We start from the raw sequence: 57,671 nt of genomic DNA, 5'->3' as shown, positions 1-57,671 counted from the left end.
TTCGACACGCTGTTCACCCGGGACCGGCCGGTCATCTTCGCCTTCCACGGCTATCCGTGGCTGGTGCACCGGCTGACCTATCGGCGCACCAATCACGGCGAACTGCATGTCCGTGGTTACAAGGAGCGGGGCACGACGACCACGCCATTCGACATGGTGATGCTCAACGATCTGGACCGATACCACCTCGTCATGGACGTGATCGATCGGGTGCCCAGCCTGGGTGAGCGCGCCGCCGGGCTGCGGCAGGAGATGGTCGACGCGCGCTGGACGGCTCGCGCGTGGACCAGGGAACACGGTGCGGACATCCCCGAGGTAGCCGACTGGAGCTGGCCCTACGGGAGCGGCCGCGAGTAAGTACGATCGACCGTATGGAAAGTGGCCCGCACGCCGCCGAGATCACCGACAAGCGACTGCTGCGCGGTGCGCGAACTCGCGCCACGGTGCTGCGGCAGGCGGTGGACATCGCCTCGCTGGATGGATTGGACGGCCTCAGCTTCGGCAGGCTGGCCGCCGACACCGGACTGAGCAAGGCGGGCATCCAGACCCTGTTCCGCACCAAGGAAGCACTGCAACTGGCCGCCGTCGACCACGCGCGCGACCGGTTCGTGGAAGCGGTCGTCGAACCGGCCCGTTCCGCGCCGCACGGCGTCGCCCGGCTGCGAGCCTTGCTCGACCACTGGATGGTCTACGCCGAGACGCCGCTGTTCCCGGGCGGCTGCTTCCGCGTCGCGACCATGGCCGAGTGCGACAGCAAGCCGGGCCCGGTGCGCGATGCCCTGTTCCGCGATCAGCGAGCGTGGGTAGGGCTGCTGGCACGGGAGCTGCGCTCGGCGGCGTCCGCCGGTGAGATCGCCGAACTGGACGCGGATCTGGTCGCGTTCCAGATCGATGCGGTACTGTGCGCCACCAATACCGCGCTGCGACTCGGCGATCCGGAGGCCGCCGCCCGCGCCCATCGCATCGTCGAAGGCTTTCTGCGACCGCTCTGAGCAAGCGCCATACGTTTCGGGTATGACACGACCCAATGGGTCCCTACTCCAGCGCATTCGGAAATCTCGGACAGATGTCGTCGGCACCTTGTATCTTGCGGACAACGCGTTCCACGCGTTTCCGTAGCAGTCCCCCATCCGTCGCCGTTGCCGGAGGGCGCGCAGAAGGGCGGTTCTCATGAACCACACAGCCGAAGCGACCGGGTTGGAAATCCTAGGTGCGATCTTGATGGTGGCCTGGATGGTCGTCATGTGGGCGGCCGTCGGCGTACTCGCCGTCGCGGTGCGTAAACCTCTGCGACCATGGATGTTCCGTACCGCACTCGGTGTCATCGCACTGGGCGTGGTAGCCCAGATAGGACACTTCCAGGAGCACGTGGCACAGGTCGGGTACTGGATCCAGCACCCGAACTCACCGGCGTGGATGACCCCGTGGGGCACCGGCCTGGCCAACGGATTCGGTCGGGTCGACCACATGAAGCCGGCGCTCGGCATGGAACTTCTGCACTTGGTGGGCAATTTCCATTTCCTCGCCGGACTGGTCGGCATCGCCCTGGTCACCCACCACGCCCTGGAGAGCAAGGCACGCAAGTGGGGTCGCATGGGCGTGCTGATGCAAGGCATCCACGGACTCGAGCATCTCGCGCTCACCCTGACGGTCGCCTTCGGCACCAAGGCGATCGGGCTGTCGACCATCTTCGGCCTGCTCGACCCCGGCCCCGGCGCGGCGACGTACCGCATCTGGTGGCACTTCCTGGCCAACGTGATCGGCACGACCATCTTCGCCGTCGCGCTGTATCACCTGTGGCGCGAACGCGCGGTGATCGAAGCACCGTTCCGCACCCCCGCCGCCGCGAAGCCGAAGCGCGCGCCGGCCGCGGCCGAGGGTTCGGGTGCCCCGGCATTCGCGGCGGTGACCGAAGCCTGATCGATAGCAGAGCCGTAGACGGTTCTGCACCGATATCGCCGCCACGGATCCGCGCAGGACCGTGACAGCCCGAGAAAAACGAGGGCGTCCGCCATCCCGGCGGACGCCCTTCTTCGCGCGTAGACCCGCCCCTGCCGAACACACCGCCGATCGACGGCACAATGCTCGAAGGCCGACCTCGCGGTTTGCCACCACCGCAACCGCCCGCGACCGCTCGTATTCGACCCACCAACGCGACGTGGGGTCGCCCCGCGCAGAGCTGCTGCTCGCCGCGGTTGATTCACCCGCCCACAAGCGGCAAACCGGTGGACGGGAGCGCCGCCCCCTTTGCTCAGCCCTCCGATCCCGCACACGGCTGAACCCACATCTTCGTGACCCGCGAGTTGGTCTCGGCGAAGGCCCGGCCGGTAACGCATCACATTCGATGTGCCCGCGGTTCACCGCACGCTCGGCGCCGAGATGCTGGGCATCAGCTTCCCCGCTGGTTAGGACGCCGCCTCCGAGAGGAATCCGCCGAGCATTCCCACGCATGAGAAACCTCTCGACAAATGATCGACCCGTCGATTAATGTGACGTTATCCAACGGCACGATAGATGGGACCCACGGATCGGACCACACCGGACCGATCCCCGATCCCGAGGTGGCGAGATGAACGGACGCGAACGATGACCGGCATCACGCCGCACCAGCGACGGACACAGACCTGGCTCGTCCGCCCGCTGATCGTGAGCGCGATAGCGGCCACGCCGGAAACCCCGGCGTCGACCGAAGCGCTGGCCGGGCCCGACACGACCGTCGCCCCGCGCCCCGCAGCAGACCCGGGCCGCCACGGATACGACAGGCCGGGCTCTCCCCATTCCGACGACCGGGACCGAGCCGATCGGCACCGCCCCGCGGACGACATGTCCGCGACGGATGCCACCCCGATCCCCTCCCCGCCCCCACCTCGCGCGGCAACCCCGACCACCGACGTTCGCCGCACCGCCGCAGCTCGCGCCGTACCGCCGTGCACAGCGCGAAATCCGAACGGAGACTTACGATGACCGCCAACACCACTCATCTCGCCGCCAGACTGCTCGCTTGTGCCGCGATCGTCGGCACGCTCACCGCGGGCGCCGCGGGTATCGCGGGAGCGGAGTCGCATTCGGGTCCGTCCGACCCGCGCAACGGCACGGGCGACACCACCGGCTGGCGTCACGTCGACCCCATGGGCTACCACCACCGCAACAACGACCGGCTGGACGCCGATGAGGCCGACCAGGCCGTCCGCGACTACCGCCAGCGGCAGAGCCAGGCGGCACCGGCCGACGTCCCCACCGGCGACGAGTCCGACGGTTCGAGCTGGTCGCGGGTGGCCCGCCCGGACGGCACCGGCTACACCGTCTGCCGGGCGCAGGCCACCTGGTGCCGGTGACCGCAGGGCCGGCGCACGCTCTCGCACTCGAAACCTTCCGTGACGTCCCCCTGGACTGATCGTCCCGCTACTTAGCGGCACATTACTTGAAGTATCACCATTCCCGGGAATCTACTCCGACCGGGATATCGCACGAAAGAGAAACACTCATGATCAAGATTAGCGGGCTTCGCCGGCCGACCGCGTGTGACGACAAGCGCGGCGGCACGGTACGGACGCTCACCCTGCTGGCGGCGGCAGCGGTGGCGGCGGGCGGCCTGAGCCTCGGCGCGGGCACCGCCGAGGCTCAGGGCGCTGCCTGCCTCTGGGCGGGGGGCGCCTACGGCCAGGGCACCACGGTCGTGGCAGGGGGCTGGACCTTCGCCTGCGGAACCGACGGACTGGGCGCGCCGTACTGGCATCGGGGAGCTCCCGCGCGTCAGGCCAGCACCGTGCCGAACCCGGGCGCCTACGCCCACCCCGCAGGCCTGTTCAGCCCCGGCGCCCGGCAGTACGGCACGGACTACAACGACTACTGCGTCGGCAGCCAGCTCATCGAGGGTTCCGAGGACGTCTACCAGGTGGTCTCGGACGGACGCGGAGCGCTGTGGTGGAAGGCCGCCGGCTCGATCGACCAGTGGGCCTTCGATCCCGGTAGCGGCCCGCAGCGGTCCTGGCGGTCGTCGAGTCTGTGCTACGACGGCTCGCTGACCTGACCTGCCCGATCCCGGCTACCGCGCGCCCGTGACCGTCACGATGGTCACGGGCGCGCTCGCGTTCGCGCGGGCCGTCGCTCGGATTCCAGCCGGATCCGCTCGGCGAGGTGATCCGGCACGTGCCAGCTGATGTCGGCCCTGGTGGCCGCCATCAGCTTCCTGCGCACGGACGCCACCTGGGCATCGACCGTCCGGATCGAACTGCCCCGGCGCGCGGCGATGGCACTGTTGGCCCAGCCCGCCGCGGCCAGCACCGCCACCTCGCGTTCCGCCGGCGTCAACTCCTCCCAGCGCGAGGCGGTGGACCTGGCCTGCGGACGCGGGTTCGGCAGCTTGTCGACCGGCAATCTGCCGAGCAGCAGCAATTGCAGCTCGTCGCGTTCGGGACGCAACCGGGCGCCGCGCTGGACCGCCGCCGCGTGGGCCTCGGCGCCGATGACCGCGGTGACCGCCGCGACAGCTCGAGCGGTGCCGCGAGCCACCAGCGTCACCCGGTCGGCGACGATGCCCATCGAGCGGTGCAGGGTGGCGATTCCGCCTTGTAGATGGGCGATCTCGGTGGCGGCGGCGATCGCTTCGGCGCTGCCGGTGTCGCCCGCCTCGATCCGGGCGGACAGCAGATAGGTCAGCGCCATCATGCTGAAGTGCGCGACCCAGCCCGCCGTCCAGGTGTCCCCGGTGATCAGCAGGCGCTCCAGGGTGGACTGCCCGATTTTCACCGCCTCGCGCGGATCGCCGTGCCGGGATACCGCGATCATCCAGGCCAGCTCCGCCCAGGAGGTCGCCCAGCCGGCGTCGGAAGCCACGGCCCGGTCCAGATGCCTGCGCGCGGCCCCGAGCGCGACGTCCGCGTCGCCCAGGTTCGCGTAGGTGAGGGCCTCGAACAGTTCGCTGCGCTGCTCCCCCGCCCGGTCGCCCAGGACGGCGAACTTCCGGCGCGCCCTGGCCAAGACGTCCACCGCTCGCAGGTCGAGGTGGATCAGCAGGAGTTCGAGGCCCCAGGTGAATTCCACCGCGGCGGGCAGGCCGAGGTCGGTCGCCGTCGTCGCACGCCAGCCCGCCCGCAGTTCCGATGGCAGGCACTCCGCGGCGCATTCGTCCAGCAATTGCGCGGTGTAGGCGTGCCTGCCCTGCCAGATGGCGATCCAGCCCACCAGCGCGGTCGCGTTGATGCGCAGCCGGGTCGGCGGCGGCTCGACCTGCGCGGTGACCTCCAGGGCCTGCTCGGTCAGACTGGTGATGGCCCGGTTCGAGCCGGTGATGAACGGCACGCGCAGCGCCATCAGCGTCGCGGCGGTCTCCAGTCCGACCACCGCCTCCTCCGGATCGGTGAGGCTGGTCTCGACGGCGATGAGAATGTTGTCCCACGCCGCTCGCGCCCACGCGATCCACTCCTGCTCTCGCGGGCCGTACCAGGTGGCGGGCCCCGCGGCGACACGGTCGCGGTAGTGCCGTCGATGCCGGGCGAGCAGTCGCGCTTCGTCCAGGTGGTCGCCGCGGGTGGACAGCCGGTCGCGCACGAAGACCCGGACGCTCTCCAGCAGGTAGTAGCGCACCGTCGCCGCGGTGATGTGGGCCGACAGCAGCGAGCGTTCGACCAGGCGCTCGAGCAGCCCCTCGATCCGCTCGGGGGGTAGCGCCGGGTCCGCGCACACCGCCACGATCGCGTCCACTTCGGCCCCGCCGGACTGCGTCTCGTCGTTCTCGGCGTCGCAACCGGTGGCGAAAACCGACAAGCGCTCCAACAGCAACTGTTCGGGCGCGGTGCACAGACCGTAGGACCAGGCGATCACGTCGCGCACGCTGCGGTGCCGTTCGCCGACACCGCCCCTGGCGCCGTGCGTCCACTGCAGGCGGCGATCGTCGGTGTCGCCGGACAACTCGCGCAACACGATCGCGGGTGGCCGGTGCAGCAGCCGCGCGGCGGCCAAGCGGATGAACAGCGGGTTGTTGTCGACATGCCCGCAGATCCGGGTGGCGATGGCCAGTTGTCCGGGGTCCTCGGGAATCGGCCGTCCGGTGCGCTCGGCTCGCCGCCGGAACAGTTCCAGGGCGTGCACGCTGGACAGCGGCGGCACGGTCACCAGTTGCTCGTCGATCCAGCCGACCGGCTCCCGGCTGGTCGCGACGATGGTCAAGCCGGGGATTTCCTGCAGCAGGCCCACGACGAGCGGACCGACGCCGCCCAGCACGTGTTCGCAGTTGTCCAGCACCAGGATGGTCCGGTGCGTCTCGTCCTCGGCGCCGGCATCGGTGAGGGTCTCCAGCAAGCCGTCCCATGCGGAGCGGCCCACTATGCCGTTCTTCGCGACGGACAAGAGCACTTCCTCGGCGACCGCTCCCGTCTCCGCGCCGGGCGCGAGACGGGCCAGGCGCGTCCAGTACACCGTGTGCCGTGCCCCGCCGCGGTATCTGCGAACGGCCTCCACCGCCAGCGTCGTCTTGCCGATGCCACCGGGCCCGACCAGGGTGATCAGCCGGGCGCTCGACGAGTTCAGCAAGGCGTCTATCCGCCGCAGTTCGGCGTGCCTGCCCACGAACTCCGCGGGCGCGACGGGGCCGTTGCCGCCGCCGCTGCTCACCTCCGACATGCCGACGCACCTACCGATCCGGAAAACCACTGCTCGAGCAGCCTAATGGGCGCGTCCCGTCCTGCCTTTGCGGCTACGGCTGGGCCGCCGCTCGGATTCGTACCGGACCCGGTCGGCGAGCTCGTCGGGGATGTGGGCCGCGATGTCGGCGCGGGAGGCGATCATCAGCTTCTGCCGGATGGCGGCCACCTGCGCGTCGACCGTCCGGATGGAGCTGCGCCTGCGGCCCGCGATGGCGCTGTTGGGCCAGCCCGCCGCCGCGAAGACGGCGACGTCGCGTTCGGCCTCCGAGAGGTCGCTCCAGCGCGTGGCGGGCCGCCGCGACACCGGCCGGGAAGCGGCCTGCCGGTCCGGCCGCCGGGCGGGCGGCGCCGGATCCGGGGCTGGAGACCACAGCGCGTCGAGTTCGGGACGCAGCCGCGTCCTGCGTTCGGCGGAGGCGTAGGCGCGGTCGCCGAGCACCGCGCGGGAGACCTCCGCGGCGCGGCGCATCTCGGCGGCGATCAGCGGGACCCGGTCGACGGATATGCCCATCGATCGCTGGCGCGTCTTGAATCCGCCTACCAGGTAGGCGATTTCCCGCGCGGTGTCGGCGGCCGCGGCGGGATCACCGCCCTCGGCCCGCTGTGCGACGAGGACCTGGGCCAGCGCCACGATGTGCGCGCCCACCGCCCAGCTCGCCGTCCAGGTGTCCGGTTCGCCGCGGTAGCGGGTGAGCACCCCGTGGGTCAGCGTCAGCGCCTCGGTGGCGGACCCGTGTTTGGCCAGCGCCACCGCGCGCGCGATCTCGGCCCAGGCGCGCGACAAGGTCGAGCCGGACGACACCGATCGATCCAGGAATCGCGCTGTGTTCTCCAGCGCCTGCCGCCGGTCGCCGACGAGCGCGGAACAGAACGCCGCGAACACATCGCTGCGTTCGGCGCCGATGCGATCGCCCTGTTCGGCGAATTTGCGGCGGGCCCGAGCAAGGACGGTGACGGCGCGCGGGTCACCGCGTACGAGCATCAGCTCGAGCCCCCACAGCCACTCGACCGGGGCGGGCAGCCCGAAATCGATGTCGGTGTAGCGCGGCCCGGCTCCCGGGGGGAGGGTGGCGCAGTCCGCGAGCAGTTGCGGGATGTGATCGGTCCGCCCTTGCCACAGCGAGATCCAGCCGAGCAGCGCGGTAGCCAGGTCGGCCAGCCCGGAAGGGCCCAGCCCGGTGGCCCGGGTGGCCTCCAGCGCGCGTTCGGTCAACCGGGTCAGCGCGCCCGCACCGGACTTGACGTACGGCACCTTCATCGAGAGCAGGACGGTGGCGATCTCCAGGGCGACCACGGCCTCCGCCGGGTCGGCCAGACCGGATTCGATGCCGAGCACGATGTCGTTCCACGCCGAGCGCGCCCACGCCAGCCAGGCCTGATCCTGCGGTCCGAGCCAGATGGCCTGCCCGGCGACCACCTTGTCCCGGAAATACCGGCGGTGGCGCGCGGCGAGCCGGTCGAACTCCGCGCGGTCCCGGCGGCGCAGCCGCTCCCGGGCGAACACGCGGACGCTTTCCACCAGATACCAGCTGACCGTGGTCGCGGTGAGATGCGCCGACAGCAGCGACTGTTCGGTGAGTCGCTCCAGCAGGTGTTCGATCGCACTCGCGGGCAGGGCGTCGTCGGCGCACACCGCGATCGCGGCGTCGAGCTCGATGCCCCCGCGCAGCGACTCGTCGTCGGTCTCGTACCCGGCGGCGAAGACCGACAGCCGCTCGAGCAGCAACTGCTCGGAGGCGCCGCAGAGCGCGAACGACCAGGCGATCACGTCGTAGACACCGCGGTGGCGCTGCTCGGCGCCCGCCCGTGCGCCGTGGGTCCAGTGCAGGCGTTTGTCGTCTGCGTCGCCGGTGAGTTCGCGCAGCACCATGACCGGCGGCTGGTGCCGCAGACGCGCCGCGGCCAGGCGGATGAACAGCGGGTTGTGGTCCACCCGGCGGCAGATCCGGGCGGCGACGGCCACCGCCTCGCGGTCGTCCGGGATCGCCCGCCCGATGAGTTCGGCGCGCTGCCGGAACAATTCGAGCGACTGCCGCGGCGACAGCGGCGGCACGGGCAGGATGTACTCGTCGGCCCAGCCGATCGGTTCGCGGCTGGTGGCCAGGACGGTCAGGCCCGGCGCGGATTCCAGCAACTCGGCGATCATCGCCGCGACCACGCCGAGCAGGTGTTCGCAGTTGTCCAGGACGAGGACAGCGCGCTCGGTGGAACGGTCTCCGCTGGTGAACGTGCGTACCAGCGCGTCACGGGTCGGTGGCGAACTGAGGTCGGTGCGCACGGCCGACTGCATCACGTCCTGCGCGGTGGCGGTGCTGTCGGCCTCCAGCCCGGCCAGCCGCGCCCAGTACACCGGCCTGCGCCGGGCGTGCGCGCCGCGGCACAACGCTTCCGCGGCCAACCGCGTCTTGCCGATCCCGCCCGGGCCGACCAGGGTGATCAGGCGGGCGCCGCTGTCCAGCAGCGCGCCCAGCCGGTCCAATTCCGTTTCCCGGCCGCAGAATTCACTGGTGGATGCAGGCAGCACGTCGCCACGTGCCTGAACCAGGGACATAAAACGAAAGTTAGCCGACGACGCGGCGACGCGCTCGACAATCAGAGGTTACGCAAAGGTCAAGCCCCTGTTTACCAGGGCAGCGGACCCCGTTTCCGCGCCGATTGCTACCTCGCGGAGGCCATCTGCTGGTAGTGCATCTGGACCACCGCGCTGTCGAAGGTCATCACGTCGACGAGTTGCAACCCCGATACCACGGCGGGCGTCGGGAACAGCGGAATCCCGCCACCGAGCAGGATCGGGTGCACGAACAACCGGTACTCATCGATCAGGTCGTGCTTCATGAACTCCGACGCCGTCTCCGCGCCGCCGAACAGGACCATGTCGCATCCCGGCTGCGCGCGCAACGCGGTGATCTCCTCGACGAGGTCGTCCCGGACGACGCGGGTGTTCCAGCCCGCGGAGGACAGGGTGCGGGAGAAGACCACCTTGGGCGTCTGTTTCCAGCACCGCGCGAAATCCACGTAGAACTCCGAGATCGCGGGATCCACGTCGGCGGTCGGCCAGAACGACGCCATGATCTCGTATGTCTTGCGGCCGTAGAGGAACAGGTCGGCCGAGCGTAATTCGTCCAGGAACGACTCGCACAGTTCCTCGTCCACCACCGGCCAGTGGATCTCCTGATCCGGCCCCTCCGCGAAGCCGTCGAGCGACATCTGCATCCACAGCGTCACGCTTCCCATGTGCCCACACCCATCTGCTGCCCTTGTGCGACTTCCAGATTGTCGGGGAGAGCGACACTTCGGCGCATCGGTAGGTCGCCGGAAGACATACTTAAGTAGACGGGCGTAGGTAGCCCCGCGGCACGCGAACGCGCGCCGGATGACACCAATATACCGTTGATCAACGGCACGTTACTGCTACGTATCGCCAATGATGGGAATTTGAAACAGAAATATTTCGACCCGAGGGGGGTACGCGCCGCCGGTCAGCTCTCCGGAAGCGTCTCCGCCAGCTCGGCGTCCTGGTCGAGATACCTTGCGATGAGCCGGTTCACGAGTTCGGCGGTGGTCTCCGCCGGGACCGCCCTGGTCGCCTCCAGCCGCTGCGCGAGTTCGGCCACCTGCCCCGGGCCCCGATCGGAATCCTGGAACGACGCCCACGCGGTCCGCCGGAACAGATCCACGTAGCGCCGGGCTATCCGCTCGGCGTCGGCGCGCAGCTTCTCCAGTTCGCCGAGCACCTCGTCGGCCGGGATGCCCACGGCCGCCATCTGCTCGAGGCTGTGCGCCAGACGGCGATCCGCGATGCGGTAGGTCGCCGCGTCGACGGGTTCGTACAGACCCGCCGCGACGACCCGGGCCAGACCGTTGGGCACGTCGTGATAGCGCTCGGCCAATTCGGTCGCCGCGATCGTTTCGCCCGCCTCGACGGCGGCCGCCTCGGGCGAGCCGGGCTCGGCCACACCGAGGATGTCCCCCAGATCGTCACCGCGATCCCAGGCGTTGAGCAATTCCCTGATGCCGTTGAGTTTGATCCCGCGATCGAGCAACCTGCTGATGGTCCGCACCCGGTTGAGGTGGTCGGCGCCGTAGAAACCGGTACGCCCCTTGACCTGCGGGGGCGGCAGCACGCCCCGTTCGTGGTAAACGCGCAGGCTGCGCACGGTCGTACCGGCCTCCCGCGCCAGCTCGTCGATCGTGTACTCCACACCCGCAGTCATACCTCAAGGAAACCACATCGCAACACGGGACGGCCGCCGGTGCGCGGCCATTGTCGGGGCGACCGACCGGTCCATAGCGACATTTCAGCAAACATCGTCCGCGCAGGGCGTCGCCGCCTTCCGGGCGTCCACCCGCCACCGGTCTTCCCGCCGCTGGAAATCCCCTCGATGCCGGGTCCCGCCGCCGCGCCTATCCTTCCGGCATGGGTGAATCCGCGGGCCTTCCGGCCAGTCTCGCCGACCGCGAGCGCGCGATGCGCGAGCTGACCCACCACCTGGGCACGGGCCGGCTGAGCCTGGCCGAATTCGACGAACTCAGCGCCGCCGTCGCTGCCGCGACCCAGCGCAGTCAACTGGCCGAGCTGTTCGCCGACCTGCCGGGCAGCACACCGCCCCCGGCCGAGGTGACGCCGACCAACCCGCTGCCGCGCCTGGTCGTCCTGGCCGGCGCGGCCGTGGTCTTCTCGGTGGTACTGGCGGTGACCACCGGCAACTGGCTGTGGCTGCTGGCGATCCTGGCCGCGCCCGCGCTTTTCATGCTCACCGCGCGCACCACCTGAGACCGGTTCACCACCTCGACTTCGGCCGCACGTAGTTGGCCAGGTCGACCAGGCGGTAGCGGTGCAGGCGATGCGGGGCGATGCGCGCCAGCGCCCGCAGGCTGGACTCCAGCCCGCGTTGCAGACCGAGCAGGGTGAACGGGAAGCCGAGCAGGGTCGCGTCCGGATCGGCCGACCGGCCGCCGCCGCGCACCCATTCCAGCGCCGCACCCACCACGATTACCTGCAACTGCAACGCCCTCGGTTCGTCCGGCGCGGCGTCCAGCCGCGCGGCCGCCTCGAGCAGGTCGGCCTCGGTGGTCTCCGGGATCGGCTGGGAGACCAGCAGCAGGCATCCGGTCATGCGCGCCACGCTCTGATACCGCGATGCCTCGGGCACCTGATCGAGGACCTCCACGGCCTCCAGCAAGCCGCCGTCGGCGGCGAGTCTGCGGGCCAGTCCGAACGCCGCGCTCACCACGCCGTGATTGGTCCGCCACACCGTGCGGTAATACTCCTCGGCGAGCCGATGCCAGCGGTCGTCGGCGCGGTCGCCCAGATGCTGGAGGGTGAGTTCGGCGGTCGCCGCCAGCGCCAGCGCGGGGGCGATCTCGCCGGGCAGCATGCTGTGCACCAGATCGAAATACTCGTAGGCGCGCTCGTACTGGCCGTCCAGCAGAGCGGCGACCGCCGAATACCACTCCAGCCGCCAGTCCGTGCCGTAGTCGGGCCGCAGATCGGCGAGCCGATCGCACGCGGGCACCACCTCACCCAGGTCCAGATGCGCGCGCACCGCCGTCAGCGTCCCCTCCAGCTCGAACGTCTCCGGCTCCGGGATGGTCCCGGAGACGATCCGGTCGGCGGTGCGGCGCAGGGCGTCCAGGGCATGCCGGGGATCGCCGTGCAGCAACGTGGACAGCAGGTCGGCGCTGGGATCCTCGCTGTCGATCATCGGCACCGGCAGGGCCGCGACGACACTCGGCGCGTCCAGCGCGGGCAGGCGATGACGCCCGTCGGTCATGCCGTCGGTCTGCCCGATCAACGTCTCGATGCCGAAATCGCCGCGCATGGCGCCGAATTCCAGCGACGCCTGCGGATGTTCCTTACCGGTGTCGTAGGCGAGCACCATGCGCAGGACGCCCGCGAGCTGGCCGTACATCGCGTAGGCGGTGGGGAAGCGGCGGCGCGGCTCCGGATGGGTGGCGCGGCACAGCAGCCGGTGCAACGCCGGATAGTCCCGCAGCAGCGGCTCGTCCTCGGGCGAGGGAATGCCGGGCAGCTGGTGTCCGTCGGCGTTCTTGGGCATGTCCAGCACCAGAGCGGCCAGCGTCCGCCCCACGGTGTAGATGTCCGAGGCGACCGTCGGGCCCGTCTCGGTGATCTCGGGCGCCTGATAGCCCGGAGTGCCGTAGATACTGCCGTAGGACTCCATCGCGGCGACCGCGCCGAGATCGATCAGCTTGACCTCGTCCTCGCTGACCATGATGTTGTCCGGCTTGAGGTCGTTGTAGGCCAGCCCGAACGAGTGCAGGTAGTCCAGCGCGGGCAGGATCTCCATCATGAAGGCGATCGCCTCGGAGACCGGAATGCGTTCGGGCGCACGCAGATCCAGCATCCTCTTCAGCGAGCGACCGCCGACGTACTCCATGACGATGTAGCCGTCGGCCACGTCGCGCCCGGAACGGTGCTTGACGAAGTTGTGGATCTTGACGATGCCGGGATAGGCCACCTCGGAGAGGAATTGGCGTTCGGCGAGGGCGACCACGTGCGCTTCGAAGTCGAGCGGGTTCTGCAACCCCTTCAGCACCACCCAGCGATCGCTCACATTGCGATCGATCGCCAGGTAGATCCATCCGAGTCCGCCGTGGGCCAGACAGCCCTGGACTTCGTATTGGTCGGCGACCATCTCCCCCGGCTGGAGCAGGGGCCGGAAGTTGAACGGTGAGGCGCAGCGGCCGCACTCGCCCTCCACGGCGCCCGACCCGGCCGCACTGGTGCGGCCGACCGGCTGCTGGCATTTCCAGCAGAACCGTTTGTGCTCGGGCACTTCCGGGTTCTGCATCACCGCGGTGCGCGGATCGAGCGGGCTCACCTTGGGCATGGACACCAGCCCGCCGCCCAATCGTCGCGCGCTCGGCCGCGAGCGCGCGCTGCGCCCGGAACCGGGTTCGGACTCGGCCTCGAGTGCGCCGAGCAGCAGCCGCTCGGCGGTGCCGATGGTCTCCTCGCCCACGACGGCGGAGCCGGTCGGCGGCCCGCCGTCGTTCGGGGCCGGGTCGACGGCGCCGGCACGTGGGTTCTCGACGTACCGCGGTGTCGACCACGGATTGGGTAGTCGTGGGGCCACCTCGGTTTTGAGCAGATGCCGAGTAGCCCAAGGGTGGGAAGTTCGCCGAGGCACCTCGGTGCCGCGCATGCGCCGATTCGCCCACGGATGCGCAAGTGGACGGTCGGATGCGCTGGGGTGCTCCGGCATACGAACCTCTCAGACCCGCCGTTGAATCGCGGTTTCATTCTGGTCCGCCGCCTGTCGATGCGCGCGTGTATTGTTCCCGGCATTGGGAATATATCCGCCCCGGGCGAACGGCCCGGGGCGGATACTGCCTCACTCTTCGTCGGGCTTGTCGAGGATCACCACCGGGTCACCCGATTCGCGGCGCGGCCGCTCGGCCAGGACCGGGAACTGTCCGGTGATGCCCTGGCGGATCTCGGCGATCTGGAGCACCCGCTTGCGGGCGAGGAACCAGCCACCCACCAGCGCGGGAGCCATGATGACGACCATCGCCAGCACCGCACCGCGCTGCACGTGGTCATCACTGCACGCCATCAGCACGACCACGGTCGCGAGGAACACCAGCGTCGCGAAGCTCGTGTACGGCGCGCCGATCAGCCGGAAGGACGGACGCTCCGCACGGCCGGTGCGCGACCAGCGCCACAGCTGCAGCTGGCAGACCACGATCGCGGTCCAGGCGAAGATCGTGCCCAGCGCCGACATGTTCAGCACGATCTCGAAGGCCTGCTCCGGCACCACCGCGTTCAGTCCGACGCCGATCAGCGCCACCGCGCCGGTGGCGAGGATGCCGACGTAGGGCACGCCGCCGCGGGACATCCGCGCCGCGATGGTCGGCGCGCTGCCGTTCATCGACATCGAGCGCAGGATGCGGCCGGTCGAGTAGAGACCGGCGTTCAGGCTGGAGAACGCCGCGGTCAGCACCACGAGGTTCATCACAGAACCGGCGCCGTCCACACCGAGCCGCGAGAAGAATGTCACGAACGGGCTCTCACCGTTCTTGAACGCGGTGTAGGGCAGCAGCAGGGCGAGCAGCACCAGCGAACCCACGTAGAACAGCGCGATCCGGGCGATCACCGAGTTGATCGCGCGCGGCATGATCTTCTCGGGGTTCTCCGCCTCACCGGCTGCCGTACCGACCAATTCCACTGCCGCGTAGGCGAACACGACTCCGGTGGTGACCAGGACCAGCGGAAGCAACCCGGCCGGGAACAGCCCGCCGTGATCGGCGATGACGCTCGGGCCGGTGACCTGGCCGTCGATCTTGAAGCGGCCCGCGAGGAACACCGTGCCGACGATCAGGAAGGTGACCAGGGCGATCACCTTGATCAGCGCGGCCCAGAACTCGAGTTCGCCGAACCACTTCACCGAGACGAGGTTGATGCTCACCACGACCGCGAGGGAGACCAGGGCGATCAACCACTGCGGGATGGCCTCGAACGCTCCCCAGTAATGGACATACGTCGCGATGGCGGTGATGTCTACGATCCCGGTCATGCACCAGTGGAAGAAGTACATCCACCCGACCGCGAACGCCAGTTTCTCGCCGTAGAACTCGCGGGCGTAGGAGACGAACGATCCCGAGGAGGGGCGATGCAGCACCAGCTCGCCGAGCGCCCGCAGGATGAAGAACACGAACACGCCGCAGATGGCGTACACGATGAACAGGCCAGGGCCCGCGCTGGCCAGCCGGCCACCCGCGCCCAGGAACAACCCGGTGCCGATCGCCCCACCGATCGCGATCATCTGCAGCTGACGCGGGCGCAGCGACTTGTGATAGCCCGAGTCCTCGTCTTCGAGCGCGGCAGCCTGCGCGGGCGCATCCGCTGGTGGTCGAACTGTGGTCATGGCGATGGCCTTTCAGGTGACGGCGATCATAACTTCGCTCAATGTACCGTTACATAGCGGCACGTTCAATAGCGATCGGCATGTTGTAACACGCTGGACATCAAGAACTTTGAGAAAAGGGCATCCGAGCAGCGGCGATCCCGGCGAGATTCGTTGATCGTGCCACCAGATATCGGTACGCTCAGTGGGACAAACAGGACGAGGGAGCGCAGATGGCCTGGTTCGAACGGGAATTCATCGCGGTTCCAGAGGACCGCAAGAATCAGCTGGTCTACAAGTGGCCGGACGTCAACATCCGGCGCTACAGCCGCGCGCTGGTCAACGCCGACCAGCTCGCCCTCTTCGTCAAGTCCGGGCGGGTCGTGGCCGCGATGGGCCCCGGACGCCACCGCATCGACGCCGACGAACTCCCGGTGCTCGGTGCGCTCGTCGACACCCTCACCGGCGGCAACTTCTACCGGGCCGAACTGTATTTCGTTTCCACGAGGGAGTTTCCGGGGATTCGCTTCGGCGGCCGGCTGGACGACGTCCTCGATCCGGTCAGCGAGCAGGTGGTGACGCTGCGCGTCTTCGGCGAGTTCGCCCTGACCGTTCGCGACCCGGCCGAGCTGCTGACCGCGCTGGCTGGCACCGCCGATCTCAGCGACCCGGACCGGGTGCAGAGCTGGTGCGCCGACCTGCTGCTCAAATCCATGAAGATGGCGGTGACCCAAGGGGTCGCGCGCCGCGACTGGCCGGTGCTCGGGCTCTCGGCACAGCTGCAGCCGATCGAGCAGGCGGTGCTGCGCCAGACCAATACCGCGCTCTACGAATACGGGCTGCGCATCCCGCGGATGGGTAACTTCGACATCAGTCTGGCGCCGGAGGACGCCGACCGGCTGAAGCGACTCGCCAAGGACGTCAAGTACATCAGCCTCACCGGCGATTTCCAGCGCTACGCCGCGGGCGAGCTCGCGCTCGGCGCGAGTCAGGGTTTCGCGCGCGGACACCACGGCATGGAAGGCGGATTCCTCGGCGCGGCACTGAGTCTGAACGCCATCGGCCACCAGGTCGGCAACCACTCCCCCGCGCCGCAGCTTCCCGCCGCGGCGCCGGAGACGGCTCAGACGTCATGCGGCGCTTGCCAGGGCGCGAATCCGGCGGGCGCGAAGTTCTGCATGAACTGCGGGGCGCGCCTGGTGACGCAACCGAGGCACTGCACGAGCTGCGGCGCGGAGTCGAGCCCCGGCGCCAAGTTCTGCGGCGAGTGCGGAACGCCGATGCCCGGAGGCTGACGCCGAGCGCCTTCCTCCGGGCATCGTGTGGGTCGATCAGCCCGCGACCGTCGGTGCGACGGCCGTCGCCTCACCGCCGCTCACCATGCCGCGGACCTGCCGTGCCGCCACCGAGAGCGCGGCGAGATCGTGCGTTTCGGCGGCGAAGATCTGCGCCAGCGACGCACCCGCACGGGCCAGCCGCGAACGGTTGGTCGACTCCCAGTACGCGATCTTCTCGACCGTGCTGTCCTGCGGCTCGGTGGCGGTCAGCACGTCGAGGGTCAGCGACCGCAGCGAATCGTAGAGATCCTCGCGGACCGCGAGCCGGGCCAGCGCCCGCCAGCGCCCGCCACGCTCCAGCTTGCCGACCGCGGTCAGCAGCCGCTCGATCTGGAAGTGCTCGTTGAGCGCGTAGTACAGCACCGCGACCTCCGCGGCGTCGCGGTCGGCGATGTCGGCCAGGTCGAGCACGTCCAGCAGCGGGAAGCGGTGGATCAGCCCGAACGCCTCCTCGGCCAGCTCCTGGGGCGCGCCACGGCTGATCGACCGCCGCGAACGCTCGGCGAGATCCTCGGTGAGGTAGCCGGTGAGCCACGTGGGCACTCGGCCCGACAGGGCGCGCACGCCGTCGCGGTACCTGGCGATGTCGGCGCCGATCGCGATGGGCTGCGGCCGGTTGGACAGCAGCCAGCGTGCGGCCCGGTCCAGGGTCCGCTTGGTCTCCAGTTCCAGTTCGTTGCGCGCCGCGGTGGACATCGGTGTCTGCCTGATCCGCTGCCAGAGGTCGTACAGGTCGAAGATCTCCACCGCCGCCCGGTACGCGCGCACCGCGTCGTCGGTGGTCGCCCCGGCCTCTTCCGCGAGCCGGAACGCGTAGGTGATGCCGCCGTAGTCCACCATCTCGTTGACCACGACGGTGGCCACGATCTCGCGCCGCAGCGGGTGCCTGCCGATCGCCTGCGCGAACCGCTCCCGCAGCGGCGCGGGGAAGTAGGCGGGCAGCACCGACGCGAACGCCGGGCCGTCGAGCAGATCACCGGCCAGCAAATCGGCCTTCAGCGAAAGTTTCACGTGCGCCATGAGATTCGCCAGCTCGGGCGAGGTGAGACCGGTCCCTTCGGCGGCGCGGCGGGCCAGTTCCGCTTCCGTCGGCAGTGCCTCCAGCTCACGGTCGAGACCACGACGCTGTTCGAGGTCGTTGATCATCCTGCCGTGCACTCCCGACATGCCCGCCGCGTCGGCCCGCGACATCCCGAGCCGGAAGTTCTGCGAGATGTTGTCCCGCAGCACCAGGTCGGAAACCTCGTCGGTCATCGAGGCCAGCAGCGGATTGCGCTCGGCGACGGCGAGTTCACCGCTGGAGACGACGGCATCGAGCAGGATCTTGATGTTGACCTCGTGGTCGGAGCAGTCCACGCCCGCCGAGTTGTCCAGCGCGTCGGTGTTCATCCGTCCGCCGTTGCGGCAGAACTCGATGCGGCCCAGCGCCGTCGCACCGAGGTTGCCGCCTTCGCCGATCACCTTGACCCGCAATCGGTCGGCGTTCACGCGGACCGCGTCGTTGGACTTGTCGCCCACCTCCGCATTGGTCTCGCTGCTCGCTTTGACGTAGGTGCCGATCCCGCCGTTCCACAGCAGATCGACCGGGGCCTGCAGAATGGCCTTGATCATCTCCGGCGGCGACAGGGTGGTCACGCTCGCGGGCAGGTCGAGTGCCGCGCGCACCTCCGGAGTCACCGGGATCGCCTTGGCGGAGCGGTCGTAGACGCCGCCGCCGGCGCTGATAAGGGACGTGTCGTAATCCGCCCACGACGACCTGGGCAGCGCGAACATCCGCTGCCGCTCCCGATAGGAACGCGCCGCGTCGGGAATCGGGTCGAGGAAGATGTGCCGGTGGTCGAAGGCGGCCACCAAGCGGATGTGCTCGGACAGCAGCATGCCGTTGCCGAAGACGTCGCCGCTCATGTCGCCGACGCCCACGACGGTGAAGTCCTGAGTCTGGGTGTCGAGTTCCATCTCGCGGAAGTGGCGTTTGACGCTCTCCCACGCACCCTTGGCCGTGATGCCCATGGCCTTGTGGTCGTAGCCGGCCGAACCGCCGGAGGCGAACGCGTCACCGAGCCAGAAGCCATAGCTCTGCGCGACGTCGTTGGCGATGTCGGAGAACGTCGCGGTGCCCTTGTCGGCCGCCACCACCAGGTAGGTGTCGTCACCGTCGCGCCGCACCACCTGCGCGGGCGGAAGCACCTCCCCGGTCGCGCGGTCCACGTTGTCGGTGACATCCAGCAGGCCGGAGATGAAGGTGCGGTAGCAGGCCACGCCTTCCGCGCCGAGCGCCTGCCGGTCGGCGGCCGGATCGCCCGTGGCAACCGGCGGTTGCTTCACCACGAAGCCGCCCTTCGCGCCGACCGGCACGATCACCGCGTTCTTCACCGCCTGCGCCTTGACCAGACCGAGGATCTCGGTGCGGAAGTCCTCCAAGCGGTCCGACCACCGCAGACCACCACGGGCCACGGAACCGAACCGCAGGTGCACGCCCTCGACTCGCGGCGAGTACACGAAGATCTCGAACTGCGGCTTCGGTTTCGGGAGTTCGGCGATCGCGTGCGGATTCAGCTTGACCGACAGGTAGTCCAGCGCGTCGCCCGCCTCGTCGCGCCGGTAGTAGTTGGTCCGCAGGGTCGCCTCGATCAGGCCGAACAGGGCGCGCAGGATGCGGTCGGTGTCCAGGCTGACCACCGCGTCGATCTCGGCCTGCAGCCGTTCGGCGATCTCCGCCGCCCGGTCCGCGGCCTGCGCGCCGACGCCGTCCGGGTCGAAGTACGCGGCGAACAGGTCGGTGCACGACCGCGCCGTCGCCGGATGGGTGAGCAGGACACGGGTGATGTTCCCGAAGGTGTAGGCGAAACCGGCCTGCTGCAAGTACTTCGCGTAGGCGCGCAGCAGGGCCACCTCGCGCCAGTGCAAGCCGGCGCGCAGCACCAGTTCGTTCAGGCCGTCGACTTCGGCGCGGCCGAACCACATCGCGGTCACCGCATCCGGAAAACGCCGCCGCACACTGGTTTCCGGCAGCGACGTCGCGTCCATCGAGTGTCCCAGCTGCGCGGCAGGCTCGCTGTCGAGCGCTTCCCGCAGCGGCGCGGCGGTCACCCGAAGCCCGAAGTCGTAGATCCAGCGGTCCGGCCGGTCGGCCAGCGTGATGCGATAGGGCCGCTCGTCGACCACCTCGACGCCGAGGCTGTGCAGCACCGGAAGCACCCGGCTCAGCGAGACGCCCTCACCCGCGACGTAGAGCGTGAATCGCCATTCGGCGGCGCCCGGGTCGCCCTGCCGGTAGAGGTCGGTGTCGATCGCCCCGTCGGACAGCCGTTCGAGGCGGCGCAGATCGCTGAGCGCGTGCGCGGGCTCGTGCTCCTGCTGGTAGCTCGCCGGGAAGGCCGTCGCGTACTCGGTGACCAGTGCCTGCGGCATGTCGGAGGCGCCCGCCGCCTCGGCGACCAGACGGTCGCTCCAGGTCCAGGTCGTCGCCAGCAGCAACTCCTGGATCCGCTCGCGATTCTCCTCGGAGATGTCGGCCGCCTCGGCGCCCGGCTTGCGGTGCACCGTGAAGTAGACGACGGCCAGTTCCGATTCGGTGGCCCGCGCCGAGTACGCGATCTGCTCGGCATCGAACTGCTCGCGCAGGATGTCGCCCATGCGCACGCGGACCTCGGTGGAATAGCGGTCGCGCGGCATGTAGACCAGGCAGTAGATGGTGTCGCTGCGCGAATCGCGCCGGATGAACAGCCGCACCTGGCGCCGCAGGCCCAGATTCATGACCGCGGAGACGGTTTCGAACAGCCTGCGCGCGTCGGTGGAGAACAGCTCCACCCGCGGGAACGACTGCATCATCTCCAGCATGGCCTGGCCGGAGAACGAGTCGAGGCCGAAGCCCGCCCATTCGATGACCTGCAGCACGCGCCGCGAGATGACCGGGATGTCGAGGATGTTCTCGTGCAGGCCCGCGACGGTGAAGGTGCCGACGAAGACGTGTTCGCCCTTGACCATCTTGACGGTGTCGCCCCAGGCCGCGCGGCCGCTCGGGTCGCTCGCGCCGTAGTCGGCCACGCTGATGAAGTACAGGTCCCGAGACCCGGGCAGCAGCGAGTCCACCGACCCGTTGGCCATCCGCAGGACCGTGCGCTTCGCGCCGACCACGGGCACGCTGATATCGGCGTCGGCGCCGTTGCCGAGGACGCCGAGCCCGGTGCCCGGCAGCTGCCACGGTTCGAAGTCGGCGTTCGCGCTCGGCGCGGAGCGGCGGAAGTGGTAGTAGCCGTAGCCGAGCGGCGTGAAGTGCCCGTCGGACAGCCAGCGCAGCAGCCCGGCGGTCTGCGGGATCTCCGCGTCACCGGCCCACTGCGCGGCCTGATCCAGCTGGTCGGCAACAGTATTGAGCACCTCGACCATGGTCGGCGTGTCGTCGGCGACCCGGCGCAGGTCGGCAAGCAGCGGTGGCAGCGCCTGTTCGATCCGGTCCACCAGTTCGTCGGACAGGCCCGCGCCCAGCTGCACGTGGATCCATGACTCGCGCAGCGTCTTTCCATCCGCCTCGCCGGCCGGCTCGGCCACGCCGTCACGCGGCGCGATGGACAACACCCGGCCGTCGGCGTCGCGCGAGACGTCGAACACGGGATGCACGACTTCGGTGACCGTCGCGCCCAAGCGCCGCAGCGCGGCGGTCACCGAGTCGACCAGCAACGGCATGTCGTCGTTGACGATCTGGATCGCGGCGCCGACCCCCGCGCTGTCGTCCGGACGGTAGACCCTGGTGGTCGCCGAACCGGGCGCGCGGGTGGCCGCCAGCTCCAGATGCTGACGGAAGATCCGCTCGGCCCGGTCCGTGATCGCCGACGCCGAGGGACCCGGCTGGATCCACCGGAAATAGGCCGCCTCCAGGTCGGTCGGATCATCGCGGAACCGCTTCGGTGAAATCGTCTGCTGGGTGGTTGCCACCATCGATCCGTTGCCTTCCCGAGAACTGCGCTCGTACGTGTTTCGTACTTCACATAACGTACCGCTGGATAACGGCACAATCAACAGTGTAACAATAATTCGCCAGGACGGACATGGGTAACGCCGTCCGGATCAGGGATTTTCTGGGGTCCGGCGGAAGAGGCGCGATCAGATCAGCGGACCAGTCCCGCCCGCGACATGAAGGTCTGGGCGCCGGTTCGACCGGCGAAGGTACCCGTTTCCAATCGCAGACCCGTCCGGGTATCCGCGTACCAGACGGTTGCCGAAGGACCGATCGCGGCGTAGACGGGTCCGTCGACGAGGGCGGAACCGCCCGCGCCGCGCCATCGAGAAATGCTGTCGGCCAAACGATCCTGCGCAACCAGCTCGGCGTAGAAGGTCACGTCCCGGCCGCCCGCGATACCACCGAAGAGCATCGGATCCGTGGCGGCGATGACGCACTTCTCCCGCTGGCCGCCGGAATCCAGCGGCTGACAGGTCGCCGCCGTGCGCAGCAGATCCGGCATGGCGCGGACCGGCGCGGTGCCCTGGAGATTCGAGGGCAGCGACAGCGAACAGGACCGAACCGCCAGAACCGCGGCGACCACCATCACCAGCGCGATCGCCCCGACCGTGTACCACTGCCAGCGCGGATAGACCTTGTGCACAAGGCTTTTCGCCTCACCACCGACCTTCTCCGCCACTTCGGCGACCTGAGTGGGCAGCTTCTCCGCGACGGTTCGCGCCGTGTCCACGACCCTGCGCAGCGGCGCTCCGCAGTGCCCGCAGCGGGAATCCGCGCCGGTGTTGCGATGCGAGCAGTACTGGCAGACCAGTTCGGGCAGCGTGGACACTTCAGCGCCCCGTGATGACGATGGAGGAGATCGCGGTGGTGTTGATCGACGGATCGCCCTTGGACTCCAGGACGGTCAGCACGATCTTCGAGGCGCTCACCGTTGGCTCGGTCTTGGTCACCACCAAGGTCCGTTGATCTAGGGTCGGCTGCGTGTAGACGGTCTTGTTGCCGTCGTCGAACTGGTACGAAACCCGGCTCACCGTGCGGTATTTCGCCCACTGATCGGTGCCGTCGGCGCTGATGTGATCCCAGCCGGGCACGATGCCGATCGAGTCGATCTGATAGGTCTTGCCCAGGTCGATGGTGATGACCTGGCCGTCGACCTTGTAGGCGCGCACGCACGACCACGCCTTGCCCGTCTGGCCGCCGAAAGCGTCCATCGGCGACGTGCTGCCGGGCGGGCATTTCGACGTCGCGGACTTCGGCTGGATGATCGAACTCGCAGGCGGCGCGGCCGAGGTCGAGGGCGCCGCCGAGGTCGGCGGCGGTGTGACGACCAGAAGCTGATCGTTCGCCGTGTTCTTCTCCTGGCCGCCGGTGGTGACCAGCAGCAGCACCAGCAGTACGGCGACCACGGCGGCGACGATCAGCGCGACCCTGGGTTTGCGCAGCTGGACGAGCACGTCCCTGGCCATCTGCTGCACCGGCGCGAGCCGCTCGGACGGTGCGGCGGATGCGCGCGAGGGTTCCGGTTCCGGTTCGGCCTGCACGTTCGACCGGGCGGCGACCGAGGAGTAGTCGTTCCCCAGTTCCATCGCCGGAGCCGATTCCTGTGCCTGCCCGTTCAGCAGCGCGAGGATTCGCTCGCTCGCCTTCGGGCCGTCACCGGTCCGACGCCGCGGCGCGACCTGCTGCGGCTCCGAGTCGAGGTCGGGCAACCCGAGCGACGCGGTGGAGAAGTCGACGCTGTCGCTGTGCTCGGTACTGCCGCTGAGCTCCATGCCACCGGTCGACGGCGCGGCGGAAGACCCGAACGAAGAATCGGAGAGCAAGGCGTCGAGGACCGCACCTCGATGACGGAGAAAAACATCTCCCGGGTCCTCGGCGGGCATGGTCCGGATCGTATCCGGACCGAACCGGCCGCCGAGGCGGCGCTATTCCCGCTGGAGAGAACAGCCGACCGGTCGGGTCAGCGCTTCTTCTCCTCGGTCACGAAGTACTCCGGCGGCACGTCGAACACCCGGGCCAGCGCGATCACCAAATCCAGCCGCGGGATCGCGTCACCGTGGATCAGCCGGTACAGGCCGGACTGCGACACCGGCACGTCCGGGTAGGCCAACTCCAGATGCTGCGCCAGCGAGTAGAGCGTCAGCGACCGCGTCGATCCGTCCTCGGTCGAGACCACGGATTCGGCGATCAGCTCCGACAACCGGCTGGAGAAGATCGCCGCCGCGGCCTGTCTGGGGGTTAGCGCGTCCCCGGCGTCCTGATGAATCAGATCGCCGCCATCGGAATGGGTGTCCGCTACCACGGTGATAGACATTAACCGACCGCTCCCATCAGCTCACGCGACGGCCACCGGGTTGCGGAGGTGCAACCACGGGTCCCGATACTCCCGCGTTGTGCGCGGGCGGTCCGTCGACGGTTTCGAAATATCGTGTTTCGCCTCTCGGCTCGATCAGCTCGACACGCACCGTGCGCATCGGAATGCTCACGTCCACCGCGGTCGCGCTGACCTGGTTGATCGCGAGATCGACCGCACGCCTGCGCGGACCGCCGGGCTCGCTGATGGTGACCGTCGTGTGCGCGCTCGACGCACGCGGCGGCAGGTGATCGAAGACCGCGATGGTGGCCGGTGTCTCCGCCTCGGTGGTTTGCGCGCCGGTATGCCCGTCACCCGGATCGGCCAAGCGCATGGACCGCGGATCGCCGACCGCGCTCACCAGTTGGCGCCAGCTGTCCGGACGCGCCGAATGGATCTCCACGTCCGCGCCGACCACCATCGCCCGCAGGATGATCTGCTGGGCGACGGGCAACCTGGCGTGCACATCGATGGTGCGCCTGCGCGGGTTGAACCGGGCCGGATCGAACAGCGGCAGCGCGAGAGTGTGGCGCGGCTGGCCGCTGATCGCGCCGAGGATCTGCCCGTTCGGGCCGATCGCGATGGCCAGATCGGCGACGAGTTCCTCCGGTGCGATGTCGGCGCCGGACTCGAAGCCGCGCAGCGCTCGGATGGAGGAGCCGGTCGGCAACGACGCCAGTAGGGCGTTGGACTGGTCGCCGCGCAGTAGCCGCAGATAGTCCGGCGGCTCGGTGGTGACCGCAGGGCCGATGAACCGGACGATGGCGCGCGGCCCCCCGGTGTCGTCGGTCAAGCTCACCACGAGAGTGGTGCGGCCGCGGTTCCAGGTCCAGCAGTCGTCGAGGGTCTCCCCGCCCAGCCGGGTCCAGTCGATCAGGAAGCTCGTCACACAACGGCCCGGCACCGACGACTCCAGATTGCTCCATGTTTCCCGGAGGTCGGACAGTTCGACGCCGGCGTGCAGCAGGCGCGTCGCGTCCCGCAAGGCCGCGGCGGGCAGCGCGTGCGCGGCGATACCCCGCTCGCGCAGGCGGCTCGCGATCCGGTGCGTGGCGCTGGCCAGCGCTTTGGGGGCGACCACCGCGCACGGACCGCGCTTGCTCAGCGCCGCCAGGTTGCGTTCCTGATCGAGCCGGACAACCAGCCAGGTGAGCCGGTCCCCGACCACCGGGTGGGTCCCGATCAGCTGGTCGTAGAGCATGCTGTAGCTGCCGGTGGAGCGGACCCGCTGCCCGGTGGTGACGATGTCGATGTCCACCGCGATGCCGAACTGATCCAGCATCGGGAACAGCATGTCGACCGAGATGGTGTCCTCGGTGTACAGGGTTCGCTCGGCGATGACGGTGGGCAGGTCGAGATTCGGCGCGAGCTGGATCATCGCGATCAGCGTGCTGCCCGCCTCGTTGACGCCGCACACGCCGGCGGCCACCTGCACGTCCCGGATCCCGGCGACCTGCGTGCGTTCACGCGCCCGGGCGGTCCGGCCTTTCCGGTAGGCCGCCCAGTCGAGCAGCCAGCGAACAGGGGTCCGTTCGTTGACCCGGACGGTCACCGTCACGACCAGGACCGTGACCACCACCGCGCTCACCCACCACGGCGTCTTGGCCGACAGCCCGACCAGGAGCGGGCTGCCGACGAACACGAAGGCGGCGAACGGACCACGCTCGACGCCGGCGACCCGTACGCTCGGAAAACTCACCGGCGCCTCCGCATCACGGAGTTCATGTGACTGCCGACGAGGCCGAGCAGCACCGCGGCGAGGATGACCACGCTCGCGGTGATCGCGGGCCGCAGATCCTTCGGGCGCGGTGGAGGGGGCACGGGCAGTTCCGCGGACCGGAACAGGCCCGTGGGCTGCTGCGGCGGAGTGCGGTAGCTCAGGGCGGCGAGCGGGTCGATCACGCCCGCGCCCACCACGTTGTCGATGCCGCGCGCCGGCGCGTGCGCGCTGGCTTGCAGGCGGGCGGCGATCTCGCGCGGAGTCTCGTTGGGGAAGCGCGACCGCAGCAGCGCGGCCACACCGCTGACGTAGGCCGCGGCGAACGACGCGCCGCCGACCGGCACGAGTTTGTCCGGTTCACCGACGCCGTTGATCAGGCCACCGCCACTGGGGCCGAGCGATTCGATGCCGGTGCCGGGGGCGGCGACCGAAACCCACGGCCCGGTGAGCGAATCCTGCATCGGGGCGCCGGTCGCGGTGGTGAATCCCACGGTGAGCACGTCGGCGCCGAACCAGCCGGGCGTGGAAATGGTCTTCACGTCGCGCCAGTTCCGCGGGTCCGCGGGCCGCGTCGGGTCGATATCCGGATTCTGCGCGCAATTGGCTCCGCCCCCGGCGTTGCCCGCGCCCGCCACGATGAGCGCGCCGCGCACATGGACGGCATGGCCGATGGCCGCCGACAGCATGGACTGGTCCACCTGAGCGTCCACCGGGAGGCAGACGGGCAGCGACACGGTGATCACACCGGCGCCTTGGTTCGCGGCGCGCGTGATCGCCCGGGCCAGCGTCCGGATCTCGATGGCGGTCCGCTGGCTCGGATCAGAGCTCGGCCGTTCGGGACTGAACGCACCGGAGCGGGTTCGGATGGAGATGATCCGGGCTTCCGGCGCCACGCCGGTAAATCCATCTCCTGGATCGGGAGTGGCCCCGATGATTCCGGCGACCAGCGTGCCGTGCGCGTCGCAGTCGGACAGTCCGTCGCCACCCGCGGCGAGATAATCGCCCCCGCCGACCAGGTTGGGCAGGCGCGGGTGCGGCTGCACTCCCGTGTCGATGACGGCGACGGTCACTCCCGCGCCCCGGCTCAGCGCCTTGGCGCGGCGCAGATCCAGCGCGAGTTCCGCGGGCGGAGTGCGGGTGAGGTCGCTGTCGGGCAGCGCACCCGCGGCCAGGCAGCCCTTGTCCTGCTTCATCGGCTGCTCGGGCCCCGGCGGGTCGTCCGCGGGCGGCGCGCCGACCACGACCTGGGGCGGCTCCAGCGCCACCGCGGGAGCGGCGGGGACGGCCAGCATCACCCCGGCGAGAACCGCCACAGCGGCACTGCCGACCTTCATCAGATCCCTCGCATCGCGGTGTAGACGCCCATGATCCAGAAGGCGATCACCGGAACCACCAGGATCAGCGCGTATTCCACCAGGTCGATGACACGGCGGGTGACCGGCGACAGCCGTTTGCCCGGCAGCCGCAGCGCCGCGACGCAGGCGAGACAAGCCGCCGACGCCACCGCGAGACCGACCACGAGACGCGCGGCCGGGCTCTCGTACGCGCCCACCAGGACGAAGCCGACGCCGCAGACGGTGACCACGGATCCGGCGACCAGCGCGATCGCCTGCACCCGATCCGGGTGCCAGCGTGCGCGCATCGCGAGCAGGCCGCCGATCGCGGCGGCCATGACGATCTCCCGGATGCCGCCCGGACTGGCCGCGGCCGCGATCACCGCGGCGACCGCGAGCACGGTGGAGATCGCGGCCATCAGACCGCGCAGGCTGGTCACCGCCAGTCGGGCGCGGCCCTCGATACCTGCCTCGGCGGCGTTGCGCTGCTGCTCACCGACCGCGGTGTGCTCGTCGCCTTCGCGCACCGTCTCCGCGTCGAAGATATCGGTCAGCGTGGTCGGCGAGACCTCGTTGCCCGGGTCCGGCAGATCCGGCGGCCGGATGCGGGCGATGACCACGGCCAAGCGCGGCGCCGCGGTCAGCAGCACGATCGCGACGAACACCGTGCCGCCCGCGACCTGCCCGACGGACAGATCCGCGTAGGTCACCGGCAACGCCGCGATGGTGAGCATGATGCCGAGCACCGTCACCGCCATCAGGGTGGCGATGCCCATCTTGCTCAACCGCATCATGGTGGCGGCGGCTACCGCCGCGACCACCGCTCCGGCCGCCAGATTGGCCGCGGTGAGCGGGCCGGGCTGGTCGTAGGGGGGCGGCACCAGCATCGCGCCTCCGGCGAACAGCAGCGGCGTCGCGGTCAACGTCAAGCCGAGGGGGAGCTTCGCCGCGGCATCGCGCCGATGGGCCTGCGCGGCGGCTGCCCAGCAAAGCCCGCCGAGCAGCAGGGCGGGCAGTCCGCACCACAAGGTCGAACCGGTCATCGTCCACGACCAGGTCAGCATGGCGGCCACCGCCGAGGCGCCGATGCCGAGGACGGTCAGCCCGACGATGGCGGCGGTGTTCGAGTCGAACTCGGCGAACTCGCGCTCGTTGATCAGGGCGAGCGCGTCGGTGATGTCCTCGACCACCGGCGTGAAGACCTCCGCCGATTCGACGACCGACAGCATCAGCACGGTGCCGTCGGTGACGTCGTGGTCGGCGAGGCTGCGCCAGCGCGGAATCGGCGCCTCGCCCGGGCGGGCCAGGCTCCACTGGCCCTGCGGCGGGGTGAAATCGACGCTCTCGTCATCGATGGCCGAGGCCAGTACGACCAGCAGGTCATCGATGAACGTCTCGATGGTGAACTTGGTCGGCACCACCACATCGACCTGATACGTGGAGACCATCACTGCGATCCGCGCCCGTGCGACCTCCGCCGACGGCTGCGTCCCGGCAGGCGCGGGCGCGACGGCAGTGCTCATGCCTCCGCCTCGCTGACTGCCTCCGCCTCGCTGACGCTCGGCTCGCTCATCGCCACCCTCCGCGGTCACCGTGGTTGTCGGCGCCACTGGAGAGGTATCCGGGGAATCCATCGGCCAGCCAGGCGGCCAGCTCCTCGAACGCGAGCACGGTCTCCTTCTCCAACAGCCGCAGGTCGATCTCGCCGCCTTCGGCCAGATGCGCGTCGTAGGGCAGCACGCAGGTGGGGCGCTGCGCGGTTTCGAACAGCTTCTCGATCGCGTCCACGTCGACGGTCGGCTTCAACGGCTGGTGATGCACGATGCCGACGATCGACTTCGCGATCAGGTGTTGCAAGCCGTGCGAACTGAGCCAGTTCAAGGTGGCCACAGCGCCGGTCACGCCGCCGACGGTGGCCGGGGTGACGACCACGACGGCGTCGCTGGTTTGCAGCACCGTCGCCGTCGCCGAATCGAGCACGCCTGTCCCGCAGTCCACCACCAGCAGATTGAAGTGCTTGCGCAGGGTTTCCACGGCGGTGCTGTATTCGCGGCCGGACAGCGCCTCGGTGGCCTCGGTGGACCACGGCGAAGCGATCACGGCGAGGTCCGAAGAATTGATCGAGGTGAACGACTGCACCGCGGAGAACGCGTCCAGGTTCTGTGCCTGCGCCAGATCGCGCAGGGTCAGGCCGTACGGATGCCTGCAGGTGCGGGTGGAGAGATCCCCGAAGTCCGGGTTGGCATCGATCGCGACCACCCGGTCCGGGCGCAGGCCCGCGAAGGTCGAGCCGAGCGTCGCCGCGGTGGTGGTGCGCCCGACGCCGCCCTTCACGCTGATCACCGCGATCTGATAGGTCGTGGTGAGCTGGCGCCGAATGCGCGTCTTACGGTCCTCGGCGCGCTGCTCAGCCGGCGAAAGCCCCAGATTGAAGCCGACCTTGTTGAGCGCGCCGCGCATGCCGGAGCTGGAACGCAGCTGCGCCCGCTTCGCGGCGGAGATGTCGGCGAGCAGGTCGATCGAGCTGAGCGCGGCGGGCAGCACCTCGATCCGCGGGGTCGGCTCGTACGCCGAGTGGTCGACGCGTTCGGGGACCCAGGGCGTCGCGGATCCGGACTGCCACTCCTCGTTCGCGGATGCGGCATTGGTCCGCGCGATTGCCTGAGACACCCGGGCGGCCGCCTGCTCCGCGCGGTACTGCTCGGCGGACTGCTCGTGTGCCGAATGATTCTGCGCCGCCTGCGGTGCCGCGGGAGGCGCTACGGAGTAGTCCGGCGGAGGCGTGCTCGCGGGCGGTGGAGGCGCGCTCGGCTGCGGTGGGGGCACATTCGCCTGCGGCGGCGTGCTCGGCTGCGCCATTTGCGCATTCGCCTGCCGTGGCGGCGTGCTCGCGCTCGGTGGCGGCGTCACCGCCGCATGCTGCGTAGGACGGGGTTCGGATTCCCCGGCGGACGCCTGCGGCTCACGCGGCGGACCGATCACGGGGTCGGCGTGGGAGAACTTCTCGGCGTCCTGCCGGGCCTCGGGGGCGGGACCCGGCGCGACGGCCGCGTCGGTCAGCTCGTTCGTCGGTGCGAAGTACGCGTCATAACCGCCGCGAGCGCGCGCGGATTCGGCCGAATGACCGTTGATGCTCGGTGCTCGGTTCATCTCCGTCGTCCTCTCCACAACCACGGTCCGACGTTCAGTTCAGTCTGCTTGTGTCGAACCAACTTCGACCCGGCAACAGGTCGATGAGCGCCCCGATGCCCGACCGCAAGGCCGCATCGTCGCCGGGGGCGTATCTCGCCCACTTCCGTCCGTCCATCGCGACGCTCGGAGTCACGATGAATCGCCCTGACAGCGTATCCACCACGTTCACGCTGGAGACGGCCTGCGCAGAGCTGCCGTCGTGGTGCTCGATGATCACCACCTCAGCCCGGCGGACCACCTCGTCCAGCACCCGGCTCAGTACTGCGGCGGCATGCGGTTCCGCCCCGAGTTCTACCAGGGCGCGCCGCCGTTCGTCCTGGTCATCGGGAATCTCGCCGAATTGCTCCACCGTCGCGGCGACCGGCTCGAACTGCAACACCGGCGCCGGACCGAGCGCGGCCAGGACGGCAGCAGGCAAGATGTCGAGCTGATCGTCCTGCTGGAACACCGACTGGATGACGACATGGTCGTCGGAGCGCACCGCCAGCACATGGGTCTCGCCAGTGCGCACCAGTGACATCCGCAGCATTCCTTTCCGCTCGCCATCCAAACCGGTGTCCAGGATCCGTACCGCCATTTCCACGTCCGGGCGGTACAGACACCGCAACCAATGCTCGACGACCGGGTGCACGCGTCCGTCCTCGAGCACGCCCACTTCGGTGAGCTGCGCGGTAACTACGGCATGCACCCGATCCAGATCCTCGATGCGGTAAACATTCGGCAGGAGCGCCAACACCGGCGGATAGGACTCGATCCCGACCAGATGCTGTAACAGCAGGGCGGCATCGACATTCAGGTCGATTGCGACCGGATCGTCTTCCACACCTTCCCCGAATGCACTGTGATCATCTCCTTCGACCGGATAGTCGACCTCCGAACGCTTCACCGGGGAGGTTCGGAGGAGGCGAGCACGGATTCGTCTTCATTTCGCTCGATGATGCCGACCGCCAGTACCGATTCGGGCATCGGCTCGTCTCGGCTGTCATGATCCTCGTACTCGATGACCCCGATGACAGGAGGTTGCTCGAGCACCGGAACATCCTGGGGTTCGCCCGGTACGAATACCTTCGACGACCTCTTCTCGTCGTCGCGTCGTCGTCGCATTCGCGCCTTGGGCGCGACCGCACCGCGCGGCGGGCCCTTCCTGCCCATCGGTCCGGACGCCCCTTGTTGCGGCAAGGCACCGAATGCCCTCCCGGCTCCCGGATTCCAGCTGGCGGGCATCCGGAATCCGGTCGAAGCGCCCGGCATCGATCCGAGACCGCCGCGAGCCATATTCAGCGCGACGAGGCTCCCAGCCCCACCGCTCAACGCGGCCAACGTCGGTGAGTTCTGCGACGTGCCATAGAGCCAGGAGTCCGTGGCTCCCTCTCCCATGCCGTTCATTCCGGAATCGCCGGAGGACCAGCCATTGGCATTCGGGTCCGGCGACAACTGCTCGGTATTGGTGGCGGGGTCCAGCGGCTGGGTCGGATCCGCTGGCTGTGTCGGATCCGTCGGCTGGGTCGGATCGGTGGGTTGGGTTGTGTCGGTGGGATTCTGATCACCGCCCGATCCGGTGCTGTTGTCCGATCCGGTCGGCCCGTCGCCCGTAGAAGTTGAAGAGATATCGGTCTTGGTGAAGTCGCTACCGTTGTAGTCGGTCGGATTGTCGTAAGACACGTATTCCGTCTGCGGCCCCGGCCCTGGCCCTGGGCCGCCGGTCACAATCGGTGGCGCCTCGATCGGTGGCGGCAGCGCGGCCAGTGTGGGCACCAGCGCCCCGGCGTAACCGGCCATTACCCCCAGGGCCGCCCCTCTGAGTGCCAGCAACTCGGCTTCGGCTTCGAGGAGGGCCGCACCACTCAACGGGCCGAAGCCGCCGCCGAGCGCGATACCTTCCTGTATCCGGACCTGGGCGGCCTTGGCGGCGAGCACCGCCATCGCGGCTTTCGCCGCGGTCGAGATATCAGCCGCTCGGTCCAGCAACTGGCCGGTTGCCTCAGCCACTGCCGCCTGCTCACGCAACCATGCAGCATGTTTGCGGAAGGCCGCCTGTGCCTGGTCGGCGGTGAGCGCTTGGAAAGTGCCGCTCATCTGGAGCATCGAACTGTCGGTGTTGGCGGCGGCGGCATTCAATCGCGTGGCCATAGCCGTATAAGCCTTCGCGGTCGCCCGCGTCGTGGCGACCCCATCGCCGGCGAGCACAGGAGCGATGATCCCCTCCGGCCCCAGCGCGCCGAGTACCACAGCAAGCATCTCGTCAGCTTTCGCTCGCGCTATCCGCGCCTAGAACGCGGCTGCTCTACTGAGCACCTGGCCATGGCCGGTCACGTCACCGGCAGCGAAGGCGGCGCCTACTTCCGGTAGAGCGACCGCGCCATCGGTTCCCAAGGCGATTCCATTTGCCGTGGTGGGGAAGAACATTGCCGCTTGCTTGGCGCACGCGATGGGGATGAGCGCGCTCACGTCATCGGCACCCGGAGGGGCCGGGACAGCGAGGGGAGCCGCCGCGCCGAGCATCAGCATCATGTCCTCCGCGCTGATGCCGAGCTGGGAAGCGATAACCGGGAGATGATCCCAATCGACAGCGAGATGCATGGAAGTCTCCTAACAACCAGTACCCACTCTTGGCGAGTAGTACATCGACATCGAGCGGTGCAATCAGAACGTTAAGCTATTCCCAGTCGTGGGGATAGCGATTCGCTGCGCATCGAGTGCGCCCGGCCGCATCATCGCCGCCCGTGAAAGAACCACTCCCACACACCGACTGAACGTCACGTGACACGACTTGCCGACCCTCCCCCTGGTCGAATGGCATCCCCCGACATGCGATCGCCCTCGACGATGTCCGGGTGAACGAACACGTCGAGGGCGACAGCGAATATTGGTTGACCGGTATCGTCTCGAGCGTTCGGCATCAACCGGGCGCTCGAGACGGCGCTGGATCGACCGTCACCAGACCGGCTCGCGATCGGTCCGAGCCGGAATGGCGATTCGAACCATGCGGTCGCTAGAGCCCGATCTGCGAGAACCGCGAGGCCTGGCCCTGATCCACCACACGGAACTGGCCGTCGATGCCGGACACGCCCTTGGTGGCGGCCTTCAGCTGCATCAGGGCCTCGTTGTACTGGTCGATCTGCTGCTTGACGCGAGTCTGCAGGTCGCCGTTGGAGGTACCGGCGTCACCCTGAAAATTCTGCGCGAGCAGTTTCGCCAGCGTGTCCCGCTCCCCCGCGTCGACGGTCATGTCGCCGAGCACCTTGTCGGTGCGGATGACCAGACCCTCTACGGCATCGTAATCGTTCTTCAAAGCCATTTTCCGAAACCTTTCCCTATTATTTTCTGCTGCAGATCAGGCATCAGAAATTGAGGTTGTATTTGTTGACCTGCGACGCGTTCTCCTGGTCCTGACTGTCGAATGTCGCGCCCGAGGTGTTCAGCGCGTCGACGATCTCCATGAAGGTTGCGTGCAGCTTTCCGCCCTTGTCGAGAGCGCCCTGCATCGCCTGCTGGATGGCATTTCCGGTCGCGCCCTGGACGGCGGGCGCGTACTCCATCTTGATGCCCTCGAGAATACCCATGTGGTTCTTGAAGGTGTCGGCGTGCGTGAAGAACTTCTTGGCGACGGCATTGATTTCGGACGGGTCGCCGGTGTAGCCGATGGGCATATCTGTTCCTATCCTATAAGGCGTTTACCTTGCCTCGGACGGATTCGCCGAGGACGTTGACAGCGTGTGCGTCGGAATCGTCGATGCGCGGGTCGGGCCATCGACGTCATCGACCACACCGATTACAGGGGGTTTCTCCAGTACCGGCACCTCCTGGCTTCCTCCGGGAACGAACACCGCCGCTGGATCTCGGATTTCCTGTCGTTCCGGTGGCGTCCGCCTCATTCGCGATGGCGTCGCACGGGCAGACCTGTGCCGACACACCTCCGGCGGCGCGTTGCCGAGATCCGGGAGTGCCATGGTGAGACTCCAATCGAACGCGACTACCAGCTCGGAACGAGCGGCTGCTAAGGAAAACGGTAATTTATTCCCAACCTTGGGATGGACGCTCGAAGTCAGATCTGCTGGGGTACCCAGGCCACCTGGACGAGATCACGGCGAGAGTTCATGGGCTCCACCAAGATTCCCCGGCCGGGCGGTTGTTTGGTAGCTCGGACGTCACCGATCAGCACACCGTCGAGCTTCGAGCCGTCCATGATCAGTCCCGAGGAGTTGAGGTTCTTCATCTGGCCGATCACGTTGTCGTACAGCGCGGTATCCGCCTGGGCGATATTTCGTGCGGCGATCACGTGCAAGCCGGTGTCGCGGCCGTCGACGATGATGTCCTTCAGGGGCTCCAGAGGGTTCAGAGCGCCACGCTGCGCGATCATGTGATAGTCGTCGATCACGACGAAAACCTCGGGCCCGGTCCACCACGACCGCTCCGCGAGCTGCCGAGGGGTCACGTTCTCCGGTGGGCGCCGCGAACGCATCTTCTCCACCAGCGCCGGTAGCGCATCGCGCGCGTCGCGTTCGTTGGTCACGTGCCCGATGAGCATCTCCTGCGGCACCGTCTCCAGATGCCGCCTGCGATAGTCGATCAGCAGCACGCGGGCCTGTGAGGGGTCGAACTGGCGCCGAATGGACTCCAGCATCGCGGCCAAGGTGGTGGACTTGCCGGACCCGGTCGAGCCGAGCACGATGAAGTGCGTGGAGACACTGAAATCGATCGTCGCGGGCCGCAGATCGGATTCCCGGAGACCGAACGGCACGATCAGACGCTGAGCGAGCGTTTGCGGCGCAGGCCAACCCACACGCACTTCGTCCATGCCCACGCGGGGAGGAAGCAGTTTGACCTGCGGCGCGCGCCGGCCGGCATAGCGTTGGGCGACTTCGGCGCTCGCGGCGGCGAGGCCCTCTGCGGCCGAGTCCGATTCTCCGACCCCGTCGATGCGCGGCAACGCCGTGAGCATGTGCAGGCCGTCGGTCGATATGCAGCGGCCGGGCCGATTGGCAGGGATCGCCGCGACCACAGCGCGGTGGACATTGAAGGTCGTGTCGGCCAGGTCGCCCAGACGCATCTCGAGGCGAGTCTGCATCAGGTCCTTGATCGCGGGGCGAATAGCGATCCAGCGTGAACTGCTCACCACCAAGTGAATGCCGTAGTTCAAACCCTGCAGAGCGAGGGATTCCATCACCGGGGTGTACTCGTCGTAGTACGGGCCGTTCGTACCGAACCCGACGTCCCATCCGTCGATGACCAGGAAAACATCGCCGTAGGGATCACGGTCGAGCCAGGGCGCTCCACCCGGCCCGTCACGCACCGTGCGGAACTTCCGGATGGTGTCGATACCGAACTCGGCGAACAACGACTGCCTGCTCTCGAGCAGGTTCGTCACCAACGCGATCGTGCGCCGGATTCGGTCACCGTCGCGGGCAGCGGCGACCGATCCCACGTGCGGGAGATTCGCCAACGACGACAAGCCGCCGCCGGAGAAGTCCAGGCAGTAGAACTGCACCTGTTCGGGAGTATGGGTCAGGGCCGCGGACAGGATGAACGACTGCAGCGCCGTCGATTTGCCGGACTGCGTACCGCCGACGATGGCCATGTGCCCACCACCGCCGGACATGTCGACCGACCAAACGTCCTGACGCTGTTGACGCGGCTTGTCCACCAGCGCCAACGGCATCTGCAACGCTCCTTGGGGCACGGCGCGAATCATCCGCTCCAAGGTGGGCGGCGTGACCAGCGGCGGCAGCCACATCTTGTGAGCGGGATTTCCGTGCCGGGCCAGCTGCTGCAGCACCGCTTCCATCACGGTGATCGACTCACTGTCGGCGGCCTCGGTCGCTTGCTGCACGACCACCGGCTCGACCACCGCGGGCCGAGTGTCGGCGATATGCCCGGCGGTGAAGCGTTGCGGCGGCCGGTATCCGCCACCGGGCCGTCGCGCGCGTTGCGCGGAGGCCGCCGACACCTGCGCGGGGGGAGAGTATTTCTCGCCCACGTACGCGGCCTGGAACCGCTGGAGGTCGCCGGAGCCGACCCGCAGATAACCCGCACCCGGCTTCTTCGGCAGGTGATAGGCGTCCGCGGTGCCGATCGCGTCGCGGGAGTCACTGGTCTGATTGGTGCGCAGCGCGATGCGGTAGGAAAGGTGCGCTTCCAGCTCACCCATCCGGTTGGCCGGCACTTTCTGCGACGCGAGCAGCAGGTGGATGCGCAGCGATCGGCCCAGTCGGCCGATGGCTACGAAGAGCTTCGAGAAGTTCGGGTACTGCTCGAGCAATTCGGCGAATTCGTCGAGGATGATCAACAGCGTTGGCAACGGACGCAGATCCGCACCCTGCTCCCTGGCGCGCTCGTAGTCGGCGACGCTGGCGAAATTGCCCGCGTCACGCAGAATGCGTTGCCGCCGCGCCATTTCGCCGTTGATCACGTCTTCCATACGGGTGACGAGGTCGGCTTCTTCTTCCATGTTCGTCACCACGGCCGTCACGTGCGACAGCCGGTCGAATCCGAGGAAGGTCGCGCCGCCTTTGAAGTCGACGAGAAGCAGGTTCAAGACATCCGGCGAATGTGTCGAGACCGCCGAAAGCACCAGCGTACGGAGGAATTCGGACTTACCCGATCCGGTCGCGCCGATGCACATGCCGTGCGGGCCCATGCCTTCTTCGGCCGATTCCTTGATATCGAGATAGACGACACCGCCGGCCGGGTCGTGACCGAACGGAATGTTGAGACGTGCCCGGTCCTCGTCGCGACGCCGGATCCACACCTGCTCGACGCGAATAGCGCCGGGGTCGGCGACGCCGACCATCTCCTCCCAAGACGTGCCTCCGCTGGCCTGCTCGGCGGCAACCGCCTCCACCACGGTGGACAACCGGTACGGCGAAAGACTGCGCGCCATCGACGTCATGGCCGCCACGGACAGCGAATCGGCCACTCCGACGCGCCGCACCCCGCGCGGGGACACCTCGTTCAGCGAGCGGTCCTCGGTGACGGTGAAGCGCAGGGCGCGCGGGAGATTCTGCTCCGAGGCCCCCAGCCGCAGCCACGTGCAGCCATCGATGCCGGAGATGTCGCGGTCGCTCGCGGGTCCGGCGACGTCGACGATCAGCAGGTAGTGCGTTCGATCCAGAGTGGGTTGCGAATTCGCCGAGAACGGACCGCGATTGAGCCCCGCGAGCACCTTGGTGCGCAGCTCCGCGACGGTGCGGTACACCATCCGGCTGGAGCCGATGGCGTCGGTCTCGTTCGGATGCTGGGTGTGCGGCAGCCATTTCAGCCACGCCCATTCCGGCGCGTCCGGATCCGACAGCACTGCCGCGACCGCCACCTGGTCCGGACCGTGCAGCACCGCGACCTCGGCGATCATCGCGCGGATCAAGCCGGTCACCAGCTGCGGGTCACCGTCGATGCCGACCTGCGGCGCGGACAGCAGATTGATCGCGACGGGCATGCCACCGACCGTGGAGTACGCCTTGGCGAAACGGGTCAGTTCGACGACGCCGACCGGGTCCAGATCGGAGGTGGGCGCGGCTTCGGGGACGATGACGCGCACCTGGTTGGCGATGCGCCCACGGCCGACTCGCACCCGCAGGAACTGCGGACTCGCGACCTGCACCTCCCACATCCGCTTGCCGCCGATCAGCCGGGCGATCTCGTCGGGACCGGGGTGGGTGTAGCGCAGGAAGGCATACAGTTCGGCTTCCGCCGCGTGCACCGTCTTACGGTTGTCGGTGAGGCTGCGCAGGTAGTCCTTGCGTTCCTCGTTGAGGCTCGCCGCGCCGCCGGAGTTGCCCCCGAGCGCGCCGCCCATCATGCCGAACATCGACACCAGCATCATGGCCGGGAACATCAGCATCATCGGGTTCATGGTTCCGCCGCCGCGGAACATCATGACCATCATCCCGCACATGGCCGCCACCATGACCACGGGCATGATCATCCGAAGCCGCGATGCCGGAACCGGCTTGGGCAGCTCGGTCGGCGGTTGCAGCCGCAACTCCGTCACGGCGGGGGCCTTCGGACCGCGCACCGTCCGGGCGGGCCGGACGAATCGGCGAGTGCTGGTCACTACGAACCACCCAGCCCGGCAACGATCTTGTTGTTCGGAATTCCGTCGTGCTGAATGCGAGCTTCCTTCTGGGACAGAGCGGGTCCGACCGCGAACAGGGAGATGATGCTCCACGGCGCCGGGACCGGAGCCCGCAGCCCGAGGGCGATCAGGGAGGGATCGGTACCGCCGCTGCTGCTCGGATCGGCGATGATGCCGTAGCGGACGCCGCTGTCGGAGACCCAGTAGAGCGATTCCCGCAGCGGAGACCCCGCTTCGGCGCCGGTGACCTGCACGAAACGGCCGGTGTCTCTCGGCAGGTACGCCGCGTCGGCGGTGGTGCCGCGCGACGCGGCGGAGGTCACCAGGTCCACCGCGCGCCCCTGCTCGTCTTTCGTGAGCGGCAATTGCCTGCCCACCAACAGTTGCGTGGTCGCGTTCGGATCGCTTCCGGTGCGCGCCCAGTGCAAGCAGGTCACGCCGGACCGTTCCGGATCGACCAGACGAATCGGACGGACCGGGTAGGACGCGGTGCCCGGCCACTGTCCGGGGCGCAGATTCGCCGCGATCACGTCGGGCCCTACCGCGCGAGTGGACACCGAACCTTGCGAGTCCGCGTTCCGGACCATCGCCGCCAACACGGTGCTGATCCGCACCAGCCCGGTCTGCGAGACGAGATAGTACGAAGCCCCCTGATCCGGCGCCGACACGGTGAGTACCGACCCGACCGGCGTGGTGAATCCGTTGTTCAGCGTGATCGACTCGCCCTTACCCGGCACGTCGGGCACACGCAGCGGAGGGGCCTCCGGAATCGCGTTGACCAGGCCCTTGGAAGCCGCCACCACCGGAGCGGTCGAGTCGATGCCGAGCGCCATGGCCACCGCGGTGCTCGCGAGGTCGATCGCGGCGCGTACCACGCCCTTCTCGGCATCGCCGTACACCAGCCAGGTCGTGGTGTCGTCGCGCAGCAGACGGGCCTCACCGTCACCCAGCGGGCGGTTGGCGTCGCCGTCCACGGTCAGCGGACCGCCGATCGCCGTGGTCCGCACCGCGGAGCGGCTCAAGGTCGGCAGGCCGGTCGAGGGGTTGACCGGCGCGGCCGCACCGGTTCGCGCCGTGTCACAGACCGTCCACGACGAATCCCTCTCGTCGGTGTCGACGATGCTGCCGGGCGCACCGGGAATGCCGACCCACGGCCCGCGCGGGTACTTCGACAGCTCGTCCCGTGAGACCTGCACGGGCTTGTCGGGAGAACCGACGATCAGCCGTGCCGAGGTGAGATTCAGTGCCGGGAACAGCCGGTTGTTCAACCGCACGAACAGCGCGCCGGTGTCCTTCTCCGCCACGATCTTCGAGTCCCCGACCTTCTTGGCGGGTTTGAAGAAGGCCAGCACGGCGGCGCCCGCGATGAGCACGCACGCGAGCGCGATGCCGATGGACAAGGCGGTCGATCGACCACGTTGCGGATCATCGATCATCGACGCGTCTCGACGAACCAGCGCGTGCTCTATCCGGCGCAGCAGAAAACGCCAGCCGGAAATCTGGTGTTTCGTCACAACCCGGAAGCGCGCCACCGGTTCTCGTTCCTTCCGCCGCCCTGCCAACCACACCGTAACCAGCGGTCACAGCATGAATACGACCCCTATTCCCAACGCTGGGAATCGGATCAGCGGACGCCTCACACTCGCGTGCTCGGCGCCAAGCCCTCCAGCGCCGCGCTGACGTCGAACGCGTCGATCGTCATGAGCTCTTCGTCGGTCATCGCGGCGATGTCGGCGTTCTCCCTGGTGAAGCGGTAGTCGCGCTCGGCTTCGGCGGCCTCGACCACGTTGCGCACGAACCGGCCGTTACCGGCCAGATCGATCAGCCGCCGTCCGTTCTTGGTCTGCCCCGCCAACTCCTCGCAGCGCAGGCGCAGCACCTCACGTGCCTGCTCGGACAGGATGGAGTCCTTGTTCCGCGCGATGTGCTCGGCGATCTGCACCAACTCGTCGGCGCCGTAGCTGGCGAAACGGATGCGCTTGGTGAATCGCGAGGCGAGGCCGTCGTTGGACGCGAGGAACCGATCGATCTGGTCCTCGTATCCGGCGATGATCACCACGAGCTTGTCCCTATCGTTCTCCATCCGCGCCAGCAGCGTGTCCACCGCTTCCTTACCGAACGCGTCGCCGCCGGAGAGACCTTCCTGGATCAGCGTGTACGCCTCGTCGATGAAGAGCACACCGCCGAGCGCCGAGTCGATCAGCGCGTTGGTCTTGGGCGCCGTATGGCCCAAGTGGGTGCCGACCATGTCGTTGCGCGACACCTCGATCACGTCGGCGTTCTCCACGACACCCAGGCCTGCGAAGATCTTGGCGATCACGCGGGCGATGGTCGTCTTGCCGGTGCCGGGCGGACCCGAGAAGATCAGGTGCTGCGACTTCGAATCCACGGCGAGCCCGCGCTTGGCGCGCACCTGGTCCATCAGCACGCCGGACTTGAGCCGGTCGACCTGTTCCTTGACCGAATCCATGCCGATCTGCGCCTGCAACAGGTCCGAGGCCTCCGTGAGGAGACTCTCGCGCTCCGCCCGCGCCGCGGTGGCGGCCGCTTCGCGCGGATCGTCACCCGTCTTCGGGTCCCACCTGTTGGTCCGGGACGCGATGAGTTCCGCGGTGGCGACCTCGAATCGGTACGACTTGTCCCGCACCGCGCGCTGCCATTCCTCGCGTTCGGGCCACAGCGCCGAACCCTGGAGCCCCTTGAGGACCTTCTCGGCGGCGTCGTGATCGCCGTTGTGCCGCATCAGCATGCCGAGCAGGAAGTGCGCGTCGGCCCAGATGTAGGACAGACTGCCCGAGGAGCTGTCCTCCACGATCCGCTGCGCGCGCGGCATGGCCTCGCCGAAGCGGCCCAGGTGCGCCAGCGACTGGGCGGTCATCAATTCGGCGGCGATGTCGAGGAGGCCGTCCTCCAGCGACGGTCGCGCGGTGCGCAGGGCGAGCACCTCCGGCCATTGCTTGGTCCGGAAGTACAGCGACATGCGCACGAAGTCGGAGACGTCGTCGCGGGGGACCTCGTCGAGAATCGCCGCGGCTTCCTGCCATTCACCGCCTTCGGCATACGAGCACGCCTGCGCGATGGCGATCTGATCGCGGTCGGCCATGGCGACGCGCAGTCCGTACATGCCGATCTCGACCTGGCACCACAGCGCGCGATCGACCAGCCCGGCCCGCTGCTGGTCGCGGTAGAGATTGTGCACCGAGCGGTAGGCGCCGTAGATCACCTCCGAGGTGACCTCCCCCGCCATGGCGCGGCCCAGCCAGGCGTCGCACATGTCCGGGTCGAGATCGGTGGCGGCCCGAAACGCCGCCGCCGCATGCTGCTCGTTGCGCAGGCCACCGGCGACCAACCCAAGATTCTGAACACCCGTGTAGAACGCGTCCTCGGCCGCTGACACTCGGACTTCCCTTCCGCCGATCTAGCCTGCTCGAACGATAGATTCCGGCGGTCACGCTCCGGACTCGGCAACTTCCCAATGATGGGAAGACTGGCAGCGCCGCTCGCCGCGGCAATCACATGCCAATTTTGAACGTGCCGTCAGTTAACGGTATGTTTACCTCGGGGTCGGCAATCATCCGCCTGCAGACGACCCCTTCGGCGGCGGCTGGCCAGCCGCGATCCGGTCCCCCAGCCGCCGCGCAGCAGGTCACAGGGCTTCCGCAAAATTCTTGCCGCTATTTAGGTGCACGCTATTGAACGTTCCGACAGAAGAGGGTACTGTCTGAACACAGATCGCCGGTCCCTCATCCCGACGATCTGAACCCAAAAGCAACGGCCGGTGGCACCGGCAGGCCACCGGCCGTTGCGGGGGTTGGACACCAGAGGCCGCAGCCTCGATGGCCTACGTCTACCACTGCCAACCTTCGGACTCAGCAACCCATTCCCGCATCTGGGAATGGGTTTTCTTGCGTCACGGGCGTTTTCGGTCAGGGAGGGGGCGGGTCGATGCGATCGGCCGCCGGAGCCGTTACCCGCGAGGGCGCCGGGGGCGCGTCGGCGACACCGGCGCTCACCGCGCCGTTTCCTTCGGAACCCTTTTCCGGGACCGAACGCAGCGGCGGCCTCGCGGACGGCGCGTGCACCACGGCGGGAGCCTCCCGCGTCCGGCGTTTCTTGGTCCACGGAGTGGCCGCGGGCCGACGTACTTTCGGCGGAACCTTCGCGGGATGCGCCGGCTTCGCAGCAGGATCCGACGCGACCGGCGGTTGCCCCGCACGTCCCCAAGGAGTGGCCGCGCCGGTCAGCGGACCTCCCATCTCGGGACTGTCGGGGGTGCGCGTGTCGACCGGGGGCACGTCGACGGCGGCTGCGGCGACGCCCGACTCGGAGCCTGCCGGGCGAACCTCGGAATCGAACGCTCCCCGCGCCGGAACCTCGGGTGCCACGTCGTGGGTGGCCGCCCTCGCGGCGTCGGCGCCGTCCCGCGCGGACACGGCACGGGGGCTCGCGACTTCTGCCGCCCGGTCCGCGTTCGGGTTCGCGTCGTTCGGCGCGACGGCGGCGACCGGCGACATCTTCGCGGGATTCAAGCCAGGATCACGAGGTCCGGTCCCGGCGGGTGCGGCCGACCGGTCGGCGGTCCGGTCCGGCGCGCCCGCGCCGCCTCCGTTTCGATCGGCCGCTCGTCCCCCGGCCGCTGCGGGGTTCGCGGCGTCGCGCATGGCGGCAGGGACGCGCGCATCATCGGTTCCGTGTCTGTCGATGACGGTCGGCCCCGCCGCGGCGGGGCCGAAGCGTGCCTCGGGGTGTTCGCCGTGCCGCCGAATCAATTGCTCCGGAGTCGGTACGGGTCCGGGGGGAGAGCCGCCGGCCGTCGTGGTGGGCGGCACCGCGTCGTCGAATGGCGTCGATGTCGTGAAGTCGAGTGTCGCGACATTCTCCGCGAACGTCGCCGCGTGCCGCATGATGTCGTCGGCGTGATCGTCGAGCACTTTCGCGAAATGCTGCACCGCGTCCGGGTCGATGCGCAGCGGCGTGGGTTTGCCCGACGACGGGATGTCGAGCGCGTCGCGGGTGGCGTCGTAGACGATCCCCTTGACCATGTCATCGATGGCCTGCTCGAGCGGTTCGATCGCCTTGCCGATGACTTCGGCGACGATATAGCCGATCAGGTACTGCGCCATCTGCTCGCACAGCTTGCGCGCGGCGGCGGCGACCAGCGGCGCGGAAGGAGCGAGCGGCGGTGTGATCATGATCGAGGCGTAGGTCGCGGCCAAGGCGGCGAGTTCGGCCAGGACGGCCACCTTCACCGCGGTGATCACCGTCGCCGCCACCTCGAGTGCCTGCCCCACGAGCTTGCACGCACTCTCGAGTTGCCGCATGTGGGTCGAACTCATGGTCGCCCACGTGGCGACGAGCTGCTGGTAGGACTCCCCCGAGTAGAACGCCCCCATCTGGTCTATCACGCCGGTCGCCGAGTCGTGCGTGCCCTGCACCTGCTCGGCGAAGGTGCGCACATGCCCGGCGAGGGCGCGTACGTCGTCCTCGTTGATGTCCGGGTACGGGATGCCGCAGATGTTGAGGAAGAGCGCGACCTCGCTGGGGATGTCTATAGCCACGCTGCGCTCTCCTCCCCGATCATCGGCTCACAGCACGCGCACGACGACGGCTTCGCTCGGCATACGCGACCACTTCACGGTCGAGCCGGTGTAGGGCGCCTCGATGACCATGCCGTTGCCGGCGGCCAGCTGCACATGCTCGGGCCCGCGCGTGCTGAATGATCCGGCGGGGAACACCAGGTCACCCGGGCGCACATCCTCGGGATGCACGCGGACGCCGCTGTAGATCTGCTCGTACGTCGTTCGGGGCAGCACCACTTCGCCGTGACTGGCCTGGGCGATGGCGTACTGCGTCAGACCCGAGCAGTCGAACCCGCCGCCGCTGGGTCCGCCCGCGCCGCCCCCGCCCCAGACGTAGGGCGTACCGAGCCAGTCGCTGGCGGCCAGCACCGCGTTGCTGCCCTTCGTCCCGTCGGAGCGGACCGGGTTGTTGCGGCGCAGCCGGGAAGCGGACCTGGACCTCGAGCGCGTCCGTCGCCGCCTGCGCGGCGCACCGCCGTGCCGGGCCTGCCTGGTCGCCGGCGTCGCGGGCGGCATGATCTGCGCGGCCTGTTGCCGTGCGGCGGCGACATCGGCGTCGACCTGCTTGGTGGCGTTGGAGATGGTGGACTGCGCGGCATCCAGCAGCGCGGGACCGCTGAAGCGGGTATCGCCCACCGCGGCGATCGCCTGCATCCTGCTCTGGAAATCCGCGATGTGATTGGTCAGGCGGCCGCGGCCGTTGACCGTTCCGTCACCGGACTCGCCGACGGTCTTGCCGACGATGCTGTCCTTGCCCGCATGCGATTCCGCGATCGACAGCTGCATGCCCTGCGCCTCGCCGTAGCGTACGGCCACCGCCCCGGACGCGACCCGCAGTTCGGCCGCGAGCGCTTGGGTCGCACTCGCCGCCTGGCCGGCGGGTTGGCCGGCGCCGTACAGCTCGAGTAGCGATCGGAGCACTCCGTCCAGGTCGTTCGTCAGTGCCTGCGCCATTCGACCGACTCGCCATCGCTCATCACCGACCGCCTCTCACACTCTTCTCGTTATTGTGTCGCCCGGACCGATCCGGCCGTATTCCCATTCCTGGGTGGGTAATCGAACTATGAACCACTTCCCAGAATCGGGAAGCGGAGACAATGGGAGGACTTCTGAGAGGCGGTGGCGGCGGCATGGTGACGACGGCGACGAATACCGAAGCCAAAAAGGCGGCGGTGTCGGCATCCGGCCCCCTGGCGAGCTACGCCTCCGAGGCCAAGCATTTCTGGCTGGTCGATTTGCACTGCCCGGCCGGTGCGTCGGAAGGGCTGCGCGCCTTCATCGCATTGGCCGACACCGCCATTCAGACCGCCGTGGACCTGCTCGGCCGTGGCATGACCACTCCCCCGCCGAAAGTCGACGACCTGCTCAAGCCCGCGATCTACGAAACCCTCGGCAAGGGCGAGGCGGACGACGAATACCGCAAGACCGTCGACAAGGTCGAGGCCAGGCAGCTGAAATTGCTGCAGATGGACGATCAGGTGGTCAAGACCTCCGTCACGGTCGCCGCCGAACAGGTGCAGGCCCTGCGGTCCATCAAGACCATCGTGACCGAACTGAATACGAAGCTGAAGGCCGCGGGCAGCGCCAAACTCAAGCCCGCTCAGGAGCTTCCCTTGCTCAAGGCGGTCGCCGCCGCCGTAGAGGCGGTCTACGACAAGGTCACCGCGATCGCCGACCTCAACGAGGACATGGCCAACGGCAACGGGAAGGGCAACTCGAACGGCGGCGGTCAGAACAGCGGAGGGGGCACGTCCGCAGGCAGCAGCGGTAGCGGCGGGGGTGGTGACGGAGGACTGTCGTCACTGTTGCCGATGCTCGCGATGCTGCCGATGGCGGCGATGCCGCTGATCTCGCAGATACCCGAGATGATGCAGAAAGCCGACGAGGACAAGGCGAAGAAGGCCGAGGAGAACGAGCACAAGGGCGCTCCGGGACAGCCGGGCCAGGCACCGCCGCCCGGCAATCAGGCCGCGCCCGCTGCCGCGCCGCCCCCGGGCGATCCGAACGCGCAACCGCCTGCCGCGCAACCGGCCACCGCGGAGCCCGGCGGCGTCACCGCCGCCCCGGCGGCGAATACCGCACCGGCAGACGACCCGAACGCCACTCCGACGGTGACCACGGCACCCGCCGTGATACCGGTTCGGCTGACCAGGGACCGCGCCGCGTCCGACCGGCCGGGCGGGGAGCCCACACAGGATGCGGCTGTCGTTGACGAACAGGAAGCGGAAGCCGCCCCCGTCATCGAGGCGTAGCCCGATCCAGCGCCTTTCCGGTCGGCAACCCACTGCGCCTTTCGCCGATTCGGCGCCCAGGGAGGCGGACTGCGCGCTACCGGCGTCGTACCGATCCGCGCACGTCGCATGGGTGGAGCCGGGCACCGGCCGGTCCGGGTCCGGTAAGCGGTGCGGCTCGAGGAATTACTGAGATAGCCCCCGGTTCGGTTTCTGTCGATCACACCGATCTCCCAGCCGCCGCAGCGCGGCACCGGGCGGGCAGGAGCGGCCCGGGAAATGCGCTGCACCCCCGTCATCGAAGTCGATCACTCATTGCGGGACAGCCGCTGCCCGTCTGTGAGTGGCTGTCCGCGAGCTGCTGGGACTCGTGTCGTCACCGGTCACGCGTCGCATCGCCTCGTTGAGCCCGCCTCCGAGTCGGAATAGTTCGTCGTCGAATTGAGAAGAGTGCTGACCGGGTCGCGGCAGGACGGGCCTGCCGCGACCCGGTCAGCGCCGGATCACTTATCGCGGAGCGTTTTTCACGACCGCTCCGGAGGCGCCACCGCAGGCGGTGGCGTCGAGGGCGCGGCCACGACGGTAGGCGGCGGCCCTCCGGCGACTTCCGGTGCGGTGACCGACGGAACCGAGGCGGGCCGGGCGACGCGCTCGGGCTGCACGGCGGTCGAGACGGGCGCCGGGGTCGAGACGAACTGCGGGTGCAGCGTGATCTGTTCATGGGCATAGACGGCGTCGCGCAGTGTCTGCCTGCTCGGCTCGTTCGCCAGCAGCAGCACCAGTTCGTTGCAGCGCCGCTCGAAGACCATGCCGCGCAACGGCGAAACCCCGGCGTCCAGTCGCAGCTGCCCGATCTCCACCCGGCCCACGTCGACCCGCTGCCCGAGCATCGACGCCGCCAGCAGGTCGTCGGCGTCGCGCAGTTCGTCCCACAGCTCGCGCGGCACCGGCCTTCCGGCTTGCAGGTCGGCCAGGATCCGTTCCCGGACCCGGCGCGACGCGGCGGCTTCGGCGGGTACCGATCCGGACCGGCCGACTTGCCCGTGGGCATCCACGGCCAGTTCCACACAGCGCGACTGCACCTGGGTGTCCGGTACCGACGAAACGTGTTCCAGGCCCGCGATCGAACCGGTCAAGCCGAGACGGTCGGCCGTATCCGGGGTGAACTCGCGCAGGTCGACGTCGTAGGACGGGCTGATGAGCCCCTCCATCGCCGCTTCTCCGAATCGTGAGCGCAAGCCCGGATCGATCGGCCCGGACGAGACGAGGGCCGACAGATTCGCGTTCGCCTTCGCGCCCCAGGCGAGGCCGAATTCCGCCAATACCCGGGCCGGGTCGGTGACGCCTTCCCATGGCGATCCCGCGCCTTCGTCGGCGGCGAGCAACTCGTCCCAGTTCCACGGAGTGGAGACCTCACGCGGCAGGAACAACCCGGCGGGCAACCAGCCGCGGCCTTCGTTCGACGTGATGAAGACGCCCGTTCCCCCTGGACCCCGCATCACCGCGACAGCCCAGGCCATGCCCACCGGCGAGTCCACGGCGGCGAGAACGCTGCCGAGCAGCGTCTTGGCCAGCACCAGGTCGTCGTTCACCTGGCCGCCGACCACGTACGCGGGTTCCGCCTCCTTGTCCTTCGCCGAGGCGACGGCGGCGGCGAACGGGCTCGCGACCGGCACCGGCATGGGCGGCATGTCCGTTCGGCCCGTCGCGCCGCTGGGCGGCTGCGTGGCGGCTCGATCGTCCGGGGTCGCGTTGAGCGGGCCGACTCCCGCGGGCGGCACGCCCGCCGTCGCCGGCGCGGTCACGCCGGTGCTCGACGGCCCACCGGGTGTCGACGTTCCGGTTCCGGTCGCGTTCGGCGTGCCCGCGCCATTGGTGCTCCCCGGATCCGTCGAAGCGGCGGTCGCGCCGGGCACACCCGTACCCGTAGGCGATGCCCCGTTGGGTCCACCCGGCGAAGTCGCGAGCGGGTTGTCCTCGGCGGTGCCGGGGCCCGCCGCCGCGGGACCGGTGGACACCGGCTTGGCCGAACTGGGATCGGCCGTCACCGGGCCATCACCGGGCACGGACCCGGTCGGCGTGATCGGGCGGTTCGAACCGAAGGGATCGGTCGAGGTTCCGGGGGGCGCCGTCGGGGACGGTGTGTCGGTCAGGCCGCCTGCCTGTCGGATGTGGCTGGCGAAATCCTCGTCGGATTGTTCGTAGGCGTTCGCGGACGCGCGCAGCGAGTCAGCGGTGCGATCGTGTTCGCTGGCCAGCGCCTCACCCGCCCGCTGCCGGGCGTCGTAGTACCGTTCCAGCGCTTCGTAGACCGGATAGGCGATCTTGCCGTAGGTGGGCAGGAAGTTCGCGAGCCATTCCGTGGGCGGTTTGGCCCATTCCCTGGTGTCGTGCGCGACCCGGTCGTGCTGGTCGGCCAGCTGACGCAAAACGGCAGGGTCGATTTCCATGCTGTTCGGCATGCTCGATCAAATCCTTTCCCACCACACGTCCCCCTATTGTCGATTCTTCCCAGAGGTGGGGAGTGCGAGACGGTTGCCCGGTGCGCGGTCGCTCCAGGGTCGGTATACGGCGACGCGTTACTCGACGCGGCATTCGGATTCCGCTCAGCGGCCCGGCCCCGCCGTGATGGTCGGTCGCCGAGCGGGCGCGGCGGGTGTGGGAGCCGGTGCGACGAAACCCGGGTGACTCACGATCTGCGCGTGCGCGTACACCGCGTCGCGCAGAGTCTGCCGAGTCGCCGCCTCGGCGAGCAGCAGCACGAGTTCGTCGCACCGCCGCTCGAAGACCATGGCGCGCAGCGCGCTCATCTCCGAAGCGTGCCTGCCGTCGGCCTGGTCGGCGCGCAGCTCACCCAGCGCAACCCTGGACACATCGGCGCGGTGCGAAAGCATTGTCGCTGTGAGCAGGTCGTCGGCATCCCGAAGCTCCTCCCACAATTCCTGCGACACCTCGCGGCGCTGCCGCAGTGCGCCGAGGATCCGCTCGCGTGCCGCGGGCGCGCCCAGCGCGGCAGGCGAGCCGAGACCGGCCTTGTGGACGCGAGCGTGCGCGTCGGAGGCCAACTCCCAGCATCGCACTCCGATCTCCGACTCCGGTGTGGCCGCCGCCCGCCGCACCAGCGCCGCGGCCCCGACCAATTCGAGGCGGTCGGCCAGACTCGGCTTCGGTGCGCTGAAATCCATCGCCGACGAGGCGGCCACTTCGCCCTCGATCGGCACGTCACCCAGCTGTCGTCGCAGATCGGCATCGACGTCCGCCGAGGAGGCGATAGCGGTCAGCCGGGCGCCGGACCTGCGTCCCCAGGCGATCCCGAACTCCGCCAGCACGCGTGCGGGATCGGCGACGCCCTCCCACGCGTTCTCGGCCACCTCCCACACCCATGGGGTGGATAGCTCACGCGGCAGGTACAGCCCGGCCGGTATCCAGCCGCGGCCCTCGTTCGAGGTGACGAACGCGCTGATGCCGCTGGGATGGCGCATCACCGAAACCGCCCAGCCGAGCCCGAGGACGGCATCACCGCCCGCCGCCAGCACCCCGCTCAACAGCGTGCGGGCCAGCACCAGATCGCCGTCCACTCGCTCGCCGAGGACGAATGCCGGGGCGGCCGCCGACGTCATGGCCGCACCGACCACAGTGCGCATCGACTCGTCGCTGTCGTCCGCGCCGTCCTTACCCGCGTCGGTGCGCTGCTCGGTCCGTTCCGGTGGCTGCGCTTTGGCGGCGCCGCCCGCACCCGGCGGCGTTCCCACGCTCGCCGCCGTGATCTTGGGGGTGGCGACCGGCCCACGCGATTCGCCGGGCGGAGGACCGGTCTGCTTCGCCTGAACTTGCGGCGGGGGGACGGAGCCGGCCTGTGCCGCCGGAGCGGAGACCGCCGGTCCAGCGGGAGCGGCCGAGGCAGCCGGCGCGAACGGTGCGAACGGTGCGGTGGAAGCAGGCGCCGCGACCGGTGGCGGAAGGATCAGCGGCGGCGGCACCGACGTACCGGGATCGCCCACGGAGGCGGAGGAACCGGTGAACTGCTCGGGCGCTGCCGTGTCGTGCGATTCCGCCGCAGAAACGGTGCCGGAGCGGTCGGGGGTCGCGGACTCGGCCGCCTCGGCCGCCTCGGCCGGGACATCGGGATCGCTCCGATGGGAATCCCGCGCGTCCGGACCGGCCGAATCCTGAGCATCGCTGTCCACCGGGACATCCCGGCCCGGTGCCATGTGCTCGGTGCCGGTGACCTGCCCGCGCGGCGGAACGCCCGCGGCGGGCAGACCGTGCCCGTCCTCCAAGCCGCCGCCCGGCGCGGTGTTCACCGGGACAGTCGCCGGTCCGCCGGGGATGTACTGATCCGGCGCCGGGCCGGTCGACGGCGGACCGGAGCTGTCCTCGGTGGCAATGGGATCGGGTCGCTCCCCGAGCGGGTCACCGGGCAGCAGCGGGCCGAACGGATCGGTGGTCACCGGTCGGTCGTCGTCATCTTGCGGGAGCATGGCAACCGGGAAATCGTCTTTCGGCCGATTCGTCCGCGGCGAGCCGTCGTGCCGCGGATTGCCGGAGTGGTCCTGCGCGGGCCGGTGCTGGTGATGGACGTCCCCACTGTGGTCGTCCGCACTGCGGTGGCCCGGCTCCCAAGGCCCCGGCTGCCCCAGCGCGTCGGCGATCAAGCCCAAACTGGGCAGGCCCTGCGGGCTGATCGAACCGAGCGCCGCGCGAACGACATCCTCCACGTCGTCCCTGGCGGCGGCGATCATGCCGGGTATCCGGTTACGGAGGGCCTGAGCATCGGATTCGTCCTCTTCCGCCGCGGCCGCGCGTCTCGTCGCGTTGATCCGCGAGGTGGTCTCCTCGACGATGTCCAAGATCTTGTTGCGGGTCCGATACACCAGGTCGGAAAAATCCCGGAAGGTGTCCGCGGCGGCCTCGAGCGCGTCGGCGAACGCCTGCGGGTTCATCCGCTGGCGCAGCATGTCGTCCTTGATCGGTTGCAGACCGGCACTGGAGCGGGCATGTTCGTCGAAGCCGCGGCGTTTGCTCTCGGCGTCGAGCAAGTCCAACGCCCCCGCGCCGTCTCGCGCGAGACGTTCCAGCGCGCTCCAGTCCCCCGGCGGAATCGCCGGCCAGTTGTCGCCGACGATGGCGTCCCAGTACGGACTGTAGCGCTCCGGTTCCATCAGCGAATCAGATGGATTCGGTGCGGCGCCGCACCGCAGCGGCGCCTGCGCGATCGGCGTCGGCGTGGGTGTAGGACACTTGGGCGGTGACCTGAGTCGTCGCGTCCACGCGGCGGCCGTTGGCCCGAACCGCGTGCTCGAACGTCGACTTGATCCACTGCGTGTGCGCCACCAGTCGCCGGTCGATCTCCGATTCCGCTCGCCGTGGCGCGACGAAACCATCACTGATCTGCCCGACCTGGCCGCCGATCGTGGCGATCGCGGTCCGGAACTTGTGCGCGGCGGCGACCACCTCGTGCGGGTCGTCGGTATCGAATGCGTCGGTCATGTCGCTGTCCTGTCTCGCCGTTGCGGCGGTCGGCAACTCAGGTGTCGCGTCGGAACTCGGATTCCTCCATGGCGCGATACGACGCCTCGGTCGGAAGATCGAACGAGTCGATCGTGTAGGAACGGGTCCCCTTGTACTCCATCTCGGCCCGCAGCCCCACGCGCGATTTCGCGTGCGCCAGCCGCGCGAGCTTCACGATCTGGGACGCCAACCACTCGTCGCCGTTGTCGCGGGCGTCATCGGTGATGTACAGGCCGATGATCTCTCCGTCCCGGTCGCATCCGACGCCGACGGTGTGGTCGGGGTTGAACACCTCGTAGGTCATGTTCCGCCAGTCCGGTGCCGCGGCCTCCGACCGGTCGTCGTCATCGAAGTCGTAGTCGTCCACCTGGATCGGGTGCATGTCGGTCATCGGCTGGTCTCCGAGAATCGTTCGCCGGGGCGGGGATCGGTCAGGTAATCGGAATCGTCGGTGACCGATTCCAGGCGCGCCGCCAGCGCGGACCAGGCGGCGTCCTCGATACGCATGATCTGGCGCAACTGCCAGAACCGGGCACCGAGATACAGCTCCCCCGTGCCGTCCGGGGCAACGTCCAGATGGTCGGGACCTTCGGTAGCCGGGTTCAACGTCACCGCCGTCACCGGCGGGCGGGTGTCGTCGACGTTGACCAGGGTCGCGCCGCCGCCCGGAATGAAACTCTGCCGCAACCGGGCGCTGCTGCCGATGGCGACGTCGGCGCTGTTGGTGGTGATCGTGACCTCCGGATTCAACAGCAGTTGCAGCACCCAGGACCGGGCCGTCTGCTCCGGGTGGTCGGCGTTGATCGCGATCGTCAAGGTCGCCGCCAAGTCGACCACCAGTACCGCGTCCGTGGTCGTGACACCGGCGATCACCAGACGCCGGGCAGTGCCGACCGGGTACGGCAGGTCGTCGGCGGCCAGCGACACCACGTCCGCGCCGACACCGCCGCCGGTGGCGGGATGCGCGGAGACGGTTCCGGTGGCGACGTCGATCGTGTAGGCGACGATCGTCTCCGAGATGCCCTCCGCCACCCCGGCCAGCCGGACCAGCCCCTCGTCGTGCAGCCACCGGACGGTGTCGGCGACGGTGACGTCCGGGGCGGGCTCGGTCATCCGGACTGCCCCGAAGCGGTGGCGACCGGCTCGGTTCCCTCGACGGGCGTCTCCATGACGCTTTGATACTGCCGCGCCGCATCGGCGGTACTCTCCCGGATGGCGGCCATGATCTCGGCCACCAGTTCCGGGCCGGTGAGGCGAGCGGCGGTCCCCGGAGCGAGGTAGAGATCGGTCAACTTGCCCATCGCGTCGACCTCCGGGATGACCGCGCCGCTCGGTGACGGCCTGCGGGCCCGGATGTTGTCGATCTTCTCCCGCATCTCGGCGATCCGGTGCCGGAGATCGCGGGCGGCGTCCAAAGCCGCCTGCACGTCCGGGTGGATGGAACTCACGACTCCACCTCGCTGTGCTCACTCATGCGTTACCTCCGGTTTGGGAAGGGTTCTGGTTGCTCGGTGTGGGCGTCGGGGGGGTGACGGTCGGGGCGATGGTCGGCCGTTCGCCGATCACCGCTTCGGTGTGCGGCGTGTCGTCGACATACATCAAGCGGTCGGGATGCCACGCCACGACCCGGTTGCGGTCGTTGTTGCTGCCCGAGTTGCCCATGCCCGGCGACATCGGCATGTACGGCATCATCGGCGAACCGCCGCGCGCGGCGGCGGCGTTGGCGGCCGACGGGGTGCCGAGGGGTTCGATGACCGATGCGCGCGGCATGCCCGACCCCAGGGTGGCCGCCGCAGCCACCGGCAGGGCGGTCGCCGCGACGGTTTCCGCCTCGATATCCGGGATGCCGAGGCCAGGGCTGCCTGAGGGCATCCCGCTCGGGCTGCCCGTACCGAGCCCACTCGGGATGCCCAGATCGTCGTAGCCGTACTCGTCGAGGCCGTAGTCGTCACCGATGTCCGACGCGTCCGACTGCCCGAGCTGACTCAGCGGCATTCCGGCCGAGGCCATCGCGCTCATCAGTGCGGGCAGCATCTGGGTCAACGCGCTGGAGTCGCCGCTGCTGTCGCCCTTTCCCGCGCCCTCACTGGCACCCTCACTCGCTCCGACCTTGGAGCCGACTTCGGTGGAGTAACCGGTGATGGTCTCCGCCGAACGAGCGTTCTGCTCGTTGAATTTCGCCAAGGCCGCCTGGATGCCGAGTTCGTTCTTGGAGCGCATCGCCGCGATCAGCTCCTTACGCGCGGCGATGATCTCCTCCGGTGTGGGATGTTTGGCCTTCGCGGTGCGGAACGCGTCGCTGTAGGTGTCGATTCCGTCGGCCAGCATCCCCAGGCCGGTGCCGAGCTGGTCGAGCCACCCGCGACGCTGACCGAGTTCGGTCGCCGCCGCGGTGCCGACAGGCTCCCAGTGCTGCATCGACTTCGCCGCCGAATTCACTCCCTCGATGGCCGCCAGATGGGGGCCCCCGGCGAATTTGCGCAGCGCGTCGGCGAATCCCTTTGCCGCACCGGGCCCGGGGCCCGAGTGCAGCTGCTGAGCGAACGTCAACGGGTCGACCGCGCCGCCCGCGACAGGGAACCGCAGCGCGGGCGGTCGCCGCTGGCCGATCTCCTGTACATCGCCGACCGGATTGGCGAGGAGCTCACCGCCGCTGCCGTTGATGGTCCGGGCGCCGCGGTCGTCGGCCGCGGTGTAATCCGCGGCAGCCGCGCCGATGTTGTACGCGGTGCGCTGGATATCGGTGAGAACACCGGCCATTCCGTTGAGCAGCGATGCTGCCTGGGCGTTGAGCTGCGGCACCGCGGCAGCCGAGATCGGGTCAGCGCCCGCGGGCACGACCCATCCGCCGGGGATCGCGGCCCCGGTATCGCGCGCCATCGCGGCGAGTTTCGACGCCGCAGCGACGAGTTCCTGCGGATCCACATTCAGCGCCATCGCGACCTCCTCTCCTCATCCGCCGCTGTCACATTGCTCGCACGATCAGCCCGCCGCGACAACCGGCATTGCCGCGGCCGCGGACTGATCGGCCGAGCCCGGCGTCGCCGGGGGCGCGCCCCCGTCTGCCGGCGCGGTCATCTCGATGCCCTTCGGGTGCACGAACCCGGTGAAGCTACCGAATTCTCCAGCTTTATCGGTCATCTCCGGCGGGTTGCACGGCTTGAGCTCGCCGTCGATAACGGCCTCCAGCGTGCCTGCGCCATCCTCGGAGGGGAATACCACGAGGATCGCAGTCCGCTTCTCCCATACGGCGACGTCTCCGGTCATCAGCTGGAACGGGTCGACGGGAGTGCCGATCTGCTTCTTGTCCGACCACTTCGCCGACGTCTTCTCGTACGCCTTCTGCGCGTCGGTGGCGCTGCGGTTGCCGAACGCCGCGTCCAGGGCTTGGGCGACCATCGCGGAAACCTTCTGTGTGCGTCCGTCGGGGAAGGTGTATTCCACACTGCCGTCGGCGCCCGGGGTACGGCCCGGTGCCACCGTGGGTTGTGTGGAAGACGTTGTGCCGGCGGGCGTCCCGGTGTGCTGCGTCGTCGCCGGAGCCGTCGTGGACGGCTGCGCGACCGCGGGCTGGGCCGTGACCGGCGGCGCGACCGGCGGCGGAGCCACCGCATCGAGCTCGTCGTCGTAGCGGCTCGGATCCAGGTCCCTGCGACGGCTGTTCAAGTCCTGGTCGGCCATGTTCCGCATCATCGCCTGCTGCATCATCATCGGCAGCATGGAACTCATCATGTCCATGCCGGAGCCCATCGGCGACGTGGCGGGCGTCGACGGCACGCTCGGCGTGGTGGGTGTCGTCACGCCCGGGGTGGTCGTCCCGGTGGGATCGAGACTGCTCGGCGTCTGGCTGTTCAGGCCGGAGGGGTCCGTACCGGAGGGGTCCAGTCCGGCCGGCGTCAGGCTGTCGGTATCCGAGCCGTCGTCCAGACTGTCCAGGCCGGTGGGAAAGTCGGAGTTGTCCACGGCCGGCGGGATCGTCTGGTCGGTGGTACCGGGGGCCGTCGGCCAGTTCGACCCGTCGACGGCAGGCGGAGTGCCCGCCGGGTTGGCCTGCGCCGCCTCCAGTTTCTTTATCTGATCTTGCAGGTCCTTGATCATCTTCGTCTGATCGTCGATATCCTTGGCCACGCCGCTCTGCCCCTGCCTGACGGCATCGATCTCGCTCGCAAGGGAATCGTTGGCGGCGGTGACCCAAGTCAAGATATGACTGTCGATCTGTATGCCCTGCGGTGGAGCGATAGGGGCCATCGCGACGACTTTTTCGTCGATTACCTTGTTGGTCGCTTCCTGCCCCGCCTCGGACCATTTCCCGGATTCGCGTATCGAATTCACGAGCTCGGTGATGTTGCCGTTCAGATCGGTGTACGACCGCTGAAGTTGCACCGCTACTTCCGCGTAGTTGGTGAAACTGCCGATATTCGCAGGGGGGACCTGCGGCACGTCCGGAGCTTTGGGGGGATCGCCCTTGGAATCTTTGCCGAGAATCTTCCAGATCCCGTCGAAGTTTTGATACAAGGTCTTGAAGCAGGAATCGGTGAAGACCGAGAAGACCCATTCAGGGGGGTAGTCGCCCTCCTGAATCTTCTTTCGATCGGGCATCAGCATCGGGTGCATGTCGGCCATAGCGCCACCCCTCAGCTGGTGCTAAACGTCGTCGATGCATTGAGTGGCTTGGTCGGCAGCGTCGCGGGGTACGACTGCCCTTGTCCCGGAGCCGAGCCCGGCCCCCCCGAATGCGAGACACCCGAAAAACCGGCACCCACGCCGGCACCGGTCAACCAGCCGCGGGCGGCATTCAGTGAGACGCCCCTACCATTGAACGCCGTTCGGACATCCCTACCCCATGTTGCTCGGGCAATCGCGGTGGGATTTCTGATACCCGGGTGGATTGCACCGTCGAGCATCCGCCTCGCGAGATTTCGCCCACCCAACGTCGCAAACGCACCCCGGGCGGCGCCGCCCACCCCCCCTCCCAGCAATGACAAGGCGCCGGTTTCGACGCCATTATTCAAGGACTCGCCCCAGCTTTTGTCTTCGACAGTTGCGTCCCAGGCCGTTTCCGCTATGAAGCCGCCCAGCGCACTGCCCGCCGCAACGCCGATCGCCGTGCCGACACCCGGGATAACCGACCCGAGCGCACCACCGGCAACGGTGAGACCGGTGGTGGCCGCAAACTTACCGATACTCGACCATGAAACGCCGAAGGGCATGGGATCACCTCGAGGATGCTAGGCGGAGCGCCGGTTCACGGCGGCTTGCTGGTCTTCACTTGCGTTCATTGCGGCCGGCCCGACCTGGGTCAGAGGCTCGCAAGGCTCGTGCCTCACCACGGCAAAGTCCGCCTTTCGATCGAACTCCCCCATCGTCGATCGAAGCGGCGTACGCGACGATGGACCATGAGTGAGACCTACTTTCGACGTCTTCATTGTCTAGGCTTCCCAACTGCGGGAAGCGCAGCGCTGGCAGAACGGAGGCGGCCGGTCCGAATCCATCTACACTGACATGCGCGGATTGTCCAGGCTGCCAGATAGTTCACAGCGACTTGTGAGGAATGTTGGATGAACTCCTGTGACCCGCTGCTCGAATCTACCGCTCGAGCGTCCTCCACCTGCTGATGGCACCGACAACCGGGGGAAGATCATGACCTCTGCTGAAATCTGGCCCGCCGGGGTCGAGGTGGAAGCAAAAGAACCGGAAACGGCGGAAGATCAGCAGGCCGGGCCGGTGACGCCGTGGTCGAGCCGACCGGATCAGCAGCGATCACGGCCGGGCACAGCTGCGCCGGGACAACCGAGCATTCCCCCTGCGCCGGGTCAATCGGGTGCTTCTGCGCCCGGTCCGGCCAGTGACGCCGGGCAGGCGGGTCGGG

The 57,671-nt window shown here is 68.7% G+C and carries 41 protein-coding genes and 1 pseudogene (1 of these 42 running past the window's edge); 9 read left to right on the top strand and 33 right to left on the bottom strand.

Features of this window, described 5'->3' with window-relative positions:
• From NG1_RS26145 to NG1_RS26125, 5 genes are all read left to right on the top strand, one after another.
• Positions 1 to 357: the final stretch of a phosphoketolase family protein gene (locus tag NG1_RS26145; protein WP_210750891.1), read on the top strand. Its footprint begins 2,118 nt before the window's first position; the window shows 357 of its 2,475 coding nt (coding positions 2,119-2,475); its start codon lies beyond the left edge, outside the window; the stop codon is at positions 355 to 357.
• A 14-nt stretch (positions 358 to 371) separates the two neighbouring features.
• Positions 372 to 992, top strand: coding sequence for a TetR/AcrR family transcriptional regulator (locus NG1_RS26140; RefSeq protein WP_062975066.1), 621 nt, complete (start codon positions 372 to 374; stop codon positions 990 to 992).
• 178 nt (positions 993 to 1,170) lie between these two features.
• Entirely contained in the window at positions 1,171 to 1,920 is a 750-nt protein-coding gene (locus NG1_RS26135) for a DUF6008 family protein (protein WP_062975064.1), read from the top strand.
• 1,040 nt (positions 1,921 to 2,960) lie between these two features.
• Entirely contained in the window at positions 2,961 to 3,335 is a 375-nt protein-coding gene (locus tag NG1_RS26130; protein ID WP_062975062.1) for a hypothetical protein, read from the top strand.
• A 149-nt stretch (positions 3,336 to 3,484) separates the two neighbouring features.
• Positions 3,485 to 4,030 carry a hypothetical protein gene (locus NG1_RS26125; protein WP_062975060.1) on the top strand — a complete coding sequence of 182 codons (546 nt, stop codon included), beginning with the start codon at positions 3,485 to 3,487 and terminating at the stop codon, positions 4,028 to 4,030.
• Between the two features lie 44 nt (positions 4,031 to 4,074).
• On the opposite strand, the gene NG1_RS26120 is transcribed toward NG1_RS26125, so the two are convergent.
• The 4 genes from NG1_RS26120 to NG1_RS26105 all read right to left on the bottom strand — a co-directional run bounded on the left by NG1_RS26120 (position 4,075) and on the right by NG1_RS26105 (position 10,858).
• Positions 4,075 to 6,621 carry an ATP-binding protein gene (locus NG1_RS26120; protein ID WP_062975059.1) on the bottom strand — a complete coding sequence of 849 codons (2,547 nt, stop codon included), beginning with the start codon at positions 6,619 to 6,621 and terminating at the stop codon, positions 4,075 to 4,077.
• A gap of 42 nt (positions 6,622 to 6,663) precedes the next feature.
• The gene (locus tag NG1_RS26115) at positions 6,664 to 9,195 is read right to left on the bottom strand and encodes an ATP-binding protein (protein ID WP_062975057.1); all 2,532 of its coding nucleotides are present in this window, start codon (positions 9,193 to 9,195) and stop codon (positions 6,664 to 6,666) included.
• A 107-nt stretch (positions 9,196 to 9,302) separates the two neighbouring features.
• Complete coding sequence (locus tag NG1_RS26110) at positions 9,303 to 9,878, bottom strand: dihydrofolate reductase family protein (protein WP_040865472.1); 576 nt, start codon at positions 9,876 to 9,878, stop codon at positions 9,303 to 9,305.
• Between the two features lie 245 nt (positions 9,879 to 10,123).
• Positions 10,124 to 10,858: a MerR family transcriptional regulator gene (locus NG1_RS26105; RefSeq protein ID WP_062975055.1), complete on the bottom strand. Its 735-nt coding sequence runs from the start codon at positions 10,856 to 10,858 to the stop codon at positions 10,124 to 10,126.
• Between the two features lie 203 nt (positions 10,859 to 11,061).
• On the opposite strand from NG1_RS26105, the gene NG1_RS26100 reads away from it, so the two are divergent.
• Positions 11,062 to 11,418: a DUF1707 SHOCT-like domain-containing protein gene (locus NG1_RS26100; protein ID WP_062975054.1), complete on the top strand. Its 357-nt coding sequence runs from the start codon at positions 11,062 to 11,064 to the stop codon at positions 11,416 to 11,418.
• 7 nt (positions 11,419 to 11,425) lie between these two features.
• Here the strand turns inward: NG1_RS26100 and NG1_RS26095 are convergent, their stop codons facing one another.
• Both NG1_RS26095 and NG1_RS26090 read right to left on the bottom strand, forming a co-directional pair.
• Positions 11,426 to 13,813, bottom strand: coding sequence for a serine/threonine-protein kinase (locus NG1_RS26095; RefSeq protein ID WP_247611444.1), 2,388 nt, complete (start codon positions 13,811 to 13,813; stop codon positions 11,426 to 11,428).
• A gap of 189 nt (positions 13,814 to 14,002) precedes the next feature.
• Positions 14,003 to 15,535 (bottom strand): amino acid permease, encoded by a 1,533-nt coding sequence (locus tag NG1_RS26090; protein WP_062975051.1) that lies wholly within the window; start codon positions 15,533 to 15,535, stop codon positions 14,003 to 14,005.
• Between the two features lie 212 nt (positions 15,536 to 15,747).
• Here NG1_RS26090 and NG1_RS26085 point away from each other — a divergent pair, with 212 nt between their 5' ends.
• Positions 15,748 to 16,809 carry an SPFH domain-containing protein gene (locus NG1_RS26085; protein ID WP_062975050.1) on the top strand — a complete coding sequence of 354 codons (1,062 nt, stop codon included), beginning with the start codon at positions 15,748 to 15,750 and terminating at the stop codon, positions 16,807 to 16,809.
• A gap of 36 nt (positions 16,810 to 16,845) precedes the next feature.
• On the opposite strand, the gene NG1_RS26080 is transcribed toward NG1_RS26085, so the two are convergent.
• From NG1_RS26080 to NG1_RS25995, 18 genes are all read right to left on the bottom strand, one after another.
• Positions 16,846 to 21,789 (bottom strand): NAD-glutamate dehydrogenase, encoded by a 4,944-nt coding sequence (locus tag NG1_RS26080; protein ID WP_062975049.1) that lies wholly within the window; start codon positions 21,787 to 21,789, stop codon positions 16,846 to 16,848.
• A gap of 170 nt (positions 21,790 to 21,959) precedes the next feature.
• Positions 21,960 to 22,640, bottom strand: coding sequence for a hypothetical protein (locus tag NG1_RS26075; protein WP_062975047.1), 681 nt, complete (start codon positions 22,638 to 22,640; stop codon positions 21,960 to 21,962).
• 1 nt (position 22,641) lies between these two features.
• Positions 22,642 to 23,694: a discoidin/SUN/FTP domain-containing protein gene (locus NG1_RS26070; protein WP_157114234.1), complete on the bottom strand. Its 1,053-nt coding sequence runs from the start codon at positions 23,692 to 23,694 to the stop codon at positions 22,642 to 22,644.
• A gap of 77 nt (positions 23,695 to 23,771) precedes the next feature.
• Complete coding sequence (locus tag NG1_RS26065) at positions 23,772 to 24,125, bottom strand: helix-turn-helix domain-containing protein (RefSeq protein ID WP_062975043.1); 354 nt, start codon at positions 24,123 to 24,125, stop codon at positions 23,772 to 23,774.
• A gap of 16 nt (positions 24,126 to 24,141) precedes the next feature.
• Entirely contained in the window at positions 24,142 to 25,863 is a 1,722-nt protein-coding gene (eccE, locus tag NG1_RS26060) for a type VII secretion protein EccE (protein WP_084499196.1), read from the bottom strand.
• Positions 25,860 to 27,218: a type VII secretion-associated serine protease mycosin gene (gene mycP / locus NG1_RS26055; protein WP_062975041.1), complete on the bottom strand. Its 1,359-nt coding sequence runs from the start codon at positions 27,216 to 27,218 to the stop codon at positions 25,860 to 25,862. The genes eccE and mycP overlap by 4 nt, the downstream gene beginning before the upstream one ends.
• Positions 27,218 to 28,741: a type VII secretion integral membrane protein EccD gene (eccD, locus tag NG1_RS26050; RefSeq protein WP_062975039.1), complete on the bottom strand. Its 1,524-nt coding sequence runs from the start codon at positions 28,739 to 28,741 to the stop codon at positions 27,218 to 27,220. Before eccD ends, mycP begins: the two co-directional genes overlap by 1 nt.
• 46 nt (positions 28,742 to 28,787) lie before the next feature.
• The gene (locus NG1_RS35010; protein ID WP_062975037.1) at positions 28,788 to 30,368 is read right to left on the bottom strand and encodes a MinD/ParA family ATP-binding protein; all 1,581 of its coding nucleotides are present in this window, start codon (positions 30,366 to 30,368) and stop codon (positions 28,788 to 28,790) included.
• 34 nt (positions 30,369 to 30,402) lie between these two features.
• A complete protein-coding gene (locus NG1_RS26040) occupies positions 30,403 to 31,233 on the bottom strand; it encodes an ESX secretion-associated protein EspG (protein WP_062975083.1) in 831 nt (276 codons plus the stop codon).
• Between the two features lie 59 nt (positions 31,234 to 31,292).
• The gene (locus tag NG1_RS26035; protein ID WP_084499195.1) at positions 31,293 to 32,648 is read right to left on the bottom strand and encodes a PPE domain-containing protein; all 1,356 of its coding nucleotides are present in this window, start codon (positions 32,646 to 32,648) and stop codon (positions 31,293 to 31,295) included.
• A gap of 30 nt (positions 32,649 to 32,678) precedes the next feature.
• Positions 32,679 to 32,990 carry a PE domain-containing protein gene (locus NG1_RS26030; RefSeq protein ID WP_062975033.1) on the bottom strand — a complete coding sequence of 104 codons (312 nt, stop codon included), beginning with the start codon at positions 32,988 to 32,990 and terminating at the stop codon, positions 32,679 to 32,681.
• A 412-nt stretch (positions 32,991 to 33,402) separates the two neighbouring features.
• A complete protein-coding gene (locus NG1_RS26025) occupies positions 33,403 to 33,708 on the bottom strand; it encodes a hypothetical protein (protein WP_062975031.1) in 306 nt (101 codons plus the stop codon).
• Positions 33,709 to 33,751: 43 nt separating this feature from the next.
• Positions 33,752 to 34,060, bottom strand: coding sequence for a WXG100 family type VII secretion target (locus NG1_RS26020; protein WP_062975029.1), 309 nt, complete (start codon positions 34,058 to 34,060; stop codon positions 33,752 to 33,754).
• A gap of 395 nt (positions 34,061 to 34,455) precedes the next feature.
• On the bottom strand, positions 34,456 to 38,460 hold the full coding sequence (eccCa, locus tag NG1_RS26015; protein ID WP_062975027.1) for a type VII secretion protein EccCa: 4,005 nt from the start codon (positions 38,458 to 38,460) through the stop codon (positions 34,456 to 34,458).
• Positions 38,460 to 39,995, bottom strand: a complete 1,536-nt coding sequence (gene eccB, locus NG1_RS26010; RefSeq protein WP_245660059.1) for a type VII secretion protein EccB — start codon at positions 39,993 to 39,995, stop codon at positions 38,460 to 38,462. The genes eccCa and eccB overlap by 1 nt, the downstream gene beginning before the upstream one ends.
• A 122-nt stretch (positions 39,996 to 40,117) precedes the next feature.
• Complete coding sequence (gene eccA / locus NG1_RS26005) at positions 40,118 to 41,878, bottom strand: type VII secretion AAA-ATPase EccA (protein ID WP_062975024.1); 1,761 nt, start codon at positions 41,876 to 41,878, stop codon at positions 40,118 to 40,120.
• A gap of 529 nt (positions 41,879 to 42,407) precedes the next feature.
• On the bottom strand, positions 42,408 to 44,039 hold the full coding sequence (locus tag NG1_RS26000; RefSeq protein ID WP_062975022.1) for a WXG100-like domain-containing protein: 1,632 nt from the start codon (positions 44,037 to 44,039) through the stop codon (positions 42,408 to 42,410).
• Between the two features lie 27 nt (positions 44,040 to 44,066).
• Positions 44,067 to 45,014, bottom strand: coding sequence for a C40 family peptidase (locus NG1_RS25995; RefSeq protein WP_062975020.1), 948 nt, complete (start codon positions 45,012 to 45,014; stop codon positions 44,067 to 44,069).
• Between the two features lie 143 nt (positions 45,015 to 45,157).
• Between NG1_RS25995 and NG1_RS25990 the strand changes: the two genes are divergently transcribed.
• Positions 45,158 to 46,312: a hypothetical protein gene (locus NG1_RS25990; RefSeq protein ID WP_062975018.1), complete on the top strand. Its 1,155-nt coding sequence runs from the start codon at positions 45,158 to 45,160 to the stop codon at positions 46,310 to 46,312.
• A gap of 503 nt (positions 46,313 to 46,815) precedes the next feature.
• Here the strand turns inward: NG1_RS25990 and NG1_RS25985 are convergent.
• The 9 genes from NG1_RS25985 to NG1_RS36970 form a co-directional block, all read right to left on the bottom strand.
• Positions 46,816 to 48,753 (bottom strand): type VII secretion target, encoded by a 1,938-nt coding sequence (locus NG1_RS25985; protein WP_062975016.1) that lies wholly within the window; start codon positions 48,751 to 48,753, stop codon positions 46,816 to 46,818.
• Positions 48,754 to 48,897: 144 nt separating this feature from the next.
• Entirely contained in the window at positions 48,898 to 51,453 is a 2,556-nt protein-coding gene (locus NG1_RS25980) for a hypothetical protein (RefSeq protein ID WP_062975014.1), read from the bottom strand.
• Between the two features lie 7 nt (positions 51,454 to 51,460).
• Positions 51,461 to 51,781 carry a hypothetical protein gene (locus NG1_RS25975; RefSeq protein WP_062975013.1) on the bottom strand — a complete coding sequence of 107 codons (321 nt, stop codon included), beginning with the start codon at positions 51,779 to 51,781 and terminating at the stop codon, positions 51,461 to 51,463.
• A 37-nt stretch (positions 51,782 to 51,818) separates the two neighbouring features.
• Entirely contained in the window at positions 51,819 to 52,193 is a 375-nt protein-coding gene (locus tag NG1_RS25970; protein ID WP_062975011.1) for a hypothetical protein, read from the bottom strand.
• The gene (locus NG1_RS25965) at positions 52,190 to 52,915 is read right to left on the bottom strand and encodes a hypothetical protein (protein WP_063825259.1); all 726 of its coding nucleotides are present in this window, start codon (positions 52,913 to 52,915) and stop codon (positions 52,190 to 52,192) included. Before NG1_RS25965 ends, NG1_RS25970 begins: the two co-directional genes overlap by 4 nt.
• A complete protein-coding gene (locus NG1_RS25960; protein WP_062975009.1) occupies positions 52,912 to 53,250 on the bottom strand; it encodes a YbaB/EbfC family nucleoid-associated protein in 339 nt (112 codons plus the stop codon). The genes NG1_RS25965 and NG1_RS25960 overlap by 4 nt, the downstream gene beginning before the upstream one ends.
• 22 nt (positions 53,251 to 53,272) lie before the next feature.
• Entirely contained in the window at positions 53,273 to 54,739 is a 1,467-nt protein-coding gene (locus NG1_RS25955; RefSeq protein ID WP_062975007.1) for a PPE domain-containing protein, read from the bottom strand.
• A 45-nt stretch (positions 54,740 to 54,784) separates the two neighbouring features.
• Positions 54,785 to 56,425: a hypothetical protein gene (locus tag NG1_RS25950; RefSeq protein ID WP_062975005.1), complete on the bottom strand. Its 1,641-nt coding sequence runs from the start codon at positions 56,423 to 56,425 to the stop codon at positions 54,785 to 54,787.
• An 11-nt stretch (positions 56,426 to 56,436) separates the two neighbouring features.
• A complete protein-coding gene (locus NG1_RS36970) occupies positions 56,437 to 57,012 on the bottom strand; it encodes a hypothetical protein (protein WP_157114233.1) in 576 nt (191 codons plus the stop codon).
• Between the two features lie 430 nt (positions 57,013 to 57,442).
• Here NG1_RS36970 and NG1_RS37900 point away from each other — a divergent pair.
• Positions 57,443 to 57,671, top strand: a pseudogene (locus tag NG1_RS37900) (hypothetical protein); the annotation flags it as partial.

The organism is Nocardia gamkensis NBRC 108242 (assembly GCF_001612985.1).
Taxonomy (GTDB): Bacteria; Actinomycetota; Actinomycetes; order Mycobacteriales; family Mycobacteriaceae; genus Nocardia; species Nocardia gamkensis.
Note: the sequence above shows the minus strand (reverse complement) of the source record. Positions and strands in the feature narration are given on the sequence as shown.

Coding starts and splice junctions, on each gene's coding strand:
- NG1_RS26140 (WP_062975066.1), top strand. CDS start 372: ATGGAAAGTGGCCCGCACGCCGCCGAGATCACCGACAAGCGACTGCTG.
- NG1_RS26135 (WP_062975064.1), top strand. CDS start 1,171: ATGAACCACACAGCCGAAGCGACCGGGTTGGAAATCCTAGGTGCGATC.
- NG1_RS26130 (WP_062975062.1), top strand. CDS start 2,961: ATGACCGCCAACACCACTCATCTCGCCGCCAGACTGCTCGCTTGTGCC.
- NG1_RS26125 (WP_062975060.1), top strand. CDS start 3,485: ATGATCAAGATTAGCGGGCTTCGCCGGCCGACCGCGTGTGACGACAAG.
- NG1_RS26120 (WP_062975059.1), bottom strand. CDS start 6,621: ATGTCGGAGGTGAGCAGCGGCGGCGGCAACGGCCCCGTCGCGCCCGCG.
- NG1_RS26115 (WP_062975057.1), bottom strand. CDS start 9,195: ATGTCCCTGGTTCAGGCACGTGGCGACGTGCTGCCTGCATCCACCAGT.
- NG1_RS26110 (WP_040865472.1), bottom strand. CDS start 9,878: ATGGGAAGCGTGACGCTGTGGATGCAGATGTCGCTCGACGGCTTCGCG.
- NG1_RS26105 (WP_062975055.1), bottom strand. CDS start 10,858: ATGACTGCGGGTGTGGAGTACACGATCGACGAGCTGGCGCGGGAGGCC.
- NG1_RS26100 (WP_062975054.1), top strand. CDS start 11,062: ATGGGTGAATCCGCGGGCCTTCCGGCCAGTCTCGCCGACCGCGAGCGC.
- NG1_RS26095 (WP_247611444.1), bottom strand. CDS start 13,813: ATGCGCGGCACCGAGGTGCCTCGGCGAACTTCCCACCCTTGGGCTACT.
- NG1_RS26090 (WP_062975051.1), bottom strand. CDS start 15,535: ATGACCACAGTTCGACCACCAGCGGATGCGCCCGCGCAGGCTGCCGCG.
- NG1_RS26085 (WP_062975050.1), top strand. CDS start 15,748: ATGGCCTGGTTCGAACGGGAATTCATCGCGGTTCCAGAGGACCGCAAG.
- NG1_RS26080 (WP_062975049.1), bottom strand. CDS start 21,789: ATGGTGGCAACCACCCAGCAGACGATTTCACCGAAGCGGTTCCGCGAT.
- NG1_RS26070 (WP_157114234.1), bottom strand. CDS start 23,694: ATGCCCGCCGAGGACCCGGGAGATGTTTTTCTCCGTCATCGAGGTGCG.
- NG1_RS26065 (WP_062975043.1), bottom strand. CDS start 24,125: ATGTCTATCACCGTGGTAGCGGACACCCATTCCGATGGCGGCGATCTG.
- mycP (WP_062975041.1), bottom strand. CDS start 27,218: ATGAAGGTCGGCAGTGCCGCTGTGGCGGTTCTCGCCGGGGTGATGCTG.
- eccD (WP_062975039.1), bottom strand. CDS start 28,741: ATGAGCACTGCCGTCGCGCCCGCGCCTGCCGGGACGCAGCCGTCGGCG.
- NG1_RS35010 (WP_062975037.1), bottom strand. CDS start 30,368: ATGAACCGAGCACCGAGCATCAACGGTCATTCGGCCGAATCCGCGCGC.
- NG1_RS26035 (WP_084499195.1), bottom strand. CDS start 32,648: ATGCTTGCTGTGGTACTCGGCGCGCTGGGGCCGGAGGGGATCATCGCT.
- NG1_RS26030 (WP_062975033.1), bottom strand. CDS start 32,990: ATGCATCTCGCTGTCGATTGGGATCATCTCCCGGTTATCGCTTCCCAG.
- NG1_RS26025 (WP_062975031.1), bottom strand. CDS start 33,708: ATGGCTTTGAAGAACGATTACGATGCCGTAGAGGGTCTGGTCATCCGC.
- NG1_RS26020 (WP_062975029.1), bottom strand. CDS start 34,060: ATGCCCATCGGCTACACCGGCGACCCGTCCGAAATCAATGCCGTCGCC.
- NG1_RS25995 (WP_062975020.1), bottom strand. CDS start 45,014: ATGGCGCAGGCACTGACGAACGACCTGGACGGAGTGCTCCGATCGCTA.
- NG1_RS25990 (WP_062975018.1), top strand. CDS start 45,158: ATGGGAGGACTTCTGAGAGGCGGTGGCGGCGGCATGGTGACGACGGCG.
- NG1_RS25985 (WP_062975016.1), bottom strand. CDS start 48,753: ATGCCGAACAGCATGGAAATCGACCCTGCCGTTTTGCGTCAGCTGGCC.
- NG1_RS25980 (WP_062975014.1), bottom strand. CDS start 51,453: ATGGAACCGGAGCGCTACAGTCCGTACTGGGACGCCATCGTCGGCGAC.
- NG1_RS25975 (WP_062975013.1), bottom strand. CDS start 51,781: ATGACCGACGCATTCGATACCGACGACCCGCACGAGGTGGTCGCCGCC.
- NG1_RS25970 (WP_062975011.1), bottom strand. CDS start 52,193: ATGACCGACATGCACCCGATCCAGGTGGACGACTACGACTTCGATGAC.
- NG1_RS25965 (WP_063825259.1), bottom strand. CDS start 52,915: ATGACCGAGCCCGCCCCGGACGTCACCGTCGCCGACACCGTCCGGTGG.
- NG1_RS25955 (WP_062975007.1), bottom strand. CDS start 54,739: ATGGCGCTGAATGTGGATCCGCAGGAACTCGTCGCTGCGGCGTCGAAA.
- NG1_RS25950 (WP_062975005.1), bottom strand. CDS start 56,425: ATGGCCGACATGCACCCGATGCTGATGCCCGATCGAAAGAAGATTCAG.
- NG1_RS36970 (WP_157114233.1), bottom strand. CDS start 57,012: ATGCCCTTCGGCGTTTCATGGTCGAGTATCGGTAAGTTTGCGGCCACC.